This window comes from Methylibium sp. T29-B (assembly GCF_000576225.1).
Taxonomy (GTDB): domain Bacteria; phylum Pseudomonadota; class Gammaproteobacteria; order Burkholderiales; family Burkholderiaceae_C; genus Methylibium; species Methylibium petroleiphilum.
Window position 1 is genome coordinate 1 of the sequence record NZ_AZSN01000011.1, and the last position, 48,193, is coordinate 48,193.

The following is a 48,193-nucleotide window of genomic DNA, read 5'->3' on the forward strand; positions in this document are numbered from 1 at the left end:
GCAGCCTGCCTGGCCCGCGCCGGCCGAGCCACTGCAGCGCCGCGTGGAGCCCCCGCCCGTCGCGGCAGCGCCCCCGGTCGCCATGGTGTCCACGGGCGGAGCATTGCCGCTGATTTCGACGCCGCCGGCTTCGAACGCCTCGCCAAGCAGATCTTCATCCGCCTCCAGGCAGCCAACGACACGGCCGATCTGAACGACCTGCGCGCTTTCACGACGCCCGAGCTGTTCGCCTCTTTGCGCCTGGACCTGCAGGAGCGCGGCGAGACCTCGCAGCAGACCGACGTGCTCAAGATCGACGCCGAGGTTCTGGACCTGGCCCGTGAGGACGGCCGGCAAGTGGTCAGCGTGCGCTTCCACGGCCTGGTGCGCGAACTGAGCGACGCCGCCGCCACCGATTTCGACGAGGTCTGGCACCTCGTGAAGCCGGACGACGACAGCCGTCCCTGGGCCATCGCCGGTATCGAGCAGCGGCACTGATCGCGTCGAGGTGCGTGGCTGCGGCTACGCTCCAGGGTGTCGACAAGGGGCTGCGGCCCCTTGTCCCGTTCTGGAACCCGAAGAATCCCCTGCACTGCTGCCATGCCCCGCACGATCCTCCTCGCCACCTCGCTGCTCGCCGGCCTGCTGATGCTGCAGGCCTGCGGCACGCCTGCGGCGCGCTCGCCGGCCGCCGGCACGCTGCTGCCGAACGAGAACCTCGTCGTGCAGGGCATCCCGGCCATCCCGGTGTCGCTGGTGCAGCAGGTCGAGCGTTACACGGATTTTCGCGGCCATGCCCTCGCCGACTGGCATCCGGCACGCGACGAGATGCTGGTCTCGCACCGCCCGGCCGGCGCCAACACCGCGCAGCTGTTCCGTGTGCCCGGCCCGTTGGCGGCCCCGGTCGCGCTGACCGACTTCGCCGACCCGGTGACCGAGGCGAGCTACGAGCCAGTGCTGGGCCGCTACCTCGTGTTCTCGCGCAGCCCCGGCGGCAACGAGGCCGAGCAGCTGTATCGGCTCGATGCCGGCAAGCGCCAACCCACGCTGCTGACCGATCCCGACCAGCGCCACGACGCCATCGGCTGGCTGCACCAGAGCGCGCAGTTGCTTTACACCGCGGTACCGCTGGACCGCACCGCCGAGGGCGGCAGCCGCGCAACGCCCACCACCACGCTGTGGCTGGTCGATCCCCTGCAGCCGTCGTCGCGCCGCCGCATCGCCGAGCTGCCCGGCACCGGCTGGTTCGGTGGCGAGATCTCGCGTGACGACAAGCAGTTGGCGATCACGCGCTACCGCTCGGCGACCGATTCGCAGGTCTGGCTGATCGACCTCGCCGACGGCACGCCGACGCAGTTGCTGCCGGCCGTCGGCGAACCCTTGCAGGCCACGCACTTCCCGGTCGGCTACTCGCCGGACGGCGCCTCGCTCTACGTGCTGAGCGACCGCGCCGGCGAGTTCCGCGAGCTGATGCGCTACGACTTCGCGAGCCGCGCGCTGACGCGGCTCACGGCGGCGATTCCCTGGGACGTCGGCGCGGCCCAACTCAGCGACGACGGCGCGCTGGCGGCGCTGAAGATGAACGTCGACGGTCGCGAGGAACTGCGCGTCGTCGACACCCGCACGCTGCGCGAACGAGCGCTCCCCGCGCTGCCGGCCGGCGGCGTGAATGCGGTGCGCTTCCAGCCGCGCACCCACCGGCTCGCGGTGGCGATCGACAGCGCCCAGGGGCCGGGCCGCCTGTTGGCGCTCGACGTCGACCTCGGCACGGTGCAGCCGTGGACACGGCCCCACGTGCCGCCGGGCCTGGACACCACCAGCTTCCCCGACCAGCGCATCGTGCGCTGGACCAGCTTCGACGGCCTGAGCATGTCGGCCGTGCTCAGTCCGCCGCCGGCGCGCTTCACCGGCAAGCGGCCGGTCGTGGTGCTGGTGCACGGCGGCCCCGAAGCGCAAGCGACGATGGGCTTCCTGGGCCGCTGGAGCTACCTTGTCAACGAGCTCGGCGTCGCCATCGTCGAGCCCAACGTGCGCGGTTCCTCGGGCTATGGCAAGACCTTCCTCGCGCTCGACAACGGCATGAAGCGCGAGGACGCCGTCAGGGACCTCGGCACGCTGCTCGACTGGATCGCCACGAAGCCGGACCTCGACGCGGGCCGCGTGCTGGTGGTCGGCGGCAGCTACGGCGGCTACATGAGCCTGGCCGCGAGCGTGCACTTCGCCGACCGCATCGCCGGTGCGATCGACATCGTCGGCATCTCCAGCTTCGTGAGCTTCCTGAACAACACCGAGAGCTATCGGCGCGACCTGCGCCGCGTGGAATACGGCGACGAGCGCGATCCGGCGATGCGCGACTTCCTCGAACGCATCTCGCCGCTGAACAACGCACAGAAGATCCGCAAGCCGCTGTTCGTGATCCAGGGTCGCAATGACCCGAGGGTGCCGTGGACCGAGGCCGAACAGATCGTCGAACGCGTCCGGCAGACCGGAACGCCGGTCTGGTACCTGCTCGCCGAGAACGAGGGGCACGGCTTTCGCCGCAAGGAGAACGCCGACTACCAGTTCTACGCGATGCTGCTCTTCATGCAGGAGACGCTGCTGAAGTCGGCCGGGCGCCAAGACTGACACGACTTCACCGGATTCAGCGACGCCGCGGGCCCCGGCGGGGTCGGAACGCGGCCGGCGTGCGCTCTAATCCGGGCCAGTGCGCGCACTGATCCGGTGGCAAGCTGGTCCACCGTCGGTCTCGCTGTTGCCGTCCGACCGGAGGAGAAAGAATGGGACCCACGAGAATGCGCCGCTTCCTGGCCGCCTGTCTGCTGCTGGCCGCGCCCTGGGCCCAGGCTGGCCTGGTGTTCGCGGTCAACGAAGGCGTGACCTACCGCGTGCCGAACGAGCAGATCGCCGCCAAGTACGCCGCTATCGCGGCCGACCTGGGCAAGCTGCTGAAGCAGCCGGTGACCATCGAGCCCGTGGGCGACTACCCGACGCTGCGCAAGCGCCTGGCCGAGAAGGCCTACGACCTGGCGATGGTGCACCCGGCCCACCTGTCGATCGTCGCCATCAAGCAGTCGGGCTACAAGCTGGTGGTCGTGACCAAGGGCTACGAACAGTACAGCGCCAACTTCCTCGTCAAGGCCGACTCGCCGCTGAAGTCGCTGGCCGACATCAAGGGCCTGCGCCTCGGCGCACCCGACGAAGACTCGATCACCTCGTGGATGGTGCGAGCCTCGCTGCGCGACGCGATCGGCGATCCCAAGGGCGTGGCCTTCACCTACACCCGCTACCAGGACGCGGTGCCCTTCTTCGTCGAGAACAATCTCACCCACGTCGGTGCGACCGCAGCGTCATCGGTCATCAAGGCCTGGCAAGCCAAGGGCGGCAAGGTGCTGTTCAAGTCCAAGCCGGTGCCGATCAAGCACGTGATCGCGAGCCCCTCGCTCAGTGCGGAGCAGGTCGGCATCGTGCGCGATTACCTGCTGTCGCTCGATGGCAGCGAGGACGGCCGCAAGAAGCTCGAACCGACCAAGTACCAGGGCTTCGCCACCTACGACGAAGCCGCGATGCTCGCCATCGGCAACTGGCTGGGTCTCTGACCCGAGCCACGGAGGTGACGCCAGCCGACGACCCGTTGGTGGGGCCCGCACCGCCGGCGCTCTACCGCGACGAGGCCCTGCTGGTCGTCGACAAGCCACCCGGCTTGCTGGCCGTGCCCGGACGCGGCCCGCTGAAGCAGGATTGCCTGGCGGCCCGGGTGCAGCGCGCCTGGCCGGACGCCCGCGTGGTGCATCGGCTCGACGAGGCCACCTCCGGGCTGATGGTGTTCGCGCTGGGCGTCGAGATGCAGCGACGCCTGAGCCGGGCGTTCGAGCAGCGTGAAGTCGAGAAGCGCTACGTCGCCGTGGTCGCAGGCCATGTCGAGCCGGCCGCGGGCCGCATCGACCTGCCGCTCGGCGCCGACTGGCCGAACCGGCCGCGCCAACAGGTCGATCACGCGCGCGGCAAACCCGCGCGCACGCACTGGCAGGTGCTGTCCTACGACACGAGCGGCGATTCGACCCGCCTCGAGCTCACGCCCGAAACCGGCCGCACGCACCAGTTGCGCGTGCACCTGATGGCCATCGGCCACGCCATCCTCGGCGACGCGCTGTACGCACCGCCGTCGATGATGGCCCGATCACCGCGCCTGCTGCTGCACGCCAGCGCCCTGGCCTTCGCGCACCCGATGCCCGGCCGGCCGGCGCTCGCCTTCGAGTCGCCGCCGCCGTTCTGACCGAGGCGCCGCCAGGAGCGGACCGCTCAGGCCTTCTTCGCGTAGGCGCTGCACCACCCTGCTGCGGCCACCTGCTTGCCGGCGAACAGCGGGCAGTTGCCGGCGGCGTCGCCCGCCTTGCCCTGGAACAACTGGCAGTTGCCGCATTTTTGCCCGGCGGCGTAGGTCTTGAACTTGGCCTTGTCGGCCTTCGTCGCGTCTTCCACATAGCCCAGCGCCACGGCCTGCGGATCCTTCTCGCTGACCTTGGTCTGCGCTTGCGCATGGCGTCCTGCCCAGGCGGCCAGGCCGGCTGCGGGTATCCACTGGATGAACTGGCGTCTGGCTGTCATCGTCGTCTCCTGCTGAGGGTCGGGTTGCACGGATCGCCGGATGCGCGGGCATCCGATCGACGCTGCATGCTAGGCAGCCAAGGCTGACATCTCGGCGACGCGAGTGCAAAGCCCTGCGCGCGCAGCCGAACCGAGAATCGATCGCGTTCCCGAGCCCGACACGATCAAGCGCTTCCCGCGCCTTCCGCGGCCAGCAGCCGCACGCGCGCGCCGCTCACGGCGACCACCTGACCGGCCCGCAGCTTGGCGCCGCGCCGCAGTTCCTCGCGGCCGTCGACCTGGACCTGGCCGGACTGGATCAGTTGCTTGGCGGCGCCGCCGCTGTCGGCCAGTCCCGTCGCCTTGAGCAGCGCGTCGAGCGTGATGAACTCGCCGCGCAGTGCGAAGTCGAGCTGCTGCAGCTTGCGCCCGCTCATGCGAACCGCACGCGCGCGGCGCCGGACTGCAGCCGACCGATGGATGCGGCCGCCGCGAAGCCGGCGCGCCAGAACGCGGCCAGCACCGCGTCAACGGCGCCCGGCGCACACGACACCAGCAACCCGCCGCTCGTCTGCGGATCGCTAAGCAGCGCACGCTGCCAGGGCTCGACCTGCGGGCCGAGATCGACGTGGTCGCCGTAGCCGGCCCAGTTGCGTGCCGAGGCGCCGGTGACAATGCCTTCCTGCGCGAAGCCTCGCGCGATGTCGATCCACGGCACGCTCGCCAGGTCGACTTCGGCGGCCAGTCCGGAGCCACGGCACACCTCCAGCAGGTGGCCCGCGAGGCCGAAGCCGGTCACGTCGGTCATCGCGTGCACGCCGTCCAGCGCACCGAGTTCGCTGCCCACGCGATTGAGCTGCGTGGTGAGGCGCAGCATCTCGGCATAGCCGGCCGCGTCGAGGCGGCCCTTCTTCAACGCCGCCGACAGCACTCCCACGCCGAGCGGCTTGCCGAGCACCAGCACGTCGCCCGGCCGGGCGTCGGCATTGCGGCGCACGCGCTCGGGGTGCACCAGGCCCAGCGCGACCAGGCCGTAGATCGGCTCGAGCACGTCGATCGAGTGTCCGCCGGCGATCGGGATGCCGGCCTCGCGGCACACGCTCGCGCCGCCCTCCAGGATGCGGCCGATCACCGCGGGCGGCAGCTTGTTCAGCGGCATGCCGACCAGGGCCAGGGCCAGGATCGGCGTGCCGCCCATCGCATAGACGTCGGAGATCGCGTTGGTGGCCGCGATGCGGCCGAAGTCGTAGGGCTCGTCGACAATCGGCGTGAAGAAATCGGTGGTGGCCACCAGCGCCTGGTGCTCGTTGAGTCGGTAGACCGCCGCGTCGTCGGCTGTCTCGGTGCCGACCAGCAGGTCGGGTGGGATCAGCCCGGCCGGGGCACGCGACAGGATGTCGGCCAGCACCCCGGGCGCGATCTTGCAGCCGCAGCCGCCACCGTGGGAAAAGGATGTGAGTCGGATGGATTCCATGATGCAAGTGTCGATCAAACCGAATCGGGCGGCCCGACGGTGAGCCACTGCCCGACCACCGTCGACGACCTCGCCGGCTTCGACACCGTGATCGACGTGCGCTCGCCGGCCGAGTTCGCGCTCGACCACATCCCGGGCGCGATCAACTGCCCGGTTCTCGACGACGAGGAGCGCCGCGTCGTCGGCACGCTGTACGTGCAGGTGTCGGCCTTCGAGGCACGCAAGCTCGGCGGCGCGATGGTCGCACGCAACATCGCACGGCATCTGGACACGGCTTTCCACGACCGGCCGAAGGGCTGGCGACCGCTGCTCTACTGCTGGCGCGGCGGCATGCGCAGCGGCAGCTTCGTGACCTGGATGCGCTTGGTGGGCTGGGATGCCCAGCAACTGCAGGGCGGCTACAAGGCCTGGCGCGCGCATGTCATCGCGCGCATCGCGGCGCTGGCGCCGAGCTTGCCGCTGCGCGTGCTGTGCGGGCCGACCGGCAGCGCCAAGACACGTGTGCTGCAGGCGCTGGGTGCGCTGGGCGAGCAGGTGCTCGACCTCGAGGCGCTGGCCGCACACCGCGGCTCGGTGCTCGGCGCACTGCCCGGCATGGAGCAGCCGTCGCAGAAGGCCTTCGAGACGCAGCTCGCGGCGGCAATGAAGGGCTTCGACCTGACGCGCACGATCTGGGTCGAGGCCGAGAGCCGCAGAATCGGCCGCATCAGCCTGCCCGACGCCCTGCTGGAACGCCTGCGCGTCAGCCCGGTGGTGCAGATCGATGCTACGCCCGACGCCCGCCTGGCCTACCTGCTGCGCGACTACGCCTGGCTCGGCGACGACCCGCAACGCCTTGCCGACAAGCTCGGCCTGCTCAAGGGCATGCTCGCCAACGAGACGCTGGCGCAGTGGCAGGACTGGGCGATGGAGCGCAATCTGCCGCCGCTGTTCGCGGCACTGATGACACAGCACTACGACCCGCTCTACGCCCGCTCGCAAGGCCGCCACTTCGAGAAGCTGAGCGGAGGGCGGCGCGTCGGGACGGACGATCTCTCCGAGGCCGGCATTGAAGCGCTCGCGCGGCGCATCGCCGCCGGCTGACTCAGGGCTCCAGATCGACCAGCGGCAGTTGCTCGAGAAAGGACGCGATCGCGCCCTCTCCACTCAGCGCGTCGAAACGCGTCAGATCCCGGCCATCGTCGAGCATCAGGTAGCCCAGGCGCCAACGCGCGAACCGCCGTTCACCCTGCAGCGTAGCGTGGTGCAGCACCTTCAGTTGCTCATGACGCGGGTCGACCATCAGGCGCTCGATCAGCGCATCGATCGTGCCCACCTCGCCCTCCACGTACTGGCAGACCTGGGCCCCGTCGAACACCAGCACACCGGTGATCGACTGTTCGGCATTCAGCTGCCGCGCCTCGGCCACCACCACGGCGATCGTTTCGAAGGGCTTGTCGCCGCGGACCTGACTGAGATACAAGAACTGCGACAGTGTCGTCATGGAGGAGAGATTCCGGTTCAGGTGGAAGTGAGGCGCGCAGCACGATAGAACACACCATCAGCCTTCACAATGTCAATTGACACTCGCCGGAGTTCCCTTGCCGCCCTTGCCCATCACGCCGATCGCCACCCGCCCGCCGCCGGCCGCCTGCGCCCAGTGCCCGCTGCGGGCTCTGCCGGCGTTCTCTCCGGTCAGCGCGAAGGAATTGGCTTATATCCAGAGCTTCCGCCATGGCAGCGCGGCTTTCGCCGCCGGACAGGACGTGCTGGCCGAGCATGCGACGAGCGAGTGGCTCTACACGGTGTTCTCGGGCTGGGCCTTCCGCTTCAAGACCCTCAGCGACGGGCGCCGCCAGATCCTCAATTTCCTGCTGCCCGGTGACTTCATCGGCTTGCAGGAGCAGTTCGCCGACGGGGCTCCACACGGCGCCGAGGCCCTGACCGAACTGCAGTTGTGCCGCTTCCCGAAAGCCGAGTTGTGGTCTCTGTACCGCGAGTTCCCGAGCCTCGGCTACGACCTGACCTGGCTGGCTGCGCGCGAGGAGAACCTGACCGACGAGACGCTGCTGTCGGTGGGCCAGCGCAGCGCGGCCGAGCGGATCGCGATGCTGTTGATCCATCTGTACCGGCGCGCCGAGCGGGTGGGCCTCGTCGAGGGGGCCGCCGTGGCCTTTCCGGTCACGCAGCAGCACATCGCCGATGCGCTGGGCCTGTCGCTGGTTCACACCAACAAGACACTGCGCCGCCTGCACAGGCTCGGCCTGCACGAGATCGCCGACGGCCGGCTGCGACTGCTGAACCGCCACGCCCTGCAGCGCCTGGCCGACTATGCAGAACGGCCGATGCGAACGATCCCTCTGATCTGACCGCGGGCCATGCCGGTCGTCGGCGCAGGGTTCACGGGTGTGGCATCGGTGAAACGGATCGAGGCTCCTTCGCCCACATGGGAAACGATCAGCTACACTCACCTTCGTAGATATACACAAGATCGCGGTTCTTAGGTGTTTGCTCAATCCGGTCGATGGTTCTCGTCGACTGTCTGGTTTGTCTCCCCCAGGTAACGTTTCTTGAGTGTCTCTGCATGAGCACGGCATGTTGCCGTGCCGTACTTTTTGATCGACAGGAACGTATATGAGCGTGCAAACCGGCACCGTGAAGTGGTTCAACGAAGCCAAGGGCTTTGGATTCATCGCCCAGGACGGCGGTGGCGCCGACGTCTTCGCGCACTTCCGCGACATCCAGGGCAACGGCTTCAAGACGCTGCAGGAAAACCAGCGCGTCGAGTTCGAAGTGAAGCAAGGCCAGAAGGGCCCGCAAGCTGCGAACATCCGCCCGCTGTAATCAGCGAGTTCGGTGCTCCACTCAAGACGCGGCTTCGGCCGCGTTTTTTGTTGTCCGCCCGCGTCTGCATCCTAGAATCGCGCCCCCTCGCCAGACGCCACCATGCCCGGACCGACCCTTTCCTACTGCGCGATCGATTTCGGCACCTCGAACTCAGCCATCGCCATTCCCGCCGACCACGGCAGCAGCCGCCTGGTCGAACTGGAGGCCGGCGAGTCCACCATGCCGACGGCGGTGTTCTATTTCGCCGAGCACGAGCCGCTCGCACCCGGTGCCGAGCCACCGCGCGCCTTCGGCCGGGCCGCGATCGCGGCCTACGTGGACGGCTACGAAGGCCGCCTGATGCGCTCGATGAAGAGCATCCTCGGCTCCAGCCTGGTCGAGCAGACTACCGATGTCGGAGGCGGTCATGCGGTGAAGTTCCTCGACGTCATCACCGGTTACCTGCGCCACCTGCGACATGCCGCCGAAACCGCCCTCGGCGCGCCGATCACGCAGGCTGTTCTGGGGCGGCCGGTGTTCTTCGTAGACGGCGACGCGACGCGCGATGCGCAGGCGCAGGCTTCGCTTGAAGCCGCAGCGCGCGCGGTAGGTTTGCGCGACGTGGTGTTCCAGTACGAGCCGATCGCGGCCGCCTTCGACTTCGAGCAGCAGGCGACGCGCGAGCAATGCGTGCTGGTGGCCGACATCGGCGGCGGCACCTCGGACTTCTCGGTCGTGCGCGTCGGCCCCGACCGCCGCGACCGGACCGATCGCAAGGACGACATCCTCGCCAGCCACGGGGTGCACATCGCCGGCACCGACTTCGACCGGCGCATCGAGCTCACCGGCATCCTGCGCGAGCTCGGCTACGGCGCCTCGGGCCCCGCACGAGGCGACCAACCGCCGCGCGAGGTGCCGAGCGCGGTGTACTTCGACCTCGCGACCTGGCACCTGATCAACACCGTCTACCAGCCGGGACGCGTGGCCGAACTCAAGAACATGGCGGCCTTCTACGCCGACCCGCGCCACCACCGGCGCCTGCTGCGCACGGTGAGCGAACGGCTCGGGCACGAGCTGCTGGCGCGTGCCGAGGCGGCGAAGATCGCGGTCGCCGACGGTGCCGACACGCAGATCGACCTGGACCTGGTCGAACGTGCGCTGAGGGTCCCGCTCAGCGCGCCGCAGGCGGCCGAGGCGATCGACGGCGATGTGGAGCGCATCGTCGAGGCCGCGCGGCAGACCGTGGTGCAGGCCGGGTTGACGGCGGCATCGGTGGACGCGCTCTACTTCACCGGCGGGTCCACCGGCCTGCGGCTGCTGACCAAGCGCCTGGCCGCGAGCTTCCCGGCCGCACGCGCAGTGCGCGGCGACCGGCTCGCCAGCGTCGCCACCGGGCTGGGCCTGCACGCGCAACGCCGGTTCGCCGTGGCCCGCTGAGGTTCCACGCCACCACTAACATCGCCCGCATGCATTCCGACGACCCGTCCCCCCTGGCCCGGCCCGCCTCCTGCACCGAACTCTTCACCGCCTTCACCGGCCTCGCGCTCCAGGGCTTCGGTGGTGTGCTGGCGGTGGCTCAGCGCGTGCTGTGCGACGACAAGCGCTGGCTGAGCAAGGGTGAGTTCCTCGAGGCCCTCGCGCTCGCGCAGGTGCTGCCCGGGCCGAACGTCTGCAACCTCTCGCTGATGGTGGGGGACCGCTACTTCGGCACGCGTGGCGCTTTCGCCGCGCTGGCCGGGATGATGGCGGTGCCGCTGCTGATCGTGCTGGCGGCCACGATGCTCTATGCGCAATTCGCCACCCATCCCTGGTGGCCGGTGCCCTGCGCGGCATGGGGGCCATCGCGGCAGGCATGATCATCGGGACAGCCTGAAGCTGGCCGCACCGCTGCGCAGCAGCCCGCTCGGCCTGCCAACGCTGGCGGCGTTGGCCACCGCCTGCTTCGTGGCCGTGGCGCTGCTGCGCTGGCCGCTGGTCTGGGTGCTGCCGGCGCTGGGCCTGCTGGCCTGCGCGCTGGCATGGCGGCGGCTGCGGACCTCGGAGACGCCGTCGTGACGCTGCCCGAAGGCTCGGCGCTGTTGGCGCTGTTCGGCCACTTCCTGCTGCTGTCGCTGCTGTCGATCGGCGGCGCCATCACGGTGGCGCCGGACATGCACCGCTGGATGGTCGTCGAACAGCAGTTGCTGAGCGATCCGCAATTCACGTCGTCGATCGCGATAGCCCAGGCGGCGCCGGGCCCGAACGTGCTGTTCGTGGCGCTGCTCGGCTACCAGGCGGCCGGGTTGCTGGGCGCGGCGGCCACCCTGCTGGGCATCATGCTGCCCTCGGTCACGCTGGCGCTGCTGGTCAACCGCTGGGGGCACACGCGGCAGGATTGGCGCTCGGTGCGCGCCTTCAAGGTCGGCATGGCGCCGATCACGCTGGCGCTGATCGCCGCCACCGGCTGGCTGCTGGCCGCACCGCCGAGCGAGTGGCGTTCCCTGCTGGCGACCGCCGTCGCCGCGCTGCTGGTCTGGCGCACGCGGCTGCACCTGCTGTGGATGATCGCGGCCGGCGCGCTGCTCGGCCTGCTGGGCTGGATCTGACCGCCCGGCCCGCACGGACGACGCGCCGCGTGCACACTGTCCGCACTCCCCGCCCTGCCGTTGCCTCATGATCACTGTCCTTCACAACCCGGCCGCCACGCGCTTCGAAGCGAGCGTCGACGGCCTGCTCTCGGTCGCCGACTACGCCCTGCGCGGCCACGTGATGACCCTGCACCACACCTTCGTGCCGACCGCGCTGCGCGGCCGCGGCGTGGCCGCCGCGCTGGTGCAGGAAGCCCTGGCGCATGCACGAGCGCAGGGGCTCAAGGTGGAGCCGTCGTGCTCCTACGTCGCGAGCTACATGCGGCGCCATCCGGAGACGCAGGACCTGCATGCCTGAGCGCTTCGCTCGTGCTGCACCGCACCACGAAAAGCGGGCCCGGCATTCGGCAACTCGACGCGACTTCTGACCGGAATGAGGGGGTCGCATCCCCCAATCACGGCATATGCCTGTCATCTTCCCTGCCGACAATCAGAACCGTTCGATGGCGATGGAGGGCAACGCCCCGTCGACTCTCCGCGGCCACCGGACAAAGGGTCGAGCTTCCGGGCCCCGGGCCCCCTGCGGGGGACCCACCAACAGGAGCACCAACAACGAAGCCCCTGCCCCGCGGCAGGGGCTTTTCCTTTGGGGGCGACGCGCCGGAGCGGGCGTTAGCATGGCCACGAAGCCCTTCGACCGGAGCCGCACGATGTGCCCGCGTGACGCCCTGCTTGCTGCCGCGATCGCCGCCCACGCCGGCGCTTACGCGCAACCCTGCCCCAGCGACACGGCGCCACGCGACGCCGAGGTGCTGCTGACGGCCCAGGTGGCCGACGGCCGCGCTCGCGACCTCAAGCGCAGCGACCTCGAGTCGCTGCCGCCGCGCCAGGTCAGCCTTCGCCGCGCGGTCGAGCGCGAAGGCGCTCGCGACGAGCAGATCCTGAGCTACGGCGGCTGGCTGCTGCGCGACGTGCTCACGCTTGCCGGCTTCGACGAGGCCGGCCGTCGCGACACGCGCACCTGGGTGGTCGAGGCCACGGCCACCGACGGCTACCGCGCGGTGTTTTCCTGGGGCGAGCTCTACAACAGCGCGCTCGGCGAGCAGGTCTACGTGATCGGCTCGCAGGACGGTCGCGCGCTCGACGTCACCGCCGGTCCGCTGGCGCTGCGCTCGCTCGCCGATCAGCGACCCGGGCCGCGCCACGTGCGCAACCTGTGCGCGCTCGCGGTGCGGCCGTTGCCCGCACGCTGACCCGCCCATGCGCACCGCGTTGCGGCTCGAGCCCGGCGACGACCTGCGGCGCCGTCTCGAGGCGCTGACAGTCGAGCGCGGCTGGCCGGCCGCCTTCGTGATCGCCGGCATCGGCAGCCTGCGCATCACCGCGCTGCGGTTGGCCGAAGCGACCGAGCCGCTGCAACTGGAGGCACCGGTCGAGATCCTGAGCCTGTGCGGCTCGCTGTCGCCCGCGGGCGCCCACCTGCACATGAGCATCGCCGACGCCCAGGGCCGCGTGCTCGGCGGCCATGTAGCGCCCGGCTGCGAGGTGCGCACGACGGTCGAGCTGCTGGTCGAGGTGCTCGAAGACCTGCGCTTCGAACGCATGGCGGACGCCCGCACCGGCTATCCAGAGCTGCGCATCACGCCGCGCTGAAACCGTCCTGCATTGCGCTGTCGCCTTGGCGACAGCGCACCATTCAGCCTGCCTTCAGCTCGGCGACCTCCAGACCTGCGATCTTCTCGCCGCAGCCCGTGACAACGCCACGGGCCTTCCGCGTCCGGTGCGGTGACTGATTGGAGTTCGCGATGGTTTGGCAGCAGGTCTACAACCCTTTCGACAGCATGCTCGTCTCGACGCTGCTGGCCGCCGTGCCGGTGGCAGTGATGCTGATCGGCCTCGGCTTTCTGCACCTCAAGGCCCACATCGCCGCGGCGGCCGGCCTGGCCAGCGCGCTGGCGATCGCGATCCTCGCCTTCGGCATGCCGGCCGGCATGGCCGGTCGTGCGGCGCTGCTCGGGGGGCTGACCGGCCTGCTGCCGATCGGATGGATCGTGCTGAACATCATCTTCCTGCACCAGCTGACCGAGCAGAACGGCAGCTTCAAGGTGCTGCAGGACTCGATCGCCGGCATCACCGAGGACCGCCGCCTGCAGTTGCTGCTGATCGCGTTCGCGTTCGGCGCCTTCTTCGAGGGCGCCGCGGGCTTCGGCACGCCGGTCGCGGTGACCGCCGCGATCCTGATCGGCCTGGGCTTCTCTCCGCTCGCGGCCTCCGGCCTGTCACTGATTGCGAACACCGCGCCGGTGGCCTACGGCGCGCTCGGCACGCCGGTCATCACGCTGGCCAAGGTGCACGGTTACGACGTGCTGGCGGTGTCGGCGATGATCGGCCGACAGCTGCCGTTCTTCTCGCTGCTGGTGCCGTTCTGGCTGATCTGGGCCTTCGCCGGCTGGCGCGGCATGAAGCAGATCTGGCCGGCGGTGCTCGTCACCGGCGTGAGCTTCGCGGTGCCGCAGTTCCTGGTGTCCAACTACATGGGCCCGGAGCTGGTCGACGTGATCGCCGCGATCTGCTCGATGACCGCGCTGGTGTTGTTCCTGCGCGTCTGGCAGCCGTCCGAGATCTGGACCTCGGTGTCGCTGAAGGGTCACGAAAAGGACGGCGGCGAAGCGCGCGCCGCCACCGCACCGACCCGCCATGCGCGAGCGGACGTCGTGAAGGCGTGGACGCCCTGGGTCATCCTGACGGCCTTCGTGTTCGTCTGGGGTCTGCCAGCCACCAAAACCTGGCTGAACGGCATCTTCGCTCCCAAGTTCCCGATCGAGGGCCTGCACAAGCTGATCGAGAAGATGCCGCCGGTGGTGCCCAAGCCGACCGCCGAATCGGCGGAGTACGTGTTGGGCCTGCTGTCGGCGACCGGCTCGGGCATCCTGCTGGCCGCTGTCGTGGGCGGCCTCGTGATGGGCTATGGCATCCCGGCCCTGGTCCAGGCCTACGGCCGGACGATCTGGCTGGTGAAGTACTCGTTGCTCACCATCGTGCTGATGCTCGCGCTCGGCACGCTCACCCGCTACTCCGGTCTCGACACCACGCTGGGTCTGGCCTTCGCGTCGACCGGCGTGTTCTATCCGTTCTTCGGCACGCTGATGGGCTGGCTGGGTGTGGCGCTGACCGGTTCGGACACTGCCTCGAACGTGCTGTTCGGCGGCATGCAGAAGGTCGCGGCCGAGCAGCTGGGCCTGAGCCCGAACCTGATGGGTGCGGCCAACAGCTCCGGCGGCGTGATGGGCAAGATGATCGACGCGCAGTCCATCGTCGTCGCCTCGACCGCGACACGCTGGTTCGATCACGAAGGCGACATCCTGCGCTACGTGTTCTTCCATTCCATCGCGCTCGCGAGCCTGGTCGGGATCCTGGTGACGCTGCAGGCCTACGTGTACCCGTTCACGCTGATGGTCGTGAAGTGACGTGCCGCCGCAGACGCGGCCGGAGCAGACCGTGACCCGGCTCGCGACTTGCATGCGGCGCACGCGTGCTGACCCCACCCCGTCCGTTCGAGCCTGCGGCGCCGACGATCCTCGACATCGAAGCGTCGGGCTTCGGCCGCGGCAGCTACCCGATCGAAGTCGGCTTCGTGCTGCCCGACGGCCGCGCCTGGTGCTCGCTGATCCGGCCCGAGCCGGACTGGCTGCACTGGGATCCGCAGGCCCAGGCCCTGCATCACATCCCGCGCGAGCTCGCGCAGCGACACGGCCGCAGCGCAGCCGAGGTCGCCGGCTTGTTGAACCAGCGCCTGAACGGCCGCGTCGCCTACTGCGACGGCTGGGCACACGACTACCCCTGGCTGGCACGCCTGTACGACGCCGCCGAGCTGACGCCGAGCTTCCGACTGGAACACCTGCTGAGCCTGCTCGACGAAGACCAGGCCCGACGCTTCGATGCCCTGAAGCGCCAGGTCATCGCCGAGTCCGGACAGCAGCGCCACCGCGCCAGCACCGACGCCCGCATGCTGCAGCTGGCACTGCGCCGACTTCGGCCCGCATCGCTGCGCCGGCGTTGAGCTGAAGGCCGCCGCGCCCCAGAGCCGACTCGTCGGGCAGCCCCGCAGGCCCTAGCATGCCGGTCATGGAGATTCCCGAACCTGCCTGGCGCGCACGGCTCCGCACCTGGTCCGCCAGCAGCCGTCTGCTGGTCTCGGCCACGCTGGGCGGCGGGGTCGCAACCGCGTGCCGGATCGCGGACTTGCCGTGGGTGGAGTCCCTGCTGGTCGGCTGGTGCGGCTTCGCCCTCCTCTCCCTGTTGTTGTCGGGGCTGACGCTGGGCCTGCACGGCGACATCCCACGGCCCGACGAGGTGGCTCGCAACGACCAGAGCAGCACCGCGATGCTGGTGGTCGTGCTGCTCGGCTGTGCGGCCAGCATCACCGCGATCGGTGCGCTGCTGCTGACCAGCCGGGATCTACCGGCCGGCGAACGCTGGCCGCACGGCCTGCTGGCGGTGGTGGCGATCGCGCTGTCGTGGCTGCTGATCCACGTGCGCTTCGCCTTTCACTACGCCCACCGCGATCTCGAGGCACGCCCCGCGTCGAAGGGCCGGGCCGCGCTCGACTTCCCGGGCACGCCCGAGCCCGACTACCTGGACTACCTGTACTTCTCGTTCGTGATCGGCATGACCTCGCAGGTCTCCGACGTGACGGTGCACACGCGGGCGATGCGTCGCCTGGTGCTGTGGCACAGCCTGCTGTCCTTCGGCTTCAACCTCCTCATCCTGGCGCTGGCCGTCAACACACTGGCCGCACTGTTCCAGTAGCGGCCCTTGCGGCTATGCTGCGACCCTGTTTTCAAAGGAAGCGATCATGAACACCACTCCCTCGGGCCTGAAGTACGAAGACCCACTGATCGGCAACGGCCCGACCGCCACCGTCGGCAAGAACGTCCGTGTGCACTACACCGGCTGGCTCTACAACGACGGCAGCGCCGGGCGGAAGTTCGATTCCAGCAAGGATCGCGGCGATCCGTTCGAGTTCCCGCTCGGCGGCGGCATGGTGATCCGCGGCTGGGACGAAGGCGTGGCCGGCATGCAGGTCGGCGGTACGCGGCGCCTGGTGATTCCTCCGGCGCTCGGCTACGGCGCACGCGGCGCCGGCGGTGTGATTCCGCCGAACGCGACGTTGCTGTTCGAGGTCGAGTTGCTCGCCGTCATCGGCTGAGCCGTCGCCCCGGGGCAGTGCCCCCGGGGGACTCAAGTCCGGCAATGCGCTACCGAAATCACCGTGCCGCGGACCGTCCCCAGCGGATGTGTCCCGAGGGATTTCAATGACCGAAAACTCCTCCGCCCGCTCACCCCTCACGTCGTCGGTCACGCTCCACAGCGCGCTGCTGGCGGCGGCCGTGCTGCTGCTCGCCGTGCTCGGCGTCGTGACACAGCTGAGTCTCGACACCGCCCGCCGCAACGAGGTGCAGCGCGCACTGCACGATACCGAACGCAACACGCAGAAGCTGGCCGTGCGCGTCGGCGAAGTGCTCGACCGTGTCGACCAGACCACGCTGCTGGTCAAGTCGCTGCACGAGACCGGCAACCCGATGAGCCTGTCCGGGCTGCGCGCCGCCGGACTCGTGACGCTGGACACGACCCGCGCCCTGCTCATTACCGATCGCCGTGGCGTCGTGCAGGAAAGCACCTCGCCCGACGTTGTGCTGAACCTCGCCGACGAAGACGATTTCAAGCGTCACCTCCACGATCCCGCCGTCGGTCTGAGCATCGGCGCGCCTCAGCCCGATCATCTGAATGGCGGTTGGATGCTGCCGGTGATGCGCCGCCTCACCCACGACGGCCAGTTCGACGGCGTCGTCGTCGCGATGCTCGATCCCGGCTCTCTGACCAAGGGCTTCGATCAAGGCGAGGCGCCGGGCACCGTGATCACGGTGATCGGCCTCGACAACATCAACCGCTCACGGCGTCTGGACGGCAGCGTCAGTTTCGGCGAGAAGGTCGATGCCCAGAAGGTGCTGCAGCGCTCACACAAGATCCGCGAGACGCTCCAGCCCTTCTACAGCCAGGTCGACGGCACGGCCCGCTTCTTCACGGCGCTGCCGATCGATCGCTATCCGATGGTCGCCGTCGTGGCCGTCACGGCCGACGCCGTGACAGCCGGCTATCAGCAGACGCGGCTTCGTCTCCTCGGCTGGTCCGCGGCCGTCGCACTGCTGATCGTGTTCGGAACGCTGGTGCTGTGGCGGCAGGCCCGCGGGCTCGACAGCAGTCGGCGCGAGGCCCGTCGGGCCAAGGCGCTCTACGTCGCCACACTCGACGGCAGCCTGGATGCACTGTGCTGATGCGTGCCGAGCGGGATGCGTCGGGGCAGACACACGATTTCGTGATCACCGACGCCAACCGCCGTGCGGGCGCCATGCTCGGGCTGGACCCCGCTGCGATGATCGGGCGTCGCGCGACCGAGTTGGTGCCGTCGATCCGCGAAGATGGCCTGCTGAACCTGCTGCTCACGGTGCTGCAACGGCAGAAGCCGATGGATGTCGAGGCCCAGGCCGTCGCGACCTCGATGCGCGGACGCTGGATGCACTTCCAGGTCGTCCCGGTCGAGGAGGGCGTGGCGCTGATCACGCGCGACATCGACGACCGCAAGCGCGCCGAAGCGCAGCTCGCCGACATTGCACGCCGGGATGCCTTGACGCAGTTGCCGAACCGCCGTCATTTCGAGGAACAGCTCGAACTGGCCGCTGCCCGCGCTCAACGCAGTGGTCGGCCGATGGCCCTCGTCTACCTCGATCTCGACGGCTTCAAGCGCGTCAACGACACGCTCGGTCACGAAGCGGGGGATCGGTTGCTGATCTCGGTCGCGCTGCGCCTGACAGCCTGCGTGCGCGTGACCGATCTGGTCAGCCGGCTCGGGGGTGACGAGTTCACCGTGATCCTGGAAGAGTCGGGAACGGCCGAGGATCGTCTTCAGCTGTGCGAGCGCATCCTCGCCCAGCTGTCCGAACCGCACGTGTTGGCCGGCCAGGCAACCGTGTCGACGCCGAGCCTGGGCATGGCCGTCTACCTGCCGGGTGAATCGCTCGACAGCCTGCGCAAGCGTGCCGACGGCGCGATGTACGACGCCAAGCGGGCCGGCAAGGCCTGCCTGCGGATCGCGGCCTCTGCCAGCACGGCGGGTTGAGCAAACCCAGGCAGTCGTCGCGCGGGGCCCTTCGCCCGATCTAGGACCAGGTCAGGTCGCCGCAGATCACCTGCAGTTCCCCGCCCTGACTGGCAGGTGCCCGGAAGGCGGTGGAAACCGTCACGCACAGGTGCGAGCCGTGCAAGGTGCGGTATGGCCGGGTGACCTGCACCTTGCCGACCGCCGCGACGGCGCGGCGGAAATAGGGCCGACGCGCCCAGCGCGCACCGCGCGTGTCGCGAAACGGCTCGAACGCCGTGCCGTTGCCCGCCGCGGGGCTGCGGCCCCACTGGTTCACGCCCACCTGCCGCCCGTCCTGGCCGAGCAGATAGCAGAGTTCGGTGCCCGGCAAGGCCAGGAAAGACTGCGTCGCCTCCTCGAGCGGGCGCCCACCGGCCAGCAGCGCCGACGCGTAGCCGATGGCGTTGAAATACGGCGCGATGCGCTCGCGATAGCCTGCGTCCTCTTCGCGCCAGCGCTCGCCGAAGCCGCTCCAGATCGCGTTCAGGGCCTCGCTGGCGTGGTTCGGCCCGACCAGCGCCGCCTGCGGCCGCGCGAAGAAATAGCCCTGCACCAGGTCGGCGTCGGCTTCCAGCGCGACGAAGGCCTCGGCCTCCGTTTCCACGCCTTCCATCAGCACCAGCGCGCCGCATTCGTGCAGCAGCGAGGTCATCTGGATCACGACACGGCGCGCACGCAGGTCGAGCGCCGCGCGCTCGACCAGGCTGCGGTCGAGCTTGACGATCTCGGGGCGCAGGCGCCACACGCGATCGAAGTTGGAATGCCCGGCGCCGAAGTCGTCGAGCGCGATCAGGCCTCCTTGGGACCGGATGGTCGCGACAGCGGCATCGAAGTTCGCGTCGTCGCGCACCGCGTCCTCGAGCACCTCGACGACGATCTGCTTGGGTTGCAACCGCAGGTCGGCGGGCATCGCCTCGCTGCAGGCGTCGAAGGTCGTCTGCGGTGACTGCAGGAAGACCTGCGGGTGCAGGTTCAGGAACAGCCACTGGGACTGCGGCGCCGCCTTGGCGTAGTTCGCCATGTGCATGGTGCGCACCAGCTGGTCGCGCCACAGCAGTTCGTTGGAGTCGTGTCCGTCGAAGAACCGCGGCGGCGGCAGTCCGGCGCCGGTCGCGTCGCTGGCGCGCAGCAAGGCCTCGTGACCGACCACGCGGCCATGCGACAGGCTGAAGATCGGCTGGAAATGACTGGCGAGCCGGAGACCGGCATGGTGGCCTGTGACCGATTGGCCGGCCGGGCCGCCAAGACCACTCAGGCAGGCCAGCGCTGCTTCGAAACTCGGGGTCAGGGGTGGGACAGCGGACATCGGTCGTTGCACAAGCAGAGAACGCGCCCGGCAAGGCGCCACTCCCGGGTATCGGTCACGAAACGCGAGACTGAAGCACTATTTCGCCGCCCGCGCCTCTCCGTCCGACCCCGGATCGCGCCCTCCGCCCCGAGCGTTCCCCCGTGGATCGGATGCGTCCAGCATGTGACCCCGCACACGCTGGACGAGAATGCGACCTCCGCTCGCCCCGCCCCGACTGCTCCAATGCCCCGCCTGCCTTCCCTGCGTCACACCTTGCTGAGCAGCCGCGACCTGCTGATGACCGCCGGCCCGTTCGTGCTGCTGACGGTGGCGCTCCTGGCGCTGGCCTACTGGGCACTCGACCCGAGCCCGCCGAAGAAGCTGGTGCTGGCCACCGGGCCGGAACAGGGGGCGTACGCCGAGTTCGGCAAACGCTACCAGGCGGCGCTGGCCAAGCACCGCATCCAGGTCGAACTGCGCACGACCCAGGGCGCGGCGGAGAACCTGAAGTTGCTCGAAGACCCGGACTCGGGCGTCGACTTCGGCTTCGTACAGGGCGGTGCCGGTCGCCTGCGAGGCGGCGACGAAGCGCCGCCACCGGATCTGGTGTCGCTGGGCAGCCTGTTCTACGAGCCGATCTGGCTGTTCTATCGCGAGGACAGCGCCAGGCGGCTGATCGGCAGCGATCGGCTCGACTCGGTGGCGAAGCTCAAGGGCTGGCGCGTCAACATCGGGGCCCAGGGCAGCGGCATCACCAACCTGATGCGACGGCTGCTCGACACCAACGGCCTCGGGCCCGAGGACATCGTCGCCCAGCGGCTGACGCAGACCCCAGCCGTCGTGAGCCTGCTCGATGGCAACACCGACGCGCTGGCGCTGGTGTCCGCGCCCGAGGCGCCGATGGTGCAGTTGCTGCTGCTGACGCCCGGCATCCGCCTCATGAGCTTCGATCAGGCCGAAGCGTACGCGCGCCGCCTGCCGATGCTCACGCCGGTGAGCCTGCCGCGCGGCGTGGTGAAGCTGGCCGAGGACGTGCCGCCCGAGGACATCGAGCTGCTGGCCCCGACGGCCGCGCTGGTGGCGCGCGCATCGGCCCATCCGGCCCTGCAGCAGCTGTTCGTGCAGGCCGCCAACGCGATCCACAGCGAAGCGGGCTGGTTCCAGCGCCGCGGCGAGTTTCCGAACCGGCGCGCCGTGGAACTGCCGATGTCGAAGGAGGCCGACCGCTTCTTCGAGACCGGTCCACCCTGGCTGCAGCGCTACCTGCCGTTCTGGGTCGCGAACCTGATCGACCGGATGTGGGTGGTGTTGGCCTCGATCATCGTGGTGCTGATCCCGCTGTCGCGCGTGGTGCCGCCGCTGTACGAACTGCGCATCCGCTCGCGGGTGTTCCGCTGGTACGGCCGGCTGCGCCAGATCGAGGAAAGCCTGGCCGACGCCCCGGACGGGCCGGCCGATGCCCAGCCGCTGATGGACGAGCTCGACGCTCTCGATGCCCGCGTCAAGCAGTTGCAGGTCCCGCTGTCGCATGCCGACGAGCTGTATGCGTTGCGCAGCCACATCGACCTGGTGCGCAAGAAGCTGCGCGCACTGGGCGCCCAGACCCCGGCAGCCACCCCATGACGGTGGGCTGCCTTCCGCGTGGCCGACGCCGGCCCGACACGTCCGCCCCATCCGCCGACGCTCCCCACGACGACATTCCCCGCCAGGCGCTCGGAGGCGCCTCGTCATGAACGCTCCCTCCCCTTGCCGTGCCGACGGCGCGCCGCGCCCTCGCGTGGTCATCATCGGCTGTGGTTTCGGTGGCATCGAAGCCGTCCGCTCACTGTCCAGGGCCGACGTCGAGATCACGCTGGTCGACCGCACCAACCACCACCTGTTCCAGCCGCTGCTCTACCAGGTGGCGACCGCCAATCTCTCGGCGCCCGCGATCTCGGGCCCGATCCGCCACATCCTGCGCCGCGAGATGCAGCGCGGCAACCTGACCATCCTGCTCGGCGAGGTGACCGGCATCGACACGGCCGCGCGCAGCGTCACGCTCGACGGCCGCGAACCCATCGCCTACGACCACCTCATCGTCGCCGCCGGCGCGACCCACAGCTACTTCGGCCACGACGACTGGGCCGCCCATGCGCCGGGCCTGAAGACCCTGGCCGACGCCTTCACGATCCGGCGCCGCGTACTGATGGCGTTCGAGCATGCCGAGCGAGAAGCCGACCCCGCGAAGCGTGAAGCCTGGCTCACGTTCGCGGTGGTCGGCGCCGGGCCGACCGGCGTGGAGCTGGCCGGACAGCTGGCCGAGATCGCGCACCACACGCTGCACGACGAATTCCGCCGCATCGACTCGCGCCGCTCGCGCGTGGTGCTGGTCGAGGGTGGTCCGCGCGTGCTCGGCGCCTTCAGCGAGCAGCTGTCGCAGCGCGCGCTCGAGCAACTGCAGTCGCTCGGCGTGGAGGTCCGTACCGGCGCCAGCGTTACCGCGATCGACGCCGAGGGACTGAGCTACGCCGGTACCGACGGCCCGCAGCGCATCGCGGCGCAGACCGTGGTCTGGGCTGCCGGCGTGGCCGCCTCGAAGCTGGGCCGGTCCCTCGCCGAGCTCACCGGCTGCACGCTGGACCGCGCCGGCCGCGTGGTGGTCGAGCCCGATCTGAGCCTGGCCGGCCACCCCGAGATCCACGTCGTGGGCGATCTGGCAGCGGCGCAAAGCCACCCGAAGCACGGCGCGCCGACGCCGGTCCCCGGTGTCAGCCCGGCGGCCAAGCAGATGGGACGCACCGCCGCGACCAACCTGCTGCGCCGCCTGCGCGGCGAACCGACGGCGGCGTTCCGCTACAACGACTACGGTGCGCTGGCCACCATCGGCCGCCGCGCCGCGATCGCGATGGTCGACCTGCCGGTGTTCGGGCGTGTGCACTTCAGCGGCATGCCCGCCTGGCTGTTCTGGCTGTTCGTGCACATCTATTTCCTGATCGGCTTCCGCAACCGCCTGGTGGTCCTGAGCGACTGGGCCTGGGCCTACTTCAGCTTCGAACGCCAGGCTCGCGTGGTGGCCGAGGCGGAGGCCGATGCCCACCGGCCGGCGGCCGGCTAGGCGAGGTTCTAAGATCGAGGCCACCGGGGCGGCGCAGTCGTCGGCCTCGATCAGGACCCGCATGGACACACGCACTACCCCGATCCGACTGCGCCTGGAGCGCCTGCGCGCCGCGATGGCCGCGCGGCAGACCGATGCCGTGCTGCTGCCGTCGAGCGATCCGCACCTGTCGGAGTACCTGCCCGGGCACTGGCAGGGCCGCGCGTGGTTCTCGGGCTTCACCGGCTCGATGGCCACGCTGGTGGTGCTGGCCGATCGCGCCGCGCTGTTCGCCGACAGCCGTTACTGGGTGCAGGCCGAGGCGCAGCTCGCCGGCACCGGCATCGAGCTGGTGAAGATCGCGACCGGCACCGCGGCCACGCACATCGAATGGATCGCCGCAGCGCTGCGCCCCGGCCAGACGCTCGCGGCCGACGGCGCAGTGCTCGGCCTCGCCGCGGCCAAGACGCTGCGCGAAGCGATGGACGCCGCCGGCATCGTGCTGCGCACCGACGCCGATCCGCTCGCCGCCGCCTGGCCGAGCGCCCCGCGCTGCCCGCGGTGCCGGTCTACGAGCACCGCGCACCGCACGCGCCGCAACCGCGCAGCGAAAAGCTGGCGCAACTGCGCGCGGCGATGGCGGCGCGCGGCGCGAGTCACCACCTCATCTCCACGCTGGACGACCTGGCCTGGCTGTTCAACCTGCGCGGTGCCGACGTCGACTACAACCCGGTGTTCCTGGCGCACGCGCTGGTGTCGGCCTCGGACGCCCTGCTGTTCATCGGCGAAGGCAAGGTCGACGCCGCACTGGCCGCGATGCTGGGTGCCGAGGGCGTGCAACTGCGACCCTACGGGCAGGCACGCACCGCGCTCGCCGCCCTGCCCGCCGATGCGCGCCTGCTGATCGATCCGCGGCGCGTGACGCTGGGGTTGCGTGAGGCGGTGCCGGCCTCGGTGCGGTTGATCGAGGCCGTGAACCCGTCCACGCTCGCGAAGAGCCGCAAGTCCGCCCCCGAGGCCGCCTTCATCCGCGAAGCGATGGCACGCGACGGTGCGGCGATGTGCGCCTTCTATGCCTGGTTCGAGAGCGCGCTCGGCCGCGAGCCGATCACCGAGCTGACCATCGACGAGCGCCTGAGCGCCGAACGAGCGCGCCAGCCCGACTACGTCTCGCTGAGCTTTCCAGTGATCGCCGGCTTCAATGCCAACGGTGCGATGCCGCACTATCGGGCCACGCCCGAAGCCCATGCGGTGATCTCCAGCACCGCCGGGGTCGCCGCCGACGGGCTGCTGTTGATCGACTCCGGCGCGCAGTACCTGGGCGGCACGACCGACATCACGCGCGTCTGGCCGATCGGCGAGCCGACCGAGGCGATGAAGCACGACTACACGCGGGTACTGAAGGGCACGATCGCGTTGAGCCAGACGCGCTTCCCGCGCGGCACGGCGAGCCCGATGCTCGACGCGATCGCGAGGGCGCCGCTGTGGGCTGCGTCGCTCGACTACGGGCATGGCACCGGCCACGGCGTCGGCTACTTCCTCAACGTGCACGAAGGCCCGCAGTCGATCAGCAAGGCCGTCCCGACGCCCGACATGGCGATGGAGCCAGGCATGGTCACCAGCATCGAGCCAGGCCTGTACCGACCGGGCCGCTGGGGCGTGCGCATCGAGAACCTGGTGCTCAACGTGACGGCGCCAGGCGACGAGTTCGGCGACTTCCTCGCATTCGAAACCCTGACGCTGTGCCCCATCGACACGCGCTGCCTGGAGCGTTCACTGCTGCGCGCCGACGAGATCGACTGGCTGAACCGCTACCACGCCACGGTGCGCGAGCGGCTCGTGCCGCTCGTCAGCGGCACGGCGCGGGCCTGGCTGCTGGCGCGCACGCAGCCGGTCTGATGCGGCGACGCGCGGTCGCCCGCTCGCGCGCTATTCCTCGTCGCCGCCCAGCACTGCGCCCAGCAGCCCCCCGGCGCCGAAGCCACCGAGCACCGAACCCTCCTCTCGCGAACCGCCCCGCTGCGGTGCTGCGGCGAACACCCGCGATGCGAGCCGCGAGAACGGCAGGCTCTGCAGCCACACCGTGCCCGGACCGGTCAGCTTGGCGAAGAACAGGCCTTCGCCACCGAACAGCGCCGTCTTGACCTTGCCGACGTACTGGATCTCGAAGTCGACGCTCTGCGTGTAGGCCACGACGCAACCGGTGTCGACCAGCAGCGTCTGTCCCGGCTGCAGTTCGCGCTTGAGCACGGTGCCGCCGGCATGCACGAAGGCCAGGCCGTCGCCGTCGAGCTTCTGCATGATGAAGCCCTCGCCGCCGAAGAAGCCGACCGACAGCTTGCGCTGGAAGGCAATGCCCAGCTGACGCCGCGCGCCGCGCACAGGAAGGCGTCCTTCTGGCAGATCAGCGTGCCGCCCAAGGTCCGCAGGTCCATCGGCAGGATCTTGCCGGGGTACGGCGCCGCGAACGCCACGCGCTGCTTGCTGCCGACGTTGTTGGTGTAGACCGTCGTGAACAGCGATTCGCCGGTCACCAGGCGCTTGCCGGCCCCCAGCAGCTTGCCGAAGAAGCCGCCCTGTTGCGCAGATGCGTCGCCGAACACCGTGTCCATGCCAATGCCGGCGTCCATGAACATCATGCTGCCGGCTTCGCCGATGGCGGCCTCGCCGGGGTCGAGTTCCACCTCGACGAACTGCATCTCTGCGCCTTTGATCTCGTAATCGATCACGTCCATCGCCATGCTCGGTCTCCGTCAGTGCGTTTGCGCACGATCTAGCGGGGCACGATGGTAGCGAAGTGCCGTGAACTCCTGCCGGCCCGCGAACGGCCTCCTGCGCCGGCGCCGCTCGGGACCTGACGTGCACCCCCTTTTGGGGGAGCCATCACCCACGCCTCGACTCCCAGAATCGCGGGTTACCCCTTGCAGAAACCGCCCGTGACCTCCGATTTCACGATCCACCTGCCGACGCTGATGCTGCTGGCCGTCGTCGTGATGGGAGCAACCGCGGCCATCATGTCGGTGTTCGGCCTGAGCCAGCGCGTCTACCGCGGCTACTGGTGGTGGGTGGGGGCCATGTGGCTGGCCACCCTGGGAGCGGCGCTGCACGGACTGCGCAACCTGTGGCCGGTGGCCGTGGTCCCGGCCTGCCTGCTGGTGATGGTCTGGCCGGTGTTGATCACCACCGGACTGCGCCGCTTCTTCTCGCGCGACCGGCAGTTCTCTTCGACGCGGATCGATGTCGCGCTGTATGTCGCCTGCTACCTCGGCTGGCTGGCTTGCTGGCTGGCTTCCGCGCCGCAGCCGATCCGGTCGCTGGCCTATGGCGCCGGCTCGCTGATCCTGCTGCTTTACGCCGCCGTTTTCATCGGCAAGCTCGACGACTTCCGCCGCAGTCCGGCCCTCAAGCTGCTGATGGCGGTGATGATCGTTCAGGCCGCCGTCCCCATGTTGCGCCTGGCGGGCATGTTCTCCCAGGGCGCCGGCGCGCTGCCCGCCCAATCGCTGGTGGTCACCGGCGTGGTGCTGCCGTTGCTCCTGAGCATGCTGTTCACGGTCTACCTCTGCCTGGTGCTCACGCACGAGCGCACCGTGCGCGACCTGCGCGAGACTCAGCGCCAGCTGCGCGTGCTGGCCGACATCGACATGCTCACCCAGGTGCCGAACCGCCGTCACTTCGAGGAATTGGCCACCGCGATCGTCGGCAACGGCGCCGCGCCGCCGTCGGTGCTGATGCTGTTCGACATCGACCATTTCAAGCACGTCAACGACAACCACGGCCATGCCGTCGGCGATGCGGCGCTGCGGCTGGTCGCCCGCTGCACGCGCGACACGCTGCGCACACGCGACGTGATGGGCCGTGTCGGGGGCGACGAGTTCATGCTGCTGCTGCCCGGTGCGAGCGTCGACGATGCGCTGCACGTGGCCGATCGCATCACGCGCAATCTCGACCTGGCGAGCAAGAACTTCCCGCTGCCGTTGAGTCTGAGCTTCGGGCTGGTGCAGATCCAAACAGGCGAATCGCTCGCCGCCGCACAGCACCGCGCCGACCTCGCCCTCTACGAGGCCAAGCGCCAGGGCCGCCGCCGCGCCGTGCCGGCCCGGCAGGACGGGCCCGATACGGTGTTCGGTGAGAGCCGGTCGCTGGGGCTCGATCCGCTCTGAGGTCTGTCGACGACGTCAGCGCGGCGCGAACCCCTGCCGCGCCAACACCGCCTGCCCGGCCGGACCCAGCACAAAGTCGACGAACCGCTGGGCCCGCGGACCCGCACGCTCCAACAGCGCCACGCCGTAGTCGGCAGAAACGTTCACGTCCTCCGGCAGGTCGACGCGCTGCAAGGCAGGCAGTTCCTGTTGGGCCTGCTGGGCATTGGTGCAATAGGTGATGAACACATCGGCCTGCCCCGCCTCGAGCAGCGCCGCATAGACGCTGCGGCCGGCGGGGGGCGGTGGCGAGGCCGGCCCGCCGGTCAGCTTCAGGGCCTTGCGATCGAGCGATTCGTAGGCTCCGGCGTACGCAGCACCACGCCCGTCGATGCGGCGAAACAGTTCCCAGGTGTAGTCCCCCGAAGGATCGGCCTGGGGCGTGGACGTGCCCACGCGCACGGCAGGATCGAGCAGGCGGTCCAGCGCGTTGTCGGCCGTCACGCCGGCCTCGGGCCGCGCCAGCAGGCACAGGCGATTGCGCGTGAAGCGCTGCACCACGCCGGCCCGGCCGACAGCGGCCAGCGCCTGCGGGTGCGCCATGTTGGCTGAAGCAAACACCTCGGCCGCCTCGCCCGCCGACAGACGGTCCTTCAGCAGGCCGGATGCGCCGAACACGAAGCGCAGCGGCGCTCCGGGCTCGCGCGCCTCGAACTGCCGGCCGATCTCGGCCAGCGGGGCCCGCAGACTGCCTGCGGCGAAGACCACCAGTTCGCCGTCCGGCGCGCCGGCCCGGCTCGCCTCGCCCGTCATGCCCAGCGTCATCGTCACGGCGGCGACCAGAGCCAGCGCGGCGGCCTTCACTTGGTTGCGGCGTTCGGGAAGAACAGTTGCTGGCCCCCGATCTGGTAGCTGGCGATCGTGGCCTGGCCTTCCGCAGAGACCACCCAGTCGGCGAAGGCCTGCGCCAGGGCCGTCTTGGTGTGCGGGTGCTTGGCCGGATCGACCACGATCACGCCGTACTGGTTGAACAGGCGCTTGTCGCCCTCCACCAGCACGGCCAGGTCGGCGCGGTTCTTGAACGACAGCCAGGTACCGCGGTCCGCCAGCACATAGGCATTGCTGGACGCGGCGATGTTCAGCGCCGGGCCCATGCCGCAGCCGCATTCCTGGTAGCCGGCATAGGTGCCCTTCGGGGCCTCGATGCCGGCGGCCTTCCAGTAGCGCAGTTCGGCAGCATGCGTGCCGCTCTTGTCGCCACGTGACACGAAGCTCGACGGGCTCTTCGCCAGCGTGCCCAGCGCGGCCACGATGTCGGCGCCCTTCACGCCCACCGGATCGGCTTTCGGGCCGATCAGCACGAAGTCGTTGTACATCACGGGGCTACGCTTCAGGCCGTAGCCTTCGGCGACGAACTTCTCCTCGGCCGCCTGGTCATGGACGAACAGCACGTCGCATCGCCGCGACGGCCCATGTCCAGCGCCTGGCCGGTACCGAGCGCCACCACCTTCACGTCGATGCCGCTGGCCTTCTTGAACGCCGGCAGCAGGTGCGCGAACAAGCCGGACTGCTCGGTCGACGTGGTCGACGCCATCACGATGCTCTTGTCCTGCGCGACCGCTGCGCCGGCCACGCCGAGCGCGATCGCGAACATGCCCAGATGGCGCAGCAGCGCCCGCCTGTCGAACTTCACCATGGCAACTCTCCTTTGAGAAACAACTTGGCCTCGGGCGGCAGCGCCACCCCCTCGAAAACTGTGCGGCCGGCACGTCGGCCAGCACGCGGCCGTGCTCCAGGTACACGACGCGCTGCGCCAGCCGCTTCACCTGCCCCAGGTTGTGCGACGCCATCAACAGCGTCATGCCCTGCGTCGCGAACTCGGCGAGCAGGTTCTCGACCTCGCGCTTGGCACTCGGGTCAAGGCTGGCGGTCGGCTCGTCGAGCAGCAGCACGTCGGGCTGCAGCGCCCAGGCGCGCGCCAGCGCGAGTCGCTGCTGCTGGCCGCCCGACAACGCGCGCGCTGGACGCGCCGCCTCGGCGGCCAACCCGACGCGCTGCAAGGCCTGTGCGCTGCGCACCTTGGCCTCCTCGCCACGCACCCCGCCGAGCCACAGGCCCAGCCGCACGTTGGCCTGGACGGAAAGGCGGAACAGGAAGGGCCGCTGGAACAGCATCGCGAAGCGCAGCGGCCGGCCGTCGAGGGCCTCGCGCTGCCGGCGCACGCCGGCGCTCGGTGCGAGCAGCCCGTGCAGCACCCGCAGCAGCGTGCTCTTGCCCGAGCCGTTGGCCCCGACGAAGGCCACGCACTCCCCCGGGACGATGCTCAGGTTCACGGCGCGCAGCGCCTCGAGCGCGCCGTAGCGCAGGCCCACCGACTCCAGGGCAATCAAGGCCTGTTCAGCCATGCATCGCTCCTGCAGCCCGACTGCCGTCGCTTGCGCCGCCTTGCGCCGTCCCGTGCGAGCGCGTGCTCCAGGCACGCACCAGCGCGATCAGTACATTGAGCAGCAGCACCACGCCGAGCAGCACCATGCCCAGCGCGAGCGCCAGCGGCAAGTCGCCCTTGCTGGTCTCGAGCGCGATGGCGGTCGTCATCACGCGCGTGTGGCCATCGATGTTGCCGCCCACGATCATCACCGCACCCACCTCCGAGATCGCGCGGCCGAAGGCCGCCAGCATCACCGTCAGCAGCGCCAGCCGCTCGTCCCACAGCAGCAGCGCGCCGCTGGTCCAGCGGCCTGCCCCGAGCGAGCGCAGCTGCTCGCCGTGCTGCTTCCAGCTGTCGGCGATGGCCTCGCGCGTGAGCGCAGCCACCACCGGCACCACCAGCACCGTCTGCGCGATCACCATCGCTGTCGGCGTGAACAGCAGGCCCCATGCGCCGAGGGGGCCCGAGCGCGACAACAGCAGGTAGACCACCAGGCCCACCACGACCGAGGGCAGCGCCAGCAGCGTGTTGAGCAGCACCAGCACGCCGCGCCGGCCGGGAAACCGCAGCACCGCCAGCGCGGCGCCGCCGGCCAGGCCCACCGCGGCGGCCAATGCACAGGCGGTGCCGCTGATCCCGAGCGACAGACCCACGACGCGCAGCAATTGCGCATCGGCCTGCACGATCAGGCTCACGGCCGTGCGCACACTCTCGACAAAAGCATTCATTCCCTGGCCCGTTCCGGACGGCGTACGCCCTTGGGGCACACTGCAATCGTGGCGATGCTAGATATGCACGGACGCCAAATCGATATGAACGAGCATGCATAGCAACAACAACGACGACTCGCCTGCACCGACCCGTTCGCCGCAGCGCGTGCAGCTCACCTATTCGCTCGGGACCGACGGCGCCGCCGGGCCGGTGCATCACCCGCTGTTCGCGCTGCTCGACGCGCTGCACCGCGGCGGTTCGATCTCGGCCGCGGCCACGGCGCTGGGGTTCTCCTACCGGCATGTCTGGGGTGAACTGCGGCGCTGGGAGACCGAACTGGGCCGCTCGCTGATCATCTGGAACAAGGGCCAGCGTGCGGTGCTCACGTCCTTCGGCGACAAGCTGCTGTGGGCCGAGCGTCGGGCGCAGGCGCGGCTCGCGCCGCAGATCGAGTCGCTGCGCATGGAGCTGGAGCGCGCCTTCGCGGATGCCTTCGACGACCGCGTCGACGTGCTCAGCGTCTGCGCCAGCCATGACCAGGCGTTGCCGCTGCTGCGAGAACTGGCGCTGGCGGAACAGCTGCACCTCGACATCGAGTTCGCCGGCAGCCTCGACGCGTTGCACACCCTCGACGCCGGCGGCTGCCTGCTCGCCGGCTTCCACGTGCTGGACGGCGTGGCGCGCGGCTCGGTCAGTGCACGCACCTACCGCGCACGGTTGAAGCCGGGCCACCACAAGCTGATCGGCTTCGCGCAGCGCGTTCAGGGCGTGATGACGGCGCCCGGCAATCCGCTGAAGGTGGGGTCGCTGCACGACCTGTCGCGGCCCGGTCTGCGCTGGGTCGGGCGCCCCGAGGGCACCGGCACGCGGGTGCTGCTGGAGGAACTGATCGAACAGGCCGGCCTGAAGATGCCGGAGGCCTTTGCGCTGATCGAGCCGTCGCACGGCGCGGCCGCGCAGCCGTGGCCAGCGGCGCGGCCGACGCGGCCTCGGGCTGGAGGCCGCGGCGCGCGCCGCCGGACTGGGCTTCGTGCCGCTGGCCCGCGAGCGCTACTTCCTCGTGACGCTGAAGTCCACGCTGGAGCAGCCAGCGGTGCAGCGCCTGGTGAGCCTGCTGGGCTCCACGACCTGGGCTCGCACGCTGGCCGGCCTGCCCGGCTACCGCGCCACCGAGCCCGGCGCGGTGCTGGCATTGACGAAGGTACTGCCGTGGTGGAGCTACCGCAGCAAGCACTGAGGAGACGACGATGAAATGGCTGAGATTCCGCCTCGGCGAGCGCCAGGGCTACGGCTGCCTCGATGGCGATGAGGTGCTGGTGCACGAGGGCGACCTGTTCAGCGCAGCGCGGCCCACCGGCGAGCGTTTGCCGTTGGCCGGACTGACCTGGCTCACGCCCTGCGTGCCCGGCAAGATGATCGGCCTGTGGAACAACTTCGCCGCGCTGGCCGAGAAGAACGGCTGGGCCCGGCCCACCGAGCCGCTGTACTTCCTGAAGGCGCCCAGCAGTTTCGCCGCGCACGGCGAGGCCATCGCGCCGCCGGCCACTGACGTGGGCCGCATTGCGTACGAGGGCGAGCTGGCGATCGTGATCGGTCGGAGGGCGCGCGCGGTGTCGCCGGCCGACGCCCCCTCATGCATCTTCGGCTACACCTGCGCCAACGACGTGACGGCCATGGAGCTGATCGCGCGCGATCCGAGCTTCCCGCAATGGGCCCGCGCCAAGAGCTTCGACGGCTTCGGCGTGTTCGGCCCGGTGATCGAGACCGACTTCGACCCCGCACAGGCCACGCTGCGCACGCGGGTGAGCGGCCGCGAGCGACAGAACTACCCGCTGTCGGACATGTGCTTCGGGCCGGCCGAGCTGGTGTCGCGCCTGTCGCACGACATGACGCTGGAGCCGGGCGACGTGATCCTGTGCGGCACCTCGCTCGGCGTGATGCCGATGAAGCCCGGCTGCGTGGTGGAGGTCGAGATCGACGGGATCGGCGTGCTCGCCAATCCCTACGGATGACTCAGGCCAGCGGCTGCACCTGCAGCCTGCCGCGCGCGTCGCCCAGGGTCTTGCCCAGCAGGCTGGCGGCCGCGTAGATGGCGTCGATGGTCGGCGTGGGCGTGTCGGTGATGCGCCCCAGCTCGACCACGCTACCGACCAGCGCCTCGAGTTCGAGCGCGCGGCCGTTCTCCACGTCCTGCAGCATCGAGGTCTTGTGCGCGCCCACCGCCTCGGCGCCGGCGATGCGCTTGTCGAGCGAGATCTTGAACTCGACACCGAGCTTCTGACCGACTGCCTGCGCCTCACCCATCATGCGCGCCGCGAGCTCGCGCGACAGCGGAAAGCGGCAGATGTCCTGCAGCGTCGCATGCGTCAGAGCACTGATCGGGTTGAAGCTCAGGTTGCCCCACAGCTTGACCCAGATCTCGCCGCGGATGTCCTTGGACACGGGGCTCTTGAAGCCGGCGCGGATCATGGCCTGCGACAGCGCTTCGATGCGCGGGCTGCGCGAGCCATCGGGTTCGCCGAGCGTGAAGCGGTTGCCCTCGATCACCTTGACCACGCCTGGCGACACCAGCTCGGCGGCCGGGTAGACCACGCTGCCGATCACGCGCTCGGGCTCGATGTGCTGCGCCAGCAGGCCGTCGGGATCGACGCTGCGCAGCGCCTGCCCGTCGTAGGGGCCGCCGAGCTTGTGGAAGTACCACCATGGCACGCCGTTGATCATCGTGACGACCATGGTCTGCGGGCCGAACAGCTCGCGCAGATCGGGCAGCAGGTCACGCACCTGGTGCGCCTTCACGGTCAACAGCACGGCGTCCTGCGGCCCGGCCTCGGCCATGCGCTGCACCGCCTTGGCGGTCGGCGCGTGCTGCTCACTGCCGTCTTCCAGCCGCAGACGGAAGCCGTTCGCGCGGATCGCCTCGAGGTTGCGGTTTCGAGCGATGAAGGTCACGTCCTCGCCAGCAATCGCCAGCTTGGCGCCGAGATACCCGCCGATCGCACCGGCACCGACGATCGCGATCTTCATGCCATGCCTTCCTTGCGTTCCCGGGCCTTGTAGTGATCCTTGGCAAGACCCCACAGCGGCCACAGCAGCATCACGATGGCCAGACCGGCGATGCTGCCGACCAGCGGGTTGGACCAGAAGATGGCCAGGCTGCCCTGCGACAGCAGCATCGCCTGGCGGAAACTCGCTTCAGCCATGTCGCCCAGCACCAGCGCCAGCACCATCGGCGCCAGCGGTACTTGAGCTTCTTGAACAGATAGCCCACCACGCCGAACACCAGCATCAACCACACGTCGAACATCGAGCTGTGCACCGTGTAGGCACCGATCGCGCAGATGACGATGATCACCGGCGCGATCACCGAGAACGGGATGCGCAGGATCGAGGCCCAGAACGGCACGGTGGTCAGCACCACCAGCAGGCCGACGATGTTGCCGAGGTACATGCTGGCGATCAGCCCCCAGACGAAGTCCTTCTGTTCGACGAACAGCATCGGTCCCGGCTGCAGGCCCCAGATCAGCAGACCGCCCAGCAGCACCGCCGCGGTCGGCGAGCCCGGGATGCCGAGCGTGAGCATCGGCAGTAGCGCCGAGGTGCCGGCGGCGTGGGCCGCAGTCTCCGGCGCCACCACGCCCTCGATCTGGCCCTTGCCGAAGCTCGCCGGGTCCTTGGAGCTGCGCCGCGCGATGCCGTAGCTCATGAACGAGGCCGGCGTCGCGCCACCCGGCGTGATGCCCATCCAGCAGCCCACCACGGTGGAGCGCAGGAAGGTCAGCCAGTAGCGCGGCAGCCCGGCCCAGGTCTGCAGAACCACGCGCGGGTTGATCTTGGCGTTCTTGCCCTTGAAGGACAGCCCCTCCTCCATCGTCAGCAGGATTTCGCCGATGCCGAACAGGCCGATCACCGCGATCAGGAAGTCGAAACCCTTGAGCAGTTCGCTCACGCCGAAGGTCATGCGCAGCGTGCCGGTCACGCTGTCCAGGCCCACCGCGGCGAGCGCGAAGCCGAGCATCATCGCGGCGATCACCTTGGCCGGCGGCTCCTTGCTCATGCCCACGAAGCTGCAGAAGGTGAGCAGCTGCACTGCGAAGAACTCGGCCGGCCCGAACTTCAGCGCGAACTTGGCGAGCAGCGGTGCCAGGAAGGTGATCAGGATCACCGCGAACAGCGCCCCGACGAAGCTGGAGGTGAAGGCCGCCGTCAGCGCCTGCGCGGCGCGGCCCTGCTGCGCCATCGGGTAGCCGTCGAAGGTCGTCGCTACCGACCACGGCTCGCCGGGAATGTTGAACAGGATCGAGGTGATCGCCCCCCCGAACAGCGCACCCCAGTAGATGCAGCTCAGCATGATGATCGCCGAGGTGGGGTTCATGCTGAAGGTGAGAGGCAGCAGGATCGCGATGCCGTTGGCGCCGCCCAGCCCGGGCAGCACGCCGATCAGCACGCCCAGCGTGATGCCGATCAGCATGTACATCAGGTTCGGCAGCGTCAGCGCCACGCTGAAGCCATGCATCAGGTTGCCGATTTCTTCCATGATCTTCCAGCAAAGGGGTTAGTAGCGCGGCTCAGAGGCCGAGCCAGTGCTCGATCGGGCCCTTGGGCAGCGGCACCAGGAACCAGCGCTCGAAGACCAGGAAGAAGAACAGCGGCACACCGACCGCCACGGCGGCCGTCAGGGCCCAGCCGAACTTGCCGTGGCGGCGCATGAAATAGCCGATCAGCAGCAGCGACGCGGCATAGATGCCCAGCACGGCGATGCCGCCGACATACACGCCCATCGGCAGCAGCACCGCGAGCACCATGCCGATCTGCGCGCGCTCGGCAAACACCTCGTCGCTGCGACGCCAGCCCAGCAGCGCCTTGATCAGCACGGTGGCGCTGGAGGCCAGCAAAAGCAGACCGATGTAGAACGGAAAGTAGCCCGACCGCGGGCCATCGTCGGCCCAGCCGATCCCTGCCCTCATGCTGTCGACGATCACCAGCACCGCCAGCGCCATCAGCACCGCAGCCACGATCAGCTCGGGCCAACGCGACCCGATCGCATCGCTCGAAGTTTCAGAGTCCATGAGCTCGTTCCAGAAAAATCCGCCGGCGGCCACAAGCGCCGCGATCAACCGAGCAGCCGCCACGGGCCGGCGCCGCCGGCCCCTCAGCGGCGCCCCCTGGAAGGGGAGCGGCGCAGCCGCAACGGGGGTGGTCGTCCTACTGTGCGATGAAGCCCGCTTCCTTCATGAGGACGCGGTGCATCTGCTCGGTCTTGCCGAGCCAGTCGAAGAACTCGGAGCCGGTGAGTGCCGTCTGGTTGAAGGCGCCCTTGGCCATGAACTCCTGCCACTCGGGCAGCGCGCGCAGCTTCTTGAACAGGTCGAGGTAGTAGGCCACCTGCTCCTGCGACACGCCAGGCGGCATGAAGATGCCGCGCAGCATCACGTACTCGACCGGCAGGCCCGCCGCCGGGCAGGTCGGCACATCGGCCCACGACTGGGTGGCCGTGAGCTTGGTCTTGTACGGCATGGGCTGCTTGTCGAACACGCACAGCGCCCGCAGCTTGCCGGCGCGCCAGTGCGACTCGGCCTCGATCGGATTGTTGACGGTGGAGTCGACGTGCTTGCCGACCAGCTGCACCGCCACGTCGCCGCCGCCCTTGAAGGGGATGTAGGTGATCTTCTTCCCGGCGGCCTTTTCCAGCAGCACGGTGATGATCTGGTCTTCCTGCTTGGAGCCGGTGCCGGCCATCTTCACGCTGCCGGGCGGCGCGGCCTTCACCGCGTCGAAGTAGGCCTTGGCCGTCTTGTATGGCGACTCCTCGTTGACCCACAGCACGAACTGGTCGAGCGCCAGCATCTGCACAGGCGTCAGGTCGCGCCAGTTGAATGGCACACCGGTGGCCAGCGGCGTGGTGAACAGGTTCGACAGCGTGATGATGATCTTGTGTGGATCGCCCTTCGCTTCCTTCACGGCGAGAAAGCCCTCCGCGCCAGCGCCGCCCGAGCGATTGACCACGACGATCGGCTGCTTGGTCAGGTTGTTCTTCGCCGCCACGCCCTGGATGAAGCGCGCCATCTGGTCGGCACCGCCACCGGTGCCCGCCGGCACGACGAACTCGATCGGCTTGGCGGGTTCCCACGCAGCAGCCAGCGGCGCATGGCCTAGGCCGGCCAGCGCGGCCGTCGCGAGCGCGGTGCGCAGGAAGAGCTTCTTGACTGTCTGCATCTTGTCTCCTTCGTGGTCGGCGGACGCCGGATTGATCATTCGAACCTTCTCATAGGGAGCCGCCCTGAGCTGCCCCGCGGCACGATAAGGGCCTCCTCCCCCAAGAGGAATTCAGCTTTTGTTCTGGTTCTGTTCAGCAATCTTTTAATCGGCGCCGCCCGCCGATCAGCCCAGACCGAGCTTCTGCGCCAGCCCGATGCGCTGCAGCTTGCCGGTCGCACCCTTCGGGATCTCGTCCATGAACAGGATCTTCTTGGGCACCTTGTAGTCGGCGGCGCGCTTGGCGACGAAGTCCTGGATCTCGCGCTCGGTGGCGCTAGCGCCCTCCTTCAGCACCACGACCGCGGCCACCTCCTCGCCCAGCTTCGGGTGCGGCATGCCGAAGCACACGCACTGGCCGACCGCCGGGTGGTCCATCAGGATCTCGTCCACTTCGCGCGGACTGACCTTCTCGCCGCCGCGGTTGATGATCTCCTTCAGGCGGCCGGTCAGACTGATGTAGCCGTCGGCATCCTTGCTGCCCTGGTCGCCAGTGCGGAACCAGCCGTTCAGGAAGCCCTCGGCATTGGCCTTGGGGTTGTTTTCGTAGCCGGCGGTGACATTGGGGCCGCGGATCACGATCTCGCCGATCTGGCCAGCGGCGAGCAGACTGCCGTCCTCGCCCATGATCTCGACCTCCGGCCCCGCCGGCAAGCCCACTGCCCCGGGCTTGCGCGCCAGCGGCGGCAGCGGGTTCGAGGCCATCTGGTGCGTGGCCTCGGTCATGCCGTAGGCCTCGATCAATGGCGCCTTGAAGATCTCCTCGAGCTCCTTGATCACCTGCGGCGGCATCGACGACGACGACGAGCGCAGGAAGCGCAACGGGTTGCGCGCGATCACGTCGGCATTGCCCTTGGCGCGCTGCACGATCGCCTGGTGCATGGTCGGCACCGCCGTGTACCAGGTGGGCTTGGCCTCGTCCATCCAGGCGAAGAACTTCAGCGCGTTGAAGCCGGGTGTGCAGAACACCTGCGAGCCTGCCGACAGCGGCGCCAGCACGCCCGCGATCAGGCCGTGGATATGGAACAGCGGCATGATGTTCAGGCCGATGTCGCTGGCCGTGAACTGCAGCGTCTTCCGGATGTTGGCTGCCGAGGCGCAGAGGTTGCCGACCGACAGCGGCACGATCTTCGGCCGCGAGGTGGTGCCCGAGGTGTGCAGCACCATGCCCACGTCGCCCGCCTCGCCGTAACCGCCCTGCGCGGCTGCGGGGGCGCCGCCACCGTCCCGTGCGGCCAGCCGGAAGCTGCCGGCCGGCGCGCCGGGCTCGACGATGAGGTCGACGACCCGCACCCCGAGCTTCTGCGCCACCGCGATCGCCGGCGAGCTGCTGCCCTGCTCGACGATCAGCAGCTTTGCGTTCAGGTCCGACAGGTAGAACTCGAACTCGTCGGCGCGATAGGCCGGGTTCAGCGGCGCGCTGGTGGTGCCCGAGGCACAGGCCATGTAGCAGGTGGCCATCTCGGGGCCGTTGTTCAGCACGATGGCGACGCGGTCGTTGCGCCCGGCGCCCAGCGCATTCAGGCTCGCCAGCGTGGCGTCGACCAGCGCGCGCAATTCACGGTAGGACAGCGCAGTGCGGCCCGGAGCGGAGATCGCGGGGGCAGCATCGGCGCCGTGGGCAAGGAGGTCTTTCAGCGAGGTTTGCATCGGTCTCTGATGTTGAGGCGGCCTGCGGCCGCGGATCGTCGGGAGCTGGAGACAAATGTACGGAGGCCATCGCGCCGGCACATCCGGGCGCTCCCCATGCAGGGGCGTCGGGGCGCAGACCGCGGGTGGGTCACGTCGCCTGCGTCGCAGATCACGACGCGCGGAGGTTCAGCAGGGCTTGAGCCGAGGGGTGCTCGGACTATCTGCAACGAAGAACATGAACTGCCGTGTGAGGCCGTTCCGCGAAGATTTATACCCCATGCCGGCGAAACGACCAATCCTGCGCAGGCGCATGGCCGCAACGCAATCGGCACGTGTGAACACAAATATATCGCCGACGGTCGATAGGCGTGGGCACCACGCCATGCCCCGGGCCTACTTGGTAGAGCCGCTGAACTTGAGCTGCGCCATCTCGTCACAGTAGCGCTGGCTCATGTCGAGCCAGTGCTCCCGCGCGTCGCTCATGCGGTCGATCAACTCGGACATGACGGTCCAGTTCATGTCGGCACCGAGCGAGGCGGTCGTCTGGAGCAGGCGCTTGTACTCGGCGGCCACCGCCTCCCAGGCCTCGAAGGCCTGCAGGATGTCCTGCAAGTTCACGGGGGTCTCTGCGGCCATGGCGTCGCGTATGGAGATTGGGCGTGCCGAAGTATTGCCCAACTGCCCCGCAACGCGCCCGCGGTCGCGCGCCACACGGAGGCTTGCGTTTGTCGGCCTACCCCGCTAGCGTGCCTGCCATCGCAGCCCCAACCTACAGCCGGCAGGTCCGGCCGCCGGGAAACCCATGAAAAACCTTGCCCGCTACATCCTCTGCCTGTCGCCACTCGTCTGCTCGACGGCTTTTGCACAAGCTGCGGAGGTCAAGGTGCTGCGGGATCTGGACGCCACCGGCCGGACCACATTGACCCGCGAGGAGCTCGTACAGCTGCTGCCTGGCGCCAACATGAGCCGCATCTCGGCAAAGGGCAACACACACATCTGGAAGAACGAGAGTGGTGGCAGCTTCATCATCTCGTCGGACAACCGCGACCGCGGCGCGGTCGCCTCGACGGCAGCCGGCAAGTGGAGCATCTCCGACGACGGCCGCTACTGTGTGCTGATCGAGTGGAAGCTGATCGAGACCGAGGAGTGGTGCCGCTACATCGTGCGCTCAGGCGAGGATTACTACGCAACGAAGTCCGACAAGACCGGCACGGAGCGGGTCCACAAGCTCTCGATCAAGCGTTAGCGACCCAGTCTGACAGCCCCCCTGAGGTCGCACCGCTGCGTCGACATCGAGACGCTCCGCTCACAGCTTCGACAGCGCAGGACGGACCTCATGACCGCTGGCCGAGGTGGCAGATGTCGAGACCTGGGCAGGGTCAGCGTCCGGCTCCCGGAGACCGACGGAAGGCGCGGGTTTGAACCTAGCAAGATCTGACAGGTGACGCGACGATGCGGGAAGCAGACACTGACGGCTCCCGATGCACGCGTCTCGGCGGTTTCGCCCATGACTCGACGCGTCGGCGACAGGGAGGGCCGCCATGGATGCCTGTCTTGTTCCGTCTGCTGCAAAGTCCGGCGCCTGCCGCTGTGGTCGACGCGCCTTCGTCAGACATTGCATGGCGACATGTCTGTGCGCATCCACCTTCCGGATCACCGCCGAGCCCCTGGAAGGAGAGTCCCCGGAGGCCGACCTGACACGGGCAAGGCGCGAATTCGGGGCCTTGGTGGTTGCGGCACGTGCGCTGGATTTCGACCGACGCATCGCATTCATCAACGTCGAGGTCAATCAGCGAATCGAGTATGTGGCCGACCCGGCGTCGGTGCCCGGCGCGGACGTGTGGTCGACCCCCTGCGAAACCCTGGCCCGCGGCGCGGGCGACTGCGAAGACTTCGCGATCACGAAATTCTTCCTGCTTCTGGCAAGCGGCCACCCCCAGCACGGCGTTCGGCTGCTGTACGCGCGCTACAGCCGGATCGACCTCCAGGCTGCGCCGGTGCCTCACATGGTGGCGCTTGCGCAGTGGCCGTTCGTCGATCCGCTCGTCATGGACTCCGTCAACCCGCTGCTCATCGCGCTGTCACGCCGCGACGACCTCCACCCCATCTTCAGTTTCGACCAATCGGCCGTCTGGCAGCAGGTCGATGCGGTGTCGATGTCGCCACGGCGAAGCGGGATCCGGCCGTGGCGCACGACGCTGGCTCGCGCGGGGCAGCAGTTGCACTGACTGCAACGCGGAAAGCGGCTGATCGAAAAGAAGAAGCCCGTACCAGTGGTCTTTCACTGGCACGGGCTGTCCGGTTTGGTGGGCCGGGGTCTATCGAACTGTGGCGCCAAAGCCGCACAGATTCTCGATGTACGGAATTCCCAACCGCGATGTTGTCCGGAAAGTTATCCGGTTGCGGCGCCGCGTCTACGCACGAAACCGAAGTAAAAAGCTTCGCCTGCACCCAGCGGTGCATGGCGCTCAACGCCGCAAAATGCTCGTAATTCTGCGATGGTCACACGGGCCGCGCGGAGATCTGAGTCTGACAGCAAGGAGCCACATGTACTGCACGGCCACTACACCCGCCCCGCCGCCGCCAGACCGTGAACAACCGCCGATTGAGCGCCGGGAAATGCCCCGAACCGGGCGCGGCAGTTCGTATGAGCGTAAGGGCCGATAGGTTGAAACCATGCACTTGAACCTAACCGGGCCGTCACCCAGTCCACCTGCTCCAGTTCCTGATCGTGAGCAGCCTCCGCCGGGGCGAATCGAGATACCCCCGCGTCCCTACTGAGGAAGGCTCATCACAGGGCCCAACGCGCCGCCGCCCATAGTCCACCCATGAACACCAATGGCGTAAGCACCGCTAGCAGGCGAACCCAATTGAGCCGCGTCGCCCGTGTCTCATTGCGCTTAAAGATGTCCGCCAATCGCTCTTGCAGAAGCACGAGCATCTCGCGACGAGCATCTAGCGGCTCCTCACCAGGCCTCTCCAACCAACTCTTTGGCTCGCTGTAAAGGGCCGGCACCGGGGGACACCATAAGGCAGCTGACAACCAGCCAGAACGCCAATGCGGACAGCCACGCACACACTCCGGCAGCGGCCCATGCAAGCGAACTCGAGCCGGGCTCGAACAATTTCACCGCGAATGCCAGGGATCCGCCGATCCCGGCCAGCAGCACTGTGAGGGTGACTTCTGCCTGCTTAGCGATCCACTCGGCTGTGGCCAATCGCCCTTTCATAGCCTCGTAGCCTTGCTCTTCGGCGAGCGTCACAAGATCCGGGTGATGCTGGGGGTCCAGCATTCGAGTCCTTGTTGCTTTGTCTAGGCGCTCGACCATCGAACAAGTCTACTGGCCGCCCGCGCTGGGCAGCGGCCGGTTCGCATTGTCACGTCGGCTGCGATGCAACCCAGAGGCTGGATCTGAGGGTCCGATATTTGATTACCAGCGGGTGCGTCGATCGCAACGACGGCGTGCACCAGGGCAGATCGCTGTACGCCGGCCGCCTCCCGAGCCTTGCGGAGCAGCGCGCGGCGGTGTTCGTTGCCGGCTTTTTGGGCGGCTTCTGCGGATAACTTAGAGGGGGTCTCGGGGTCATCTTCTCGGGCCCTCCAGCCCTGCGAGTTACCCACTTACGGGTCAAATTCTCCTTTGATTGCGAGGACCTACTGGAGACGTTCTCGCTGGTCCCTTGGTTGTTGCCGTGCAACCTACTCTGGTTGTCAAGGGCAAGGAGAGCCTTCGTTTTGGCTTGTCGCGCAAGCCGACAACAGGGTCGACCTCGCGGCCTACAACACTGAAAATGCGGCCCGAAGTGGCGCTGCCCCGGCACCTCTACAGGGGGGTCCAATCCGCGGTGCGCCGACACAGAATCGCGGCCATGAAACGCCTGCTCGCCGCCGCTGCACTGCTGACCGGCTTCGCCACGTCGGCCTATGAGGTAGACGAGAGCAAGTGGTTTGGCTACTTCGCCGGCAAGCACGCCCAGCATCCGGCCCTGCTGCTGCTGTCGACGGCGAAGTGCACCGCCAAGGGCGGGCGTCCACAAGACAAGTGGTTCGTCGCGCTCGAGGTGGTGAGACTGCCGCTCATCGACAGGACGGTGGAAGAGGTCGAAGTGCCTGCTTGCTGGCGCAGAGACCCGGACGGCTCGAAGAACCGGCAGTATTGCCGCGTCGACCGTGCATCGAATGAGCTCGGGGACGTCTGCTTGTAGATCGGCGACGAGCATTTCCTCAATGCCCGGACACTCCCGCGCCAGGCACCCTCCCGCTGACCGATGCGGCCCACGCTCGCACACCGGCTGCGCGACCACGCCGACGATCTCACCTTCTAGTCCGACACCGACGTGCCGTCTTTGCGCCGGTAGACCGACACGTGGACCTTGAGCAGCACGATCGGGCTCTTCATGCAGGCGTTCCCAACAGTGTGTCGATGACCGACGTGATGCTGGCCTGCGCGCGCGCGCCGACCGCATCGACGTCGGCCGCGCCCTCGGCCGCCATCACCAGGTAGGCGTCCATCAGCTGCGCGGCCAGCCAGCGGAACAGCGCGGCGGCAGGGCTCTCCGCCGCGCGCACGGCCTCGCCGCGCAGCAGCACGGTGATCGCCATGCCGACGCCGCGCGGCGTGTTCCAGCCTGGCATGGCCGCATAGGGCGACTCGCCCCCCATGAAGATCGACCCGACCCGCTCGCACTCGCCGTGAATCTGGCGCGTCATCTCGTCGGCATCGACGTCGCCGTTGCGGCGCCACTTGTAGATCTCAACGATGCGGTGACAGAAGCCCTGCACGAGGCGCTCGACCACCTCCGGGCTGCCGAGGCTGTCGCCGGCAGTGCGGGCAGCATCGATCAGCGCGCGATCGGGCGCGCCGCGTTTAGCAGCGCGCGCCTTGCTTCCTTCGACGGTACGCGGGTCGGTCATGGTCACCCCAGGACGCGCGCCGACACGACGCGCACCGATTTCGTCATGGTACTGGCTGCCTGGGCCATCAGGTCGGCCAAGTTGGACGGTGCTGCTACATAGTGGCGAAGGACCAAAGCAGGAATTCCTGCCTCGCCCAACGCGATTACCAGGGCGTTGACCAGAGCGGAGTTTTCCGCGTTTTGAGCGCCTCACCAATTCACGGACGAGTAACGCGACGTCGCTATGGTCTCTTGTAGAGATGAACTGCAAACTCTCCAAATTTGGAGAAATAAACAGTGCACTGATCGGGCAGTAGCCGGGTCAAGTTCACCTTCGCACGGTGGAGGGACTTTTCCTCGACTGCAATTCAGAAGCTGTCCTCACGGCACGGCGACTTCGGACAGTTCACAGTGGATTTCGCCACCCATACTGTACTTGGGCAGAACTATCTAGGCAGCTAATCGATGCTCAAAATGCGGCCGCGGTCGATCGTCGAGGATCGCAAAGCTGGCTTCGAGATCTTCCGGATCCAGGTTGGGCCAACCGACCATGATCGATCATTAACATTGAATCGGGCGGCAGGCCATATTTGCGACACATGCACGTCGACACCCTCTAGACATGACCCCATCTGTGGCCCAGTTTCGTTTGGCGCACGGCTTGGCTTGATTTAGGCCAAGGGATGCCGGTCCACTCGGGCGCGGCCGTGAAAGCCGCGGAGACGGCTGGATACAGCTCAGCAACAGCCCCGGCCGATGCAGCGGTTTCAAGCCGCTCTAGCCGCAAGGTCGGCCCGGATGCTCTCCACAGCCCGCCTGAGCGGGTCAGCAACCTGCAGTTGAATGCTGCTCTCTGCGTTCACCTGCATTTCGGCTATGAGCCCGTCGACGTGCGCGAGGGCCATTCGTTTGTTGGGGTGGCCGTCAAAAATTGCTTCGAGGACGAAGCGGTATGCGTCAATCTGCGCCTCTGGTCTCATGGTTACCCCCTTGCGAGCCTAGGCCAGCAAAGATTCACCTCGCCGCGCACTGGCACCGCGCGTCAGTGCATGGCCATACGATCGCTCAGCCGGTGCTGAAGGTCTGTACGCCGCTCGGCCGCTGCGGTGCTCACCGGGTGGTGGTGTGCATGTTCATCGTACAACGCACGGCCTCGCTCCAGCAGAACCGCCCGCAAACACGGTTCATCCGTAAGCGCCTGGTAGTAGGCGGCAAAACACTTGGCCCAGGCGTTGCGCGTCAGGAAGTTCATTGTTGAAGCTTCGGCGCCGAAGTGCGTGGTCAACATCCCCCATCCTGGTGAGACGGGACCAGTGACAGCTCGGCCGGTATCCCGATCGATATCCACTTGGCGGCTAGCGTGCTGGCTGGAACATGATGATGCCCATGCCGGCTAGCGCGACGATGACACCTGCCACGTCCCAGGCAGTCGGCCGAACCTGATCGACGGCCCACAGCCACGCGAGGGCAACGCCGATGTACACACCGCAGCCAGAGGCCTAGTCCTCGACCCGCCCCGCCTCGAACACCTCGATCGGCGTGAGCTGCACCGGATCTCGGCAGGCAGCGATCGATTCGCTTACTTCAAGCCAACATGGTGCGGTACAGCTCTGCCGCAAAATGAACAGTAGCGCGCCCGCACCCGCGACGGCGAAAAGTACTGCTGGGATCAGTTGCCATATCCAAAGGCAATCGATTCTCGAACTGATCTGCCTTGAAGCGCGCTGCCAAGCAGCGAGAGTCGCTCCCTCGTCCGATTTCGCCAGCGCCTTGTTGACGTTTTGATATTGCAAGGTTGCATAGATCATCGTGAAGACCTCCCAAGCGACGAAGATCACGAGGGAAAGTGCCATGGCAAGCCCTGCGAACGCGCGAACGCTCGGATATGCCCCCTTCTCGGCCAAGCTCCATAGCGCGTAAAACCCGGCGTATCCAATCCCAACAACGACGTTCGCATAACTGTGGGCATGGCTGTTTTGCTTTTCCGCCAGCTGCACGATCGCAGCAACTTGGGCTTCGTGTTGCTTTCGCGCCGCCTCAATTCGATGCGTCGCATCGATCTTCTTCATCCCGCCGCTCATGGCTTCGATGTTCCGTGCGAGTGTCTTGATGTCAGAGTTGACTTTGCCGGTCCAGTCGTTAAGGTCAATGGCCCGGCGGCCCGTTTGAAGAGGTATTTCGTCTCTCATGCGACGGCATTATGGCGAGGCCGGCGACCTTGAGAAACTCGACCTGGTCAGCACTCACCGGCTCCCGTCCTCCAGATGGCGCTCCGCCAGCTGCAGCGCTTCGATCAGCGTCGCCAGCGCAGCCGCAGCCAGCTCAGCCGCATCGAGCGCCCCCCTTGCGACTCGGCACCGTCGCCACCTCACCCATCAGCACGACCACAGAGTTGCTGGAACACGCAGTATCCGGTCTAGGATTCACGGTCGCTGCACCGAGGAGTAAAAGCATGCCTGCCGATGAGATCCAGAAGAAGACAGGTAGACATCGGGTTAAAGAGGATCCGGAGCAGGCCATCAAACGAATCGTGGATGCGCACGCTCGCGCTGACAAGCTCGCCCGTAACGTGGTCGATGCGGTTTGCAAGCTGGCGGAACACTTGGAGGAACCGCCAGGAACGAAGGGGCCCGCAAAGGATCCGCCAGTTGACCTCGACGCTCTGCTGGCGGAGCTAGAAGCCCAGCCGCTCGATGAACTTCGACAATCGAGGCGTCATGGAATCGCCGTGCGGCGGTACTGTCGAGAGTTGATCCACGATTACCGGGAAACAGAAGCAGCTGTGGGTCGGCAGTGGAACTTCGATCCCACAGCTTTCGAGCTCATGAAGGGAATGTGGATCAGCGAGGCGACGATAGCCAAACACAAGGTCTATCGGGCGCTGGATCAGCTGCAGGCCGGTCGAGATGAGCAACTGGCAATGGTGAAGCTGGCTGGTTAGTCGGTCGACACGCTACAACGGCCCCAGCGAGTTAGAGAACCGGACTTACGACAAGATCACTTGTTCCTTACGGCCATCCGAGTACTAAGGCTTCGCGGGCTCTGTGGAATAGCTGCCCCCAACAAGCTCTTGTTGCAGCGGGCTTTGGGTCTTCTGATATGCGCGTTCCAGGAACGTTCTGACGACAGCAACTGCGCGCTCTGCGCCATTCTGCGTCACCATCTTCTCAAGTGCCGATTGTGGTGGTGGTAGGGACGGGTTCTCAAAATCGTCGTCGGTGAAGTGATTCACCTCGTCGATATCTTCGGGCTTTGCATGCGCTACCTGATTCCGAAATCTGAAGAGTGTCCGCAAGTCCGCCCAAATCGGATCATCCTTTTCATACGGCAACCCAAGTTCTTTCCAAACCGCACGGATCTTGGCGATCGGTGATGAACTCCCATAGTCTTCAGGGTCGTCAACCAACCGCTGCACGAGTAGGTTGGTCAGCGCCTCGAAGGCCAGCGCTGAGAAAGTCATCGCGATCTCGTATTGATCGAACTTGCTCCCAGCAGGGGCCGTCTTTGCGGCGTCAAGCGCGGTGCCGGCCACCTCAAGAAGCTTGTGGTGCGCCGAATACCGACGCTTCTGTCTCATGGGGTACGTGATCGGGGAGACCATGTGCAAAGCCTTTCTCGCTGCCGCACAGCAATTTGGAGTCATTGTCTTCTGCGAGCGCCAGACAGCCACGGACGGCTCAAGCAAGTGGGATTTCCCGATTTGGTCTGCGCGTCGATGCAGACTAGCTCGTAGAATCCGAGCGTCAGCGCCTTAGTGCTGGAAGTTCTGTCCCGGTTGTGCCGAGTCAATGTCGGCCGCAAGGTCGTCAAGTACGAGAGGTGGAAATCGGTGCCACCCCCTCCGGGTTCGGTCAACAAGACCCCCTCGCCTCACGGCCTGGGGGTTTTGTTCGTCATGGAAGACTTGCGAAATTCGTGACAACCTCCTATGCCGCTAGCCGGTGCTCGTAGTACGGGTGCGGTCGATCGTCGAGGATCGCGTAACTGGCCGCAAGCTCACTGGGATCGGGGTTCAGCCAGGCGCCGACGTTCTCGGGCCGGATCTGCACGATGCAGCGATCGTGACCCGCGGCAGCGATCTCCCGGGGCGGTTCATCGGTGATCGCTGCGAAGCTCAGCAGGTCCGGCCCGTCCTTCCCACTCCAGCGTGACCACAGGCAGGCCACCAGCATCGGCTCCCGGTCGTCCGGGGTGAACTGCAGCACCACGTTCTTGCCATCGCGGTCGACGTTTTCGTAGAAGGTCTTCACGATCAGCAGCCCGTGGGTGTAACCGAACTGGCCCTTCCAGAAGCCTTCGAGGTTGTCGCGCCGGGCGTTGTAGGTGCTGGGATACCTGGTGTCGTAGAACACCGGCTTGCCGGCCGGGCGGCACTGGTAGCGCATCGGCTTCACGACGAGTCGGCCGCCCTCGCTGACGATCACGGGGGCATAGCTTCCAGGGAAGATTCGCGCGTCTCGATCCTTCGGCTCAAGTCGTCGCAGGTCGGCCAGCTTGCCCAACAAGGCGTCGACCTTGCTTGAGGCTATGCGCTTGACCTCGGCAGCGGACTTCGTCTCCTTCTCCGCGAGCTTGCGCTCGGCGCTGGCCAGGCGCGTACGCTGCTTGAACAGCTCTTGTTCGTACTCAGCGGCCTGCTCGGAGTTTCGCCGGTCGATCAACTGCTTGATGTCCCACTCGTTCTCGGTCTGAGGATCGGCAAACAGCTGGTCGATCACCTTCGGAATCTTGCGTTCATCGATGTACGTGGAGCCATACAGCTCCTTGAACTCGTCCAGGGAGATGAAGGTGTTCCAGCGGCGGCAGTGTTCGCGGTAGGCGTCTACGAGCTGGGCAGAGAAGCACATCGGCGCATCGTAGCGGGCTCTCTCTATCGACCAACCAGCAGCGATCGAACCAAGGGGGCTTGCCTGCAGATAGCACGCCCTTGATACTGTATGCACATACAGTATCAAGGAGCCTCACATGACCCCCGACGAATGGACGCGGCGGTGCGCCGACCGCCTGCGCCAGCAATGGCCGCACGCCCCCGAGGACGAGCTGCGCGACGCGGCCGCCGAGCTGTGGTCTGAGCCCCGATGGCGCGACCAGACGCCCGAGGTCGCCACAGTCATGTGGTTGCGGCTGGGCGTGCTGGCGAAATAGCCTCCATGGTTGTGCGCGC

General features: G+C 68.0%; 45 protein-coding genes and 8 pseudogenes. 30 read left to right on the plus strand and 23 right to left on the minus strand.

What is annotated here, in order from left to right:
* From Y694_RS03385 to Y694_RS03400, 4 genes are all read left to right on the plus strand, one after another.
* Positions 1-477, plus strand: a 477-nt coding sequence (locus Y694_RS03385) for a Tim44 domain-containing protein (protein WP_231497519.1), incomplete at its 5' end; no start/stop codon positions are given.
* A 102-nt stretch (positions 478-579) separates the two neighbouring features.
* Complete coding sequence (locus Y694_RS03390; RefSeq protein WP_036229864.1) at positions 580-2,604, plus strand: prolyl oligopeptidase family serine peptidase; 2,025 nt, start codon at positions 580-582, stop codon at positions 2,602-2,604.
* A gap of 152 nt (positions 2,605-2,756) precedes the next feature.
* A complete protein-coding gene (locus tag Y694_RS03395) occupies positions 2,757-3,575 on the plus strand; it encodes a phosphate/phosphite/phosphonate ABC transporter substrate-binding protein (protein WP_036229866.1) in 819 nt (272 codons plus the stop codon).
* Between the two features lie 14 nt (positions 3,576-3,589).
* The gene (locus Y694_RS03400) at positions 3,590-4,252 is read left to right on the plus strand and encodes an RluA family pseudouridine synthase (RefSeq protein ID WP_231497520.1); all 663 of its coding nucleotides are present in this window, start codon (positions 3,590-3,592) and stop codon (positions 4,250-4,252) included.
* Positions 4,253-4,278: 26 nt separating this feature from the next.
* Here Y694_RS03400 and Y694_RS03405 read toward each other — a convergent pair whose 3' ends face one another.
* The 3 genes from Y694_RS03405 to selD form a co-directional block, all read right to left on the minus strand.
* Complete coding sequence (locus tag Y694_RS03405) at positions 4,279-4,584, minus strand: high-potential iron-sulfur protein (RefSeq protein WP_011829789.1); 306 nt, start codon at positions 4,582-4,584, stop codon at positions 4,279-4,281.
* A gap of 164 nt (positions 4,585-4,748) precedes the next feature.
* Positions 4,749-5,000 carry an RNA-binding S4 domain-containing protein gene (locus Y694_RS03410; RefSeq protein ID WP_011829790.1) on the minus strand — a complete coding sequence of 84 codons (252 nt, stop codon included), beginning with the start codon at positions 4,998-5,000 and terminating at the stop codon, positions 4,749-4,751.
* Positions 4,997-6,037, minus strand: coding sequence for a selenide, water dikinase SelD (gene selD, locus Y694_RS03415; RefSeq protein WP_036229869.1), 1,041 nt, complete (start codon positions 6,035-6,037; stop codon positions 4,997-4,999). The genes Y694_RS03410 and selD overlap by 4 nt, the downstream gene beginning before the upstream one ends.
* A gap of 39 nt (positions 6,038-6,076) precedes the next feature.
* On the opposite strand from selD, the gene mnmH reads away from it, so the two are divergent.
* Entirely contained in the window at positions 6,077-7,120 is a 1,044-nt protein-coding gene (mnmH, locus tag Y694_RS03420) for a tRNA 2-selenouridine(34) synthase MnmH (RefSeq protein WP_036229872.1), read from the plus strand.
* A 1-nt stretch (position 7,121) separates the two neighbouring features.
* Here the strand turns inward: mnmH and Y694_RS03425 are convergent, their stop codons facing one another.
* Complete coding sequence (locus Y694_RS03425) at positions 7,122-7,520, minus strand: BLUF domain-containing protein (RefSeq protein ID WP_036229875.1); 399 nt, start codon at positions 7,518-7,520, stop codon at positions 7,122-7,124.
* A gap of 106 nt (positions 7,521-7,626) precedes the next feature.
* Here Y694_RS03425 and Y694_RS03430 point away from each other — a divergent pair, with 106 nt between their 5' ends.
* The 14 genes and pseudogenes from Y694_RS03430 (at position 7,627) to Y694_RS03495 (ending at position 18,586) form a co-directional block, all read left to right on the plus strand.
* Complete coding sequence (locus Y694_RS03430; RefSeq protein WP_409072461.1) at positions 7,627-8,385, plus strand: Crp/Fnr family transcriptional regulator; 759 nt, start codon at positions 7,627-7,629, stop codon at positions 8,383-8,385.
* 265 nt (positions 8,386-8,650) lie between these two features.
* The gene (locus Y694_RS03435) at positions 8,651-8,860 is read left to right on the plus strand and encodes a cold-shock protein (protein WP_011829795.1); all 210 of its coding nucleotides are present in this window, start codon (positions 8,651-8,653) and stop codon (positions 8,858-8,860) included.
* Positions 8,861-8,962: 102 nt separating this feature from the next.
* Positions 8,963-10,279, plus strand: a complete 1,317-nt coding sequence (locus Y694_RS03440; RefSeq protein ID WP_011829796.1) for an Hsp70 family protein — start codon at positions 8,963-8,965, stop codon at positions 10,277-10,279.
* 29 nt (positions 10,280-10,308) lie between these two features.
* Positions 10,309-10,897, plus strand: a pseudogene (locus Y694_RS03445) (chromate transporter).
* Positions 10,861-11,427, plus strand: a complete 567-nt coding sequence (locus Y694_RS03450; protein ID WP_049820805.1) for a chromate transporter — start codon at positions 10,861-10,863, stop codon at positions 11,425-11,427. The pseudogene Y694_RS03445 and the gene Y694_RS03450 overlap by 37 nt, the downstream one beginning before the upstream one ends.
* 67 nt (positions 11,428-11,494) lie before the next feature.
* On the plus strand, positions 11,495-11,767 hold the full coding sequence (locus Y694_RS03455) for a GNAT family N-acetyltransferase (RefSeq protein WP_011829799.1): 273 nt from the start codon (positions 11,495-11,497) through the stop codon (positions 11,765-11,767).
* Positions 11,768-12,086: 319 nt separating this feature from the next.
* Entirely contained in the window at positions 12,087-12,662 is a 576-nt protein-coding gene (locus tag Y694_RS22370; RefSeq protein ID WP_011829800.1) for a hypothetical protein, read from the plus strand.
* Between the two features lie 7 nt (positions 12,663-12,669).
* Positions 12,670-13,062: a PPC domain-containing DNA-binding protein gene (locus Y694_RS03465; RefSeq protein WP_036229878.1), complete on the plus strand. Its 393-nt coding sequence runs from the start codon at positions 12,670-12,672 to the stop codon at positions 13,060-13,062.
* Positions 13,063-13,214: 152 nt separating this feature from the next.
* The gene (locus Y694_RS03470) at positions 13,215-14,876 is read left to right on the plus strand and encodes an L-lactate permease (protein WP_011829802.1); all 1,662 of its coding nucleotides are present in this window, start codon (positions 13,215-13,217) and stop codon (positions 14,874-14,876) included.
* 65 nt (positions 14,877-14,941) lie between these two features.
* Positions 14,942-15,469 (plus strand): hypothetical protein, encoded by a 528-nt coding sequence (locus Y694_RS03475; RefSeq protein WP_011829803.1) that lies wholly within the window; start codon positions 14,942-14,944, stop codon positions 15,467-15,469.
* Between the two features lie 65 nt (positions 15,470-15,534).
* On the plus strand, positions 15,535-16,218 hold the full coding sequence (locus Y694_RS03480; RefSeq protein WP_036229940.1) for a DUF1345 domain-containing protein: 684 nt from the start codon (positions 15,535-15,537) through the stop codon (positions 16,216-16,218).
* Positions 16,219-16,264: 46 nt separating this feature from the next.
* Complete coding sequence (locus Y694_RS03485; RefSeq protein WP_011829805.1) at positions 16,265-16,618, plus strand: FKBP-type peptidyl-prolyl cis-trans isomerase; 354 nt, start codon at positions 16,265-16,267, stop codon at positions 16,616-16,618.
* 106 nt (positions 16,619-16,724) lie between these two features.
* A complete protein-coding gene (locus Y694_RS03490) occupies positions 16,725-17,744 on the plus strand; it encodes a hypothetical protein (protein ID WP_036229881.1) in 1,020 nt (339 codons plus the stop codon).
* Positions 17,744-18,586, plus strand: coding sequence for a GGDEF domain-containing protein (locus Y694_RS03495; RefSeq protein ID WP_197028727.1), 843 nt, complete (start codon positions 17,744-17,746; stop codon positions 18,584-18,586). The genes Y694_RS03490 and Y694_RS03495 overlap by 1 nt, the downstream gene beginning before the upstream one ends.
* Before the next feature lie 40 nt (positions 18,587-18,626).
* On the opposite strand, the gene Y694_RS03500 is transcribed toward Y694_RS03495, so the two are convergent.
* Positions 18,627-19,913 (minus strand): EAL domain-containing protein, encoded by a 1,287-nt coding sequence (locus Y694_RS03500; protein WP_011829807.1) that lies wholly within the window; start codon positions 19,911-19,913, stop codon positions 18,627-18,629.
* A 225-nt stretch (positions 19,914-20,138) separates the two neighbouring features.
* Here Y694_RS03500 and Y694_RS03505 point away from each other — a divergent pair, with 225 nt between their 5' ends.
* The 3 genes and pseudogenes from Y694_RS03505 to Y694_RS03515 all read left to right on the plus strand — a co-directional run bounded on the left by Y694_RS03505 (position 20,139) and on the right by Y694_RS03515 (position 24,867).
* Entirely contained in the window at positions 20,139-21,518 is a 1,380-nt protein-coding gene (locus Y694_RS03505) for a TAXI family TRAP transporter solute-binding subunit (protein WP_036229885.1), read from the plus strand.
* 106 nt (positions 21,519-21,624) lie between these two features.
* On the plus strand, positions 21,625-22,989 hold the full coding sequence (locus tag Y694_RS03510) for an NAD(P)/FAD-dependent oxidoreductase (protein ID WP_036229888.1): 1,365 nt from the start codon (positions 21,625-21,627) through the stop codon (positions 22,987-22,989).
* Between the two features lie 61 nt (positions 22,990-23,050).
* Positions 23,051-24,867, plus strand: a pseudogene (locus Y694_RS03515) (aminopeptidase P family protein).
* Positions 24,868-25,092: 225 nt separating this feature from the next.
* Here the strand turns inward: Y694_RS03515 and Y694_RS03520 are convergent.
* A pseudogene (locus Y694_RS03520) lies at positions 25,093-25,709 on the minus strand (AIM24 family protein); the annotation flags it as partial.
* Between the two features lie 195 nt (positions 25,710-25,904).
* Between Y694_RS03520 and Y694_RS03525 the strand changes: the two are divergent.
* Positions 25,905-27,131 (plus strand): GGDEF domain-containing protein, encoded by a 1,227-nt coding sequence (locus Y694_RS03525; RefSeq protein WP_036229891.1) that lies wholly within the window; start codon positions 25,905-25,907, stop codon positions 27,129-27,131.
* A gap of 15 nt (positions 27,132-27,146) precedes the next feature.
* On the opposite strand, the gene Y694_RS03530 is transcribed toward Y694_RS03525, so the two are convergent.
* From Y694_RS03530 to Y694_RS03545, 4 genes and pseudogenes are all read right to left on the minus strand, one after another.
* Entirely contained in the window at positions 27,147-27,974 is an 828-nt protein-coding gene (locus Y694_RS03530) for a molybdate ABC transporter substrate-binding protein (RefSeq protein ID WP_036249472.1), read from the minus strand.
* Positions 27,971-28,764: pseudogene (locus Y694_RS03535) on the minus strand (substrate-binding domain-containing protein). The gene Y694_RS03530 and the pseudogene Y694_RS03535 overlap by 4 nt, the downstream one beginning before the upstream one ends.
* Before the next feature lie 35 nt (positions 28,765-28,799).
* Positions 28,800-29,515: pseudogene (locus Y694_RS23125) on the minus strand (phosphate ABC transporter ATP-binding protein).
* Positions 29,508-30,266 carry an ABC transporter permease gene (locus tag Y694_RS03545; protein ID WP_011829816.1) on the minus strand — a complete coding sequence of 253 codons (759 nt, stop codon included), beginning with the start codon at positions 30,264-30,266 and terminating at the stop codon, positions 29,508-29,510. The pseudogene Y694_RS23125 and the gene Y694_RS03545 overlap by 8 nt, the downstream one beginning before the upstream one ends.
* 94 nt (positions 30,267-30,360) lie before the next feature.
* On the opposite strand from Y694_RS03545, the pseudogene Y694_RS03550 reads away from it, so the two are divergent.
* Positions 30,361-31,486: pseudogene (locus tag Y694_RS03550) on the plus strand (substrate-binding domain-containing protein).
* Positions 31,487-31,496: 10 nt separating this feature from the next.
* Entirely contained in the window at positions 31,497-32,261 is a 765-nt protein-coding gene (locus Y694_RS03555; RefSeq protein ID WP_011829818.1) for a fumarylacetoacetate hydrolase family protein, read from the plus strand.
* Position 32,262: 1 nt separating this feature from the next.
* Here the strand turns inward: Y694_RS03555 and Y694_RS03560 are convergent, their stop codons facing one another.
* From Y694_RS03560 to Y694_RS03585, 6 genes and pseudogenes are all read right to left on the minus strand, one after another.
* Positions 32,263-33,273, minus strand: a complete 1,011-nt coding sequence (locus Y694_RS03560) for a 2-dehydropantoate 2-reductase (protein WP_036229893.1) — start codon at positions 33,271-33,273, stop codon at positions 32,263-32,265.
* A pseudogene (locus Y694_RS03565) lies at positions 33,270-34,783 on the minus strand (tripartite tricarboxylate transporter permease). Before Y694_RS03565 ends, Y694_RS03560 begins: the two are co-directional and overlap by 4 nt.
* Before the next feature lie 31 nt (positions 34,784-34,814).
* Entirely contained in the window at positions 34,815-35,315 is a 501-nt protein-coding gene (locus Y694_RS03570; RefSeq protein ID WP_036229896.1) for a tripartite tricarboxylate transporter TctB family protein, read from the minus strand.
* 136 nt (positions 35,316-35,451) lie between these two features.
* Positions 35,452-36,462: a tripartite tricarboxylate transporter substrate binding protein gene (locus Y694_RS03575; protein ID WP_036229952.1), complete on the minus strand. Its 1,011-nt coding sequence runs from the start codon at positions 36,460-36,462 to the stop codon at positions 35,452-35,454.
* 165 nt (positions 36,463-36,627) lie between these two features.
* Positions 36,628-38,151: an acyl--CoA ligase gene (locus Y694_RS03580; protein WP_036229897.1), complete on the minus strand. Its 1,524-nt coding sequence runs from the start codon at positions 38,149-38,151 to the stop codon at positions 36,628-36,630.
* Between the two features lie 375 nt (positions 38,152-38,526).
* A complete protein-coding gene (locus Y694_RS03585; protein WP_036229900.1) occupies positions 38,527-38,769 on the minus strand; it encodes a hypothetical protein in 243 nt (80 codons plus the stop codon).
* Positions 38,770-38,935: 166 nt separating this feature from the next.
* Here Y694_RS03585 and Y694_RS03590 point away from each other — a divergent pair, with 166 nt between their 5' ends.
* Positions 38,936-39,379 (plus strand): DUF995 domain-containing protein, encoded by a 444-nt coding sequence (locus Y694_RS03590; RefSeq protein ID WP_036229902.1) that lies wholly within the window; start codon positions 38,936-38,938, stop codon positions 39,377-39,379.
* A gap of 295 nt (positions 39,380-39,674) precedes the next feature.
* Positions 39,675-40,361, plus strand: coding sequence for a transglutaminase-like cysteine peptidase (locus Y694_RS03595; RefSeq protein ID WP_081771302.1), 687 nt, complete (start codon positions 39,675-39,677; stop codon positions 40,359-40,361).
* Between the two features lie 738 nt (positions 40,362-41,099).
* Here Y694_RS03595 and Y694_RS03600 read toward each other — a convergent pair.
* The gene (locus tag Y694_RS03600) at positions 41,100-41,426 is read right to left on the minus strand and encodes a hypothetical protein (protein WP_036229905.1); all 327 of its coding nucleotides are present in this window, start codon (positions 41,424-41,426) and stop codon (positions 41,100-41,102) included.
* Between the two features lie 577 nt (positions 41,427-42,003).
* On the opposite strand from Y694_RS03600, the gene Y694_RS03605 reads away from it, so the two are divergent.
* Entirely contained in the window at positions 42,004-42,339 is a 336-nt protein-coding gene (locus Y694_RS03605; RefSeq protein WP_036229907.1) for a hypothetical protein, read from the plus strand.
* A 190-nt stretch (positions 42,340-42,529) separates the two neighbouring features.
* Here the strand turns inward: Y694_RS03605 and Y694_RS03610 are convergent, their stop codons facing one another.
* From Y694_RS03610 to Y694_RS25395, 4 genes and pseudogenes are all read right to left on the minus strand, one after another.
* A complete protein-coding gene (locus tag Y694_RS03610) occupies positions 42,530-43,048 on the minus strand; it encodes a hypothetical protein (RefSeq protein WP_155935782.1) in 519 nt (172 codons plus the stop codon).
* Positions 43,049-44,071: 1,023 nt separating this feature from the next.
* Complete coding sequence (locus tag Y694_RS03620) at positions 44,072-44,317, minus strand: hypothetical protein (protein ID WP_036229914.1); 246 nt, start codon at positions 44,315-44,317, stop codon at positions 44,072-44,074.
* Positions 44,318-44,384: 67 nt separating this feature from the next.
* A pseudogene (locus tag Y694_RS25390) lies at positions 44,385-44,516 on the minus strand (YnfA family protein); the annotation flags it as partial.
* 12 nt (positions 44,517-44,528) lie between these two features.
* On the minus strand, positions 44,529-45,218 hold the full coding sequence (locus Y694_RS25395; protein WP_231497521.1) for a hypothetical protein: 690 nt from the start codon (positions 45,216-45,218) through the stop codon (positions 44,529-44,531).
* 263 nt (positions 45,219-45,481) lie between these two features.
* Here Y694_RS25395 and Y694_RS24055 point away from each other — a divergent pair, with 263 nt between their 5' ends.
* Positions 45,482-45,970, plus strand: coding sequence for a hypothetical protein (locus Y694_RS24055; RefSeq protein ID WP_152543490.1), 489 nt, complete (start codon positions 45,482-45,484; stop codon positions 45,968-45,970).
* Positions 45,971-46,054: 84 nt separating this feature from the next.
* Here the strand turns inward: Y694_RS24055 and Y694_RS03630 are convergent, their stop codons facing one another.
* Together Y694_RS03630 and Y694_RS03635 are read right to left on the minus strand one after the other, a co-directional pair.
* Entirely contained in the window at positions 46,055-46,606 is a 552-nt protein-coding gene (locus Y694_RS03630; protein ID WP_152543491.1) for a hypothetical protein, read from the minus strand.
* Between the two features lie 349 nt (positions 46,607-46,955).
* Entirely contained in the window at positions 46,956-47,876 is a 921-nt protein-coding gene (locus Y694_RS03635) for an SOS response-associated peptidase family protein (protein ID WP_036229920.1), read from the minus strand.
* Positions 47,877-47,994: 118 nt separating this feature from the next.
* Here Y694_RS03635 and Y694_RS03640 point away from each other — a divergent pair, with 118 nt between their 5' ends.
* A complete protein-coding gene (locus tag Y694_RS03640; protein ID WP_036229922.1) occupies positions 47,995-48,174 on the plus strand; it encodes a hypothetical protein in 180 nt (59 codons plus the stop codon).
* The last annotated feature ends 19 nt before the right edge of the window (positions 48,175-48,193 follow it).

Excerpts from the sequence above, each read along its gene's own strand:
- Y694_RS03435 (WP_011829795.1), top strand. The coding sequence starts at position 8,651 with ATGAGCGTGCAAACCGGCACCGTGAAGTGGTTCAACGAAGCCAAGGGC.
- Y694_RS03440 (WP_011829796.1), top strand. The coding sequence starts at position 8,963 with ATGCCCGGACCGACCCTTTCCTACTGCGCGATCGATTTCGGCACCTCG.
- Y694_RS03570 (WP_036229896.1), bottom strand. The coding sequence starts at position 35,315 with ATGGACTCTGAAACTTCGAGCGATGCGATCGGGTCGCGTTGGCCCGAG.
- Y694_RS03640 (WP_036229922.1), top strand. The coding sequence starts at position 47,995 with ATGACCCCCGACGAATGGACGCGGCGGTGCGCCGACCGCCTGCGCCAG.
- Y694_RS03410 (WP_011829790.1), bottom strand. The coding sequence starts at position 5,000 with ATGAGCGGGCGCAAGCTGCAGCAGCTCGACTTCGCACTGCGCGGCGAG.
- Y694_RS03405 (WP_011829789.1), bottom strand. The coding sequence starts at position 4,584 with ATGACAGCCAGACGCCAGTTCATCCAGTGGATACCCGCAGCCGGCCTG.
- Y694_RS03600 (WP_036229905.1), bottom strand. The coding sequence starts at position 41,426 with ATGCTGGACCCCCAGCATCACCCGGATCTTGTGACGCTCGCCGAAGAG.
- Y694_RS03505 (WP_036229885.1), top strand. The coding sequence starts at position 20,139 with ATGCCCCGCCTGCCTTCCCTGCGTCACACCTTGCTGAGCAGCCGCGAC.
- Y694_RS03425 (WP_036229875.1), bottom strand. The coding sequence starts at position 7,520 with ATGACGACACTGTCGCAGTTCTTGTATCTCAGTCAGGTCCGCGGCGAC.
- Y694_RS03485 (WP_011829805.1), top strand. The coding sequence starts at position 16,265 with ATGAACACCACTCCCTCGGGCCTGAAGTACGAAGACCCACTGATCGGC.
- Y694_RS03630 (WP_152543491.1), bottom strand. The coding sequence starts at position 46,606 with ATGAGACAGAAGCGTCGGTATTCGGCGCACCACAAGCTTCTTGAGGTG.
- Y694_RS03560 (WP_036229893.1), bottom strand. The coding sequence starts at position 33,273 with ATGAAGATCGCGATCGTCGGTGCCGGTGCGATCGGCGGGTATCTCGGC.
- Y694_RS03450 (WP_049820805.1), top strand. The coding sequence starts at position 10,861 with ATGGCGGCGGCTGCGGACCTCGGAGACGCCGTCGTGACGCTGCCCGAA.
- selD (WP_036229869.1), bottom strand. The coding sequence starts at position 6,037 with ATGGAATCCATCCGACTCACATCCTTTTCCCACGGTGGCGGCTGCGGC.
- Y694_RS03495 (WP_197028727.1), top strand. The coding sequence starts at position 17,744 with ATGCGTGCCGAGCGGGATGCGTCGGGGCAGACACACGATTTCGTGATC.
- Y694_RS03635 (WP_036229920.1), bottom strand. The coding sequence starts at position 47,876 with ATGTGCTTCTCTGCCCAGCTCGTAGACGCCTACCGCGAACACTGCCGC.
- Y694_RS03500 (WP_011829807.1), bottom strand. The coding sequence starts at position 19,913 with ATGTCCGCTGTCCCACCCCTGACCCCGAGTTTCGAAGCAGCGCTGGCC.
- Y694_RS03455 (WP_011829799.1), top strand. The coding sequence starts at position 11,495 with ATGATCACTGTCCTTCACAACCCGGCCGCCACGCGCTTCGAAGCGAGC.
- Y694_RS25395 (WP_231497521.1), bottom strand. The coding sequence starts at position 45,218 with ATGAGAGACGAAATACCTCTTCAAACGGGCCGCCGGGCCATTGACCTT.
- Y694_RS03585 (WP_036229900.1), bottom strand. The coding sequence starts at position 38,769 with ATGGCCGCAGAGACCCCCGTGAACTTGCAGGACATCCTGCAGGCCTTC.
- Y694_RS24055 (WP_152543490.1), top strand. The coding sequence starts at position 45,482 with ATGCCTGCCGATGAGATCCAGAAGAAGACAGGTAGACATCGGGTTAAA.
- Y694_RS03490 (WP_036229881.1), top strand. The coding sequence starts at position 16,725 with ATGACCGAAAACTCCTCCGCCCGCTCACCCCTCACGTCGTCGGTCACG.
- Y694_RS03590 (WP_036229902.1), top strand. The coding sequence starts at position 38,936 with ATGAAAAACCTTGCCCGCTACATCCTCTGCCTGTCGCCACTCGTCTGC.
- Y694_RS03390 (WP_036229864.1), top strand. The coding sequence starts at position 580 with ATGCCCCGCACGATCCTCCTCGCCACCTCGCTGCTCGCCGGCCTGCTG.
- Y694_RS03480 (WP_036229940.1), top strand. The coding sequence starts at position 15,535 with ATGGAGATTCCCGAACCTGCCTGGCGCGCACGGCTCCGCACCTGGTCC.
- Y694_RS03545 (WP_011829816.1), bottom strand. The coding sequence starts at position 30,266 with ATGAATGCTTTTGTCGAGAGTGTGCGCACGGCCGTGAGCCTGATCGTG.
- Y694_RS03470 (WP_011829802.1), top strand. The coding sequence starts at position 13,215 with ATGGTTTGGCAGCAGGTCTACAACCCTTTCGACAGCATGCTCGTCTCG.
- Y694_RS03465 (WP_036229878.1), top strand. The coding sequence starts at position 12,670 with ATGCGCACCGCGTTGCGGCTCGAGCCCGGCGACGACCTGCGGCGCCGT.
- Y694_RS03620 (WP_036229914.1), bottom strand. The coding sequence starts at position 44,317 with ATGTTGACCACGCACTTCGGCGCCGAAGCTTCAACAATGAACTTCCTG.
- Y694_RS03555 (WP_011829818.1), top strand. The coding sequence starts at position 31,497 with ATGAAATGGCTGAGATTCCGCCTCGGCGAGCGCCAGGGCTACGGCTGC.
- Y694_RS22370 (WP_011829800.1), top strand. The coding sequence starts at position 12,087 with ATGGCCACGAAGCCCTTCGACCGGAGCCGCACGATGTGCCCGCGTGAC.
- Y694_RS03610 (WP_155935782.1), bottom strand. The coding sequence starts at position 43,048 with ATGACCGACCCGCGTACCGTCGAAGGAAGCAAGGCGCGCGCTGCTAAA.
- Y694_RS03595 (WP_081771302.1), top strand. The coding sequence starts at position 39,675 with ATGGATGCCTGTCTTGTTCCGTCTGCTGCAAAGTCCGGCGCCTGCCGC.
- Y694_RS03605 (WP_036229907.1), top strand. The coding sequence starts at position 42,004 with ATGAAACGCCTGCTCGCCGCCGCTGCACTGCTGACCGGCTTCGCCACG.
- Y694_RS03580 (WP_036229897.1), bottom strand. The coding sequence starts at position 38,151 with ATGCAAACCTCGCTGAAAGACCTCCTTGCCCACGGCGCCGATGCTGCC.
- Y694_RS03575 (WP_036229952.1), bottom strand. The coding sequence starts at position 36,462 with ATGCAGACAGTCAAGAAGCTCTTCCTGCGCACCGCGCTCGCGACGGCC.
- Y694_RS03395 (WP_036229866.1), top strand. The coding sequence starts at position 2,757 with ATGGGACCCACGAGAATGCGCCGCTTCCTGGCCGCCTGTCTGCTGCTG.
- Y694_RS03510 (WP_036229888.1), top strand. The coding sequence starts at position 21,625 with ATGAACGCTCCCTCCCCTTGCCGTGCCGACGGCGCGCCGCGCCCTCGC.